General features: G+C 74.8%; 45 protein-coding genes (1 of these 45 running past the window's edge). 26 read left to right on the top strand and 19 right to left on the bottom strand.

Going from position 1 to position 50674, the window contains the following annotated elements; all coding sequences use genetic code 11:
• The 3 genes from OG553_RS28440 to OG553_RS28450 all read left to right on the top strand — a co-directional run.
• Nucleotides 1–1387, top strand: the 3' portion of a protein-coding gene (locus OG553_RS28440; RefSeq protein ID WP_405981688.1) for a peptidase C39 family protein. It extends 47 nt beyond the left edge of the window; 1387 of the gene's 1434 nt are visible here — the last part of the coding sequence; its start codon lies off the left edge, out of view; it ends in the stop codon at nt 1385–1387.
• Nucleotides 1388–1482: 95 nt separating this feature from the next.
• Nucleotides 1483–1911, top strand: coding sequence for an SPW repeat protein (locus tag OG553_RS28445; RefSeq protein WP_405981689.1), 429 nt, complete (start codon nt 1483–1485; stop codon nt 1909–1911).
• A 165-nt stretch (nt 1912–2076) separates the two neighbouring features.
• On the top strand, nt 2077–2229 hold the full coding sequence (locus OG553_RS28450; RefSeq protein WP_405981690.1) for an SCO1431 family membrane protein: 153 nt from the start codon (nt 2077–2079) through the stop codon (nt 2227–2229).
• A gap of 9 nt (nt 2230–2238) precedes the next feature.
• On the opposite strand, the gene OG553_RS28455 is transcribed toward OG553_RS28450, so the two are convergent.
• A complete protein-coding gene (locus tag OG553_RS28455) occupies nt 2239–3210 on the bottom strand; it encodes a DUF6114 domain-containing protein (RefSeq protein WP_405981691.1) in 972 nt (323 codons plus the stop codon).
• Complete coding sequence (locus OG553_RS28460; protein WP_405981692.1) at nt 3201–3815, bottom strand: DUF6230 family protein; 615 nt, start codon at nt 3813–3815, stop codon at nt 3201–3203. The genes OG553_RS28455 and OG553_RS28460 overlap by 10 nt, the downstream gene beginning before the upstream one ends.
• A 105-nt stretch (nt 3816–3920) precedes the next feature.
• On the opposite strand from OG553_RS28460, the gene OG553_RS28465 reads away from it, so the two are divergent.
• Entirely contained in the window at nt 3921–4613 is a 693-nt protein-coding gene (locus OG553_RS28465) for a TetR/AcrR family transcriptional regulator (protein ID WP_405981693.1), read from the top strand.
• A gap of 156 nt (nt 4614–4769) precedes the next feature.
• Complete coding sequence (locus OG553_RS28470) at nt 4770–5942, top strand: acyl-CoA dehydrogenase (RefSeq protein WP_405981694.1); 1173 nt, start codon at nt 4770–4772, stop codon at nt 5940–5942.
• A gap of 54 nt (nt 5943–5996) precedes the next feature.
• On the opposite strand, the gene OG553_RS28475 is transcribed toward OG553_RS28470, so the two are convergent.
• A complete protein-coding gene (locus tag OG553_RS28475) occupies nt 5997–6263 on the bottom strand; it encodes a hypothetical protein (protein ID WP_405981695.1) in 267 nt (88 codons plus the stop codon).
• A 107-nt stretch (nt 6264–6370) separates the two neighbouring features.
• On the opposite strand from OG553_RS28475, the gene OG553_RS28480 reads away from it, so the two are divergent.
• From OG553_RS28480 to OG553_RS28490, 3 genes are all read left to right on the top strand, one after another.
• Entirely contained in the window at nt 6371–7006 is a 636-nt protein-coding gene (locus OG553_RS28480; protein WP_405981696.1) for a PASTA domain-containing protein, read from the top strand.
• Nucleotides 7007–7228: 222 nt separating this feature from the next.
• Nucleotides 7229–8302, top strand: coding sequence for a hypothetical protein (locus tag OG553_RS28485; RefSeq protein ID WP_405983164.1), 1074 nt, complete (start codon nt 7229–7231; stop codon nt 8300–8302).
• A gap of 29 nt (nt 8303–8331) precedes the next feature.
• On the top strand, nt 8332–9423 hold the full coding sequence (locus OG553_RS28490; RefSeq protein WP_405981697.1) for a phosphotransferase family protein: 1092 nt from the start codon (nt 8332–8334) through the stop codon (nt 9421–9423).
• A gap of 7 nt (nt 9424–9430) precedes the next feature.
• Here OG553_RS28490 and OG553_RS28495 read toward each other — a convergent pair whose 3' ends face one another.
• Entirely contained in the window at nt 9431–9880 is a 450-nt protein-coding gene (locus tag OG553_RS28495) for a hypothetical protein (RefSeq protein WP_405981698.1), read from the bottom strand.
• 217 nt (nt 9881–10097) lie between these two features.
• On the opposite strand from OG553_RS28495, the gene OG553_RS28500 reads away from it, so the two are divergent.
• The 4 genes from OG553_RS28500 to fxsA all read left to right on the top strand — a co-directional run bounded on the left by OG553_RS28500 (nt 10098) and on the right by fxsA (nt 14259).
• Nucleotides 10098–10538 (top strand): Lrp/AsnC family transcriptional regulator, encoded by a 441-nt coding sequence (locus OG553_RS28500; RefSeq protein ID WP_030240692.1) that lies wholly within the window; start codon nt 10098–10100, stop codon nt 10536–10538.
• Between the two features lie 298 nt (nt 10539–10836).
• On the top strand, nt 10837–12471 hold the full coding sequence (locus tag OG553_RS28505; RefSeq protein ID WP_405981699.1) for an amidohydrolase: 1635 nt from the start codon (nt 10837–10839) through the stop codon (nt 12469–12471).
• Nucleotides 12472–12796: 325 nt separating this feature from the next.
• The gene (locus tag OG553_RS28510) at nt 12797–13561 is read left to right on the top strand and encodes a polyprenol monophosphomannose synthase (RefSeq protein WP_405981700.1); all 765 of its coding nucleotides are present in this window, start codon (nt 12797–12799) and stop codon (nt 13559–13561) included.
• Between the two features lie 86 nt (nt 13562–13647).
• Nucleotides 13648–14259 carry an FxsA family membrane protein gene (gene fxsA, locus OG553_RS28515; protein WP_405981701.1) on the top strand — a complete coding sequence of 204 codons (612 nt, stop codon included), beginning with the start codon at nt 13648–13650 and terminating at the stop codon, nt 14257–14259.
• A gap of 111 nt (nt 14260–14370) precedes the next feature.
• On the opposite strand, the gene OG553_RS28520 is transcribed toward fxsA, so the two are convergent.
• The 3 genes from OG553_RS28520 to OG553_RS28530 form a co-directional block, all read right to left on the bottom strand.
• Nucleotides 14371–14745: an RNA polymerase-binding protein RbpA gene (locus tag OG553_RS28520; protein ID WP_007262928.1), complete on the bottom strand. Its 375-nt coding sequence runs from the start codon at nt 14743–14745 to the stop codon at nt 14371–14373.
• 346 nt (nt 14746–15091) lie between these two features.
• Nucleotides 15092–16474 carry an MFS transporter gene (locus tag OG553_RS28525; RefSeq protein WP_405981702.1) on the bottom strand — a complete coding sequence of 461 codons (1383 nt, stop codon included), beginning with the start codon at nt 16472–16474 and terminating at the stop codon, nt 15092–15094.
• Nucleotides 16475–16541: 67 nt separating this feature from the next.
• On the bottom strand, nt 16542–17312 hold the full coding sequence (locus OG553_RS28530; protein ID WP_405981703.1) for a glycerophosphodiester phosphodiesterase: 771 nt from the start codon (nt 17310–17312) through the stop codon (nt 16542–16544).
• A gap of 215 nt (nt 17313–17527) precedes the next feature.
• On the opposite strand from OG553_RS28530, the gene OG553_RS28535 reads away from it, so the two are divergent.
• Nucleotides 17528–19030 carry a PLP-dependent aminotransferase family protein gene (locus OG553_RS28535; RefSeq protein ID WP_405981704.1) on the top strand — a complete coding sequence of 501 codons (1503 nt, stop codon included), beginning with the start codon at nt 17528–17530 and terminating at the stop codon, nt 19028–19030.
• Between the two features lie 18 nt (nt 19031–19048).
• On the opposite strand, the gene OG553_RS28540 is transcribed toward OG553_RS28535, so the two are convergent.
• Both OG553_RS28540 and OG553_RS28545 read right to left on the bottom strand, forming a co-directional pair.
• Nucleotides 19049–20671 carry a hypothetical protein gene (locus OG553_RS28540; protein ID WP_405981705.1) on the bottom strand — a complete coding sequence of 541 codons (1623 nt, stop codon included), beginning with the start codon at nt 20669–20671 and terminating at the stop codon, nt 19049–19051.
• A 133-nt stretch (nt 20672–20804) separates the two neighbouring features.
• Nucleotides 20805–20999: a hypothetical protein gene (locus OG553_RS28545; RefSeq protein ID WP_007262923.1), complete on the bottom strand. Its 195-nt coding sequence runs from the start codon at nt 20997–20999 to the stop codon at nt 20805–20807.
• A 350-nt stretch (nt 21000–21349) separates the two neighbouring features.
• Here OG553_RS28545 and OG553_RS28550 point away from each other — a divergent pair, with 350 nt between their 5' ends.
• Together OG553_RS28550 and OG553_RS28555 are read left to right on the top strand one after the other, a co-directional pair.
• Complete coding sequence (locus tag OG553_RS28550; protein WP_405981706.1) at nt 21350–21751, top strand: ankyrin repeat domain-containing protein; 402 nt, start codon at nt 21350–21352, stop codon at nt 21749–21751.
• Nucleotides 21752–22094: 343 nt separating this feature from the next.
• Complete coding sequence (locus OG553_RS28555; RefSeq protein WP_405981707.1) at nt 22095–23492, top strand: HEAT repeat domain-containing protein; 1398 nt, start codon at nt 22095–22097, stop codon at nt 23490–23492.
• 510 nt (nt 23493–24002) lie between these two features.
• On the opposite strand, the gene OG553_RS28560 is transcribed toward OG553_RS28555, so the two are convergent.
• The 3 genes from OG553_RS28560 to OG553_RS28570 are packed head-to-tail and all read right to left on the bottom strand — an operon-like array spanning nt 24003 to nt 26241.
• Nucleotides 24003–24869, bottom strand: coding sequence for a biotin-dependent carboxyltransferase family protein (locus OG553_RS28560; protein ID WP_405981708.1), 867 nt, complete (start codon nt 24867–24869; stop codon nt 24003–24005).
• Nucleotides 24866–25486: an allophanate hydrolase subunit 1 gene (locus OG553_RS28565; protein ID WP_405981709.1), complete on the bottom strand. Its 621-nt coding sequence runs from the start codon at nt 25484–25486 to the stop codon at nt 24866–24868. The genes OG553_RS28560 and OG553_RS28565 overlap by 4 nt, the downstream gene beginning before the upstream one ends.
• Nucleotides 25483–26241 carry a LamB/YcsF family protein gene (locus OG553_RS28570; protein ID WP_405983165.1) on the bottom strand — a complete coding sequence of 253 codons (759 nt, stop codon included), beginning with the start codon at nt 26239–26241 and terminating at the stop codon, nt 25483–25485. Before OG553_RS28570 ends, OG553_RS28565 begins: the two co-directional genes overlap by 4 nt.
• 151 nt (nt 26242–26392) lie before the next feature.
• Between OG553_RS28570 and OG553_RS28575 the strand changes: the two genes are divergently transcribed.
• Genes OG553_RS28575 through OG553_RS28590 form a run of 4 tightly spaced genes read left to right on the top strand, consistent with a single transcriptional unit; the run spans nt 26393 to nt 33970 of the window.
• Complete coding sequence (locus OG553_RS28575) at nt 26393–27898, top strand: hypothetical protein (RefSeq protein ID WP_405981710.1); 1506 nt, start codon at nt 26393–26395, stop codon at nt 27896–27898.
• On the top strand, nt 27895–28215 hold the full coding sequence (locus tag OG553_RS28580; protein ID WP_405981711.1) for a hypothetical protein: 321 nt from the start codon (nt 27895–27897) through the stop codon (nt 28213–28215). The genes OG553_RS28575 and OG553_RS28580 overlap by 4 nt, the downstream gene beginning before the upstream one ends.
• Nucleotides 28212–29141: a hypothetical protein gene (locus OG553_RS28585; protein WP_405981712.1), complete on the top strand. Its 930-nt coding sequence runs from the start codon at nt 28212–28214 to the stop codon at nt 29139–29141. Before OG553_RS28580 ends, OG553_RS28585 begins: the two co-directional genes overlap by 4 nt.
• Before the next feature lie 53 nt (nt 29142–29194).
• Entirely contained in the window at nt 29195–33970 is a 4776-nt protein-coding gene (locus OG553_RS28590) for a hypothetical protein (RefSeq protein ID WP_405981713.1), read from the top strand.
• Between the two features lie 102 nt (nt 33971–34072).
• On the opposite strand, the gene OG553_RS28595 is transcribed toward OG553_RS28590, so the two are convergent.
• Entirely contained in the window at nt 34073–34495 is a 423-nt protein-coding gene (locus tag OG553_RS28595; protein ID WP_405981714.1) for a hypothetical protein, read from the bottom strand.
• Between the two features lie 340 nt (nt 34496–34835).
• Between OG553_RS28595 and OG553_RS28600 the strand changes: the two genes are divergently transcribed.
• Genes OG553_RS28600 through OG553_RS28615 form a run of 4 tightly spaced genes read left to right on the top strand, consistent with a single transcriptional unit; the run spans nt 34836 to nt 39117 of the window.
• Nucleotides 34836–37634: a nitrate- and nitrite sensing domain-containing protein gene (locus OG553_RS28600; protein ID WP_405981715.1), complete on the top strand. Its 2799-nt coding sequence runs from the start codon at nt 34836–34838 to the stop codon at nt 37632–37634.
• On the top strand, nt 37631–38068 hold the full coding sequence (locus OG553_RS28605) for a roadblock/LC7 domain-containing protein (RefSeq protein WP_050779556.1): 438 nt from the start codon (nt 37631–37633) through the stop codon (nt 38066–38068). The genes OG553_RS28600 and OG553_RS28605 overlap by 4 nt, the downstream gene beginning before the upstream one ends.
• A gap of 10 nt (nt 38069–38078) precedes the next feature.
• Nucleotides 38079–38510: a DUF742 domain-containing protein gene (locus OG553_RS28610; protein WP_405981716.1), complete on the top strand. Its 432-nt coding sequence runs from the start codon at nt 38079–38081 to the stop codon at nt 38508–38510.
• Nucleotides 38491–39117 (top strand): GTP-binding protein, encoded by a 627-nt coding sequence (locus OG553_RS28615; RefSeq protein ID WP_405981717.1) that lies wholly within the window; start codon nt 38491–38493, stop codon nt 39115–39117. Before OG553_RS28610 ends, OG553_RS28615 begins: the two co-directional genes overlap by 20 nt.
• A 178-nt stretch (nt 39118–39295) precedes the next feature.
• On the opposite strand, the gene OG553_RS28620 is transcribed toward OG553_RS28615, so the two are convergent.
• Together OG553_RS28620 and OG553_RS28625 are read right to left on the bottom strand one after the other, a co-directional pair.
• Nucleotides 39296–40486, bottom strand: coding sequence for a lipid-transfer protein (locus tag OG553_RS28620; RefSeq protein WP_405981718.1), 1191 nt, complete (start codon nt 40484–40486; stop codon nt 39296–39298).
• The gene (locus OG553_RS28625; protein WP_405981719.1) at nt 40483–40938 is read right to left on the bottom strand and encodes a Zn-ribbon domain-containing OB-fold protein; all 456 of its coding nucleotides are present in this window, start codon (nt 40936–40938) and stop codon (nt 40483–40485) included. The genes OG553_RS28620 and OG553_RS28625 overlap by 4 nt, the downstream gene beginning before the upstream one ends.
• Before the next feature lie 87 nt (nt 40939–41025).
• On the opposite strand from OG553_RS28625, the gene OG553_RS28630 reads away from it, so the two are divergent.
• Complete coding sequence (locus OG553_RS28630; protein ID WP_405981720.1) at nt 41026–41553, top strand: NUDIX domain-containing protein; 528 nt, start codon at nt 41026–41028, stop codon at nt 41551–41553.
• A 157-nt stretch (nt 41554–41710) separates the two neighbouring features.
• Here the strand turns inward: OG553_RS28630 and OG553_RS28635 are convergent, their stop codons facing one another.
• Nucleotides 41711–42292 carry a hypothetical protein gene (locus tag OG553_RS28635; protein WP_405981721.1) on the bottom strand — a complete coding sequence of 194 codons (582 nt, stop codon included), beginning with the start codon at nt 42290–42292 and terminating at the stop codon, nt 41711–41713.
• A gap of 78 nt (nt 42293–42370) precedes the next feature.
• Nucleotides 42371–44779 (bottom strand): glycoside hydrolase family 31 protein, encoded by a 2409-nt coding sequence (locus OG553_RS28640; RefSeq protein WP_405981722.1) that lies wholly within the window; start codon nt 44777–44779, stop codon nt 42371–42373.
• Nucleotides 44780–44990: 211 nt separating this feature from the next.
• Here OG553_RS28640 and OG553_RS28645 point away from each other — a divergent pair, with 211 nt between their 5' ends.
• Nucleotides 44991–46967 (top strand): acetoacetate--CoA ligase, encoded by a 1977-nt coding sequence (locus OG553_RS28645; protein WP_405981723.1) that lies wholly within the window; start codon nt 44991–44993, stop codon nt 46965–46967.
• A 57-nt stretch (nt 46968–47024) separates the two neighbouring features.
• Nucleotides 47025–47948, top strand: coding sequence for a hypothetical protein (locus OG553_RS28650; protein ID WP_405981724.1), 924 nt, complete (start codon nt 47025–47027; stop codon nt 47946–47948).
• A 95-nt stretch (nt 47949–48043) separates the two neighbouring features.
• Here OG553_RS28650 and ptsP read toward each other — a convergent pair whose 3' ends face one another.
• A complete protein-coding gene (gene ptsP, locus OG553_RS28655; protein WP_405981725.1) occupies nt 48044–49714 on the bottom strand; it encodes a phosphoenolpyruvate--protein phosphotransferase in 1671 nt (556 codons plus the stop codon).
• Nucleotides 49715–49791: 77 nt separating this feature from the next.
• Complete coding sequence (locus OG553_RS28660) at nt 49792–50241, bottom strand: PTS glucose transporter subunit IIA (protein WP_405981726.1); 450 nt, start codon at nt 50239–50241, stop codon at nt 49792–49794.
• Nucleotides 50242–50674: the final 433 nt, after the last annotated feature.

The raw sequence follows: 50674 nt of genomic DNA on the forward strand, positions 1-50674 counted from the left end.
CGCCGCCACCGCGGCCACCGTCCCCGGCGGAAGGGCCTCGGCGGCCCCCGGCCCGGCCGCCGCCACCCCCGGGGGCGCCCCCGGGGGCCCCGCCGCCGGCGCCCCCGCGGACACCGCGGCGGAAGCGGCCGCCGGCGCGGCCCCGGCCCGGACGGTCGACAACCGGTTCTGGTACTCGTACGCCCACTGGCAGGCCGGCACCCACCGCGGCACCACCGCCGTCGCAGGCGCCCGCCCGGGCCTGGAGATCGCGACCCCGGCCGGCCGCACCGAGTACACCGACCCGCACACCGCCCGGAAGTCCACCTGGGAGTACGCCACCTGGACCTCCCCCGTGCACCGCACCACCGTTGCCGCCACCGAGGCCATCGCCTCCTGGAACGCCCGCACCCCGGCCGGCACCTGGATCCAGACCGAGCTGCGCCCCTCCTACGGCGACGGCACGGCCGGCCGCTGGTACGTGATGGGCCGCTGGGCCGCGGGCGACGGCGACATCCGCCGGACCTCCGTGGACGGCCAGACCGACGGCCGCACCACCGTCTGGACCGACACCCTGGCCGTGGACGCCCCCGCCGCGACCGCCGGCCTGCGCATCACGGGCTGGCAGCTGCGCCTCACCCTCCACCGCAAGCCCGGCGCCGCCAAGGGCCCCCGCGTCTGGCTGGCCGGGGCCATGGCCTCCGCCGTCCCCGACCGCTTCACCGTCCCGGCCGCCGCCCCCTCGGGCCGGGCGCACGAGCTCAAGGTCCCGCGCTACTCGCAGGAGGTGCACGCCGGCCAGTACCCCGAGTACGACAACGGCGGCGAGGCCTGGTGCAGCCCCACCTCCTCGCAGATGGTCATCGAGTACTGGGGGCGCAGGCCCAGCGCCGCCGCCCTGAAGTGGGTCCGCCCCGGCTACGCGGACCCGCAGGTCTGCCACGCGGCCCGCTCCACCTACGACGCCGCGTACAAGGGCTGCGGGAACTGGCCCTTCAACGCCGCCTACGCGGCCACCTACCGGGATCTGGCCGCCGTGGTGACCCGGCTGGGCTCCCTCGCCGACCTGGAGACCCTGATCGGGGCCGGGATCCCGGTCATCACCTCCCAGTCCTTCCTCGCGCAGGAGCTCACCGGGGCGGGTTACGGCACCGCGGGGCACCTGATGACGGTGATCGGCTTCACCGCCGCCGGGGACGTGGTCGCCAACGACCCGAACTCGGCCGACAACGACTCCGTCCGCCGCGTCTACGCGCGCCGGGAGTGGGAGAACGCCTGGCTGCGCACCAAGCGGCGGGGCGCCGCCGGGAAGACCGTTTCGGGCACCGGCGGGGTCTGCTACCTCTACGTCCCGGCCCGGCCGGGAGCGGACCAGGTCAGGGCTCTGCGGGAGGTCGGGGTGCTGTGAGGCGCTGGCTGGAAAAGGCCTGCTGGTCCGTATGGCTTAACGGGTGGAATATGGGCATAAAGGGCGTATAAGGCTTCTCTAGGAGGCAGCCCACCATGACCACCCATTCAAGCATCGAACGACACCCGGACCTTGCCGAGATGCGGACTCGGTTCGAGCGGGTGACGAGCACTCCCGCCGCGCAGGCCGTGGAGGCACTGGCCCTGATCTCGGGCCTGTACCTGGCGGCCTCGCCCTGGATAGCCGGGTTCAGCGTGCTGGGCCCGCTGGCCGTCAACAACCTGATCGCCGGTCTGGCCTTCTGTCTGTGCATGGGCGGACTGGGGACGGCGTACGAGCGCACGCACGCGATGGCCTGGACGGCCGTCGCGATCGGCGCCTGGACCATCGTGGCCCCCTGGGTCATGGCCGGTGAGATGGACACCACCCGCAGTGTCGTCAGCAACGTCATCACCGGCGCGGTCATGCTGTGCCTGGGCCTGGCCATGGTCTCCATGGGCGGACGCCGGCGCACGACGACCTGACCGGGAGCGCATCCCGCCGCCGGGCCCCGGCACCTCCGACCTCCGGAGGCCGCCGGGGCCCGGTGGCGTGAGGAGCACCGGCGTGAGGAGCGCCGGCGTGAGGCGCGCCACCAGTGACGCTCGTCATATACCGCGAAAGCCGCGAACGCTGGCACATTGGACGGCATGACCGCACACACCGCCGCCCTCACCGCCCGCGCCCGCCGCCTCGTCGGCACCGGCGGCCCCAAGGAAGACTCCGCCTGGCTGGAGCACGTGCTCGGCTGGACCCTGGTCGTCGTCGTGGCCATGCTCGTCACCCAGCTCGGCCTGATCTGAGACCGCCCGTCACGAGGCCCCCAGCCGCAGCCCCTCGGTGACGATCACGTCCGAGGTGACCAGCGCCTGTTCGGCGCTGACCCGCGTCATGAAGACGAACGGCGGGATGACCGGCGGGGCCGGCAGCCCGTCGGGGCTGAAGGTGACGCACAGCAGCCCCTCGATGCACCCGCTGAACCGCGTCAGGTACAGGGTCACGTCCCCGCGCAGCTCCAGGGAGTCCGCCGCCAGCGCGTACTCCTCGCGCCCTTCGCGGGTCCGCAGCCGGTAGTCGCGCAGCGACGCCGCCGCCATCCTCAGCACCAGCACCCTGCGGGGCCCGTCCGCCGTGGGCACCTCGGTGACGCCGGCCAGGGCGAAGCCCTTCGGTGCGAACAGCGAGGTGGTGACCGTCGGGGGAGTGCGGGCCGCCGTCGGCGGTACGGCGGAGGCCGGCTCCGCCCGCGCCTGCGGGGTCCCCGGGGCGAGCGCGGCCAGCAGTACGAGGGGCAGCGCCACGGCGGACAGCCGCGACGGCCCGCCCGCCCCCTCCCCGGCCCGTCCGCGGGCGTCCTCCCCGGTCCCCTCCCCGGCTCCTCCACGGGCCTTCTCCCCGGCCCCTTCCTCCCGCAGCGGGGTCCAGCCGAAGCCCAGGGCGCCGCCCGCGATGCCGAGCAGCATGCCGACGAGGAACCCGCCCAGGTTGGTCGCCACGAAGGACAGCACCGACAGCAGCAGCGCGTGCACCGACACGTACGCCCGCGCCTGCGGCAGGAACCACAGGAACAGCCCCGCCACGATCAGCGCGGCCCCGATCCCGATCGCGGCGATCCCGCCCAGCCCCAGGCTGACCAGCACGGGCAGCGGCGAGAGGGGGACCAGCAGCAGTTCGGCCCCGCCCAGCACCAGCAGCAGGCCGCCCCAGAACGGCCGGGTCCGCCGCCAGGCCCGCAGCCGCGCCCGGGGGCCGGGCAGCGGCAGTGGCAGGGGCCCTAGAAGCACTTGCGGCCGTCCAGGCTCACGTCCAGCTTCATGCCCTTGAGCCGGAAGTTCCCGCCGGTCGCGGACCAGGCGTGCGACCTCACGCCCGCGACCTCGATGTTCCCGGCCTGGAGGCCGAACTTGCCGGCCTCGCCCCGGACCCCGTCCACCTGGTCGAGGGTGGAGGCGTCCCGGCCGATCTGCGCCGTGCCGAAGGTGGCGTCACCCTCCAGGTCCTCGCCGTCGATGACCAGGTTGCTGGCCGTCACCTGCCCGGCGGGACCGCCGGCGGTCAGCTTGAACACCACCTTGCCCAGCGGGGTGTCCACCTCGGCGGACTGGCAGATGTCGCTGAGGGTGGCCTCCCCGATGCCCAGCAGGGCGACGGGGTGCCCCTTGCCGTCGACGGAGCGGTCGGTGTGCACGTAGGAGGCGAGCCCCTTGCTGCTCAGCTTGGAGGAGGAGACCTGGAAGGAGGTCCCCGAGACGGCGAAGGACGCGGCGAGCGCCCCCTGCGCCGTCACCACCCCCAGCACCCCGGCCAGGGCGGCCGCCGGCAGCGCGACGAGCGCCGACTTCCGCCAGTCGACCCGGCCTTCGACGGCCGCTCTGTTGCCCTTGCCCATGATGTGCCTCCCGTGTGGATTCCGGAGGATCGGTGCGAAAGGAGCGCGACAGGCAGGTCTGCCATACTGCGGGCATCCTGTGGCAGTTCGAGGCTAGGGCCGAATTTGAATAATAGTCAACAGCGCGGCGCAGCCCCTCGTTCGGAGGTTCGGAAGGCCGAACTCATAGCCATCGGACGGAAGTTGTTCGCCGATACCCCCTATGACGCGCTCTCCATGGACGACATCGCGCGGCAGGCGGGCGTCGCCAAGGGACTCGTCTACTACTACTTCAAGAGCAAGCGCGGCTATTACCTCGCGATCGTCGAGGACTCCGTCGCCGGACTGGTCGCCCGCGCGGGCGGGGACACCGGCCTGCCGGCCGCGGAGCGGGCCCGCCGCACGATCGACGGCTACCTCCACTACGCCGAGCACCACCGCGCCGCCTTCCGCACCATCGCCGCCGGCGGGGTCGGCTCCGACGCCGAGGTCCTCGCCATCCGCGACGCCGTCCGCGAGGAACTCGTCGCCACCGTCGCCGAGGCCGCCTACGGCCGCCGGGAGGTCCCGCCGCTGGCCCGGATGGCCCTCGTCGGCTGGCTCTCCGGGGTGGAGGGCGCCACCCTCGACTGGATCGGCGCCCCGCCGGGCGCGGCGCGCCCCGAGCGGGAGGAGCTCGCCGCCCTGCTCGTACGCCAGCTGCGGGCGACGCTGAGCGTGATCGAGGAGTTCGTCCCCGACTGTCCGGCTCCTCCAGCGGCTCCCGAGGAGACCGCGAGCGGATCGAATGATCATGGCAATCATGTACCGGTGACGTAAAGCGCCTGATCGGGCATACTCAACCCGCCGCAGCCGCTGAGCGAGCCGTTCCGCAACCCGGGAGGGCAGCATCGGCTGTGAGAGCACCGAGACCCGGCGGCGCGTCCCACACCTCACGCGTCGCCGCCGTGCCCGACGAGGGAGGAGAGCGCCGCCATGACAGACCGCGCCCCGCAGCCGGTGGACCGTCAGCTGCCCACCGAGGAGTCCCGGGACCTCCTCGCGCTCGTACGCGAGATCGCCCAGCGGGAGATCCGCCCGCACGCCGCCGACGAGGAGGAGGCCGGCCGGTTCCCGCGCGAGGTCTTCACCCTGCTGTCCGAGGCCGGACTGCTCGGTCTCCCGTACGGCGGCGAGTTCGGCGGCGGTGAGCAGCCGTACGAGGTCTACCTCCAGGTGCTGGAGGAGCTGGCGGCGGCCCGCCTGACCGTCGGCCTCGGCGTCAGCGTGCACTCGCTGGCCTGCCACGGCCTGGCCGGCTACGGCGCCAAGGAGCAGAAGTCCGCGCACCTGCCCGACATGCTCGGCGGCGGACTGCTCGGCGCGTACTGCCTCTCCGAGCCGGCCGCCGGCTCGGACGCCGCCTCGCTGACCACCAAGGCGGTCCGTGACGGCGACGACTGGGTGATCACCGGCACCAAGGCCTGGATCACCCACGGCGGCGTCGCCGACTTCTACACCGTCCTCGCGCGTACCGGGGTCCCGGGCGCCAAGGGCATCACCGCCTTCCTCGTGCCCGGAGACGCCCCCGGCCTGTCGGCGGCCGTTCCCGAGAAGAAGATGGGGATGAAGGGCTCGCCCACCGCCCAGCTGCACTTCGACGGCGTCCGCGTGCCCGATTCCCGGCGGATCGGCGAGGAGGGGCAGGGCTTCACGATCGCCCTGGCGGCCCTCGACGCGGGCCGGCTCGGAATCGCGGCCTGCGCCATAGGCGTGGCCCAGGCGGCCCTCGACGAGGCCGTCTCGTACGCCCTCGGCCGCAAGCAGTTCGGGCACCCGATCGCGGACTTCCAGGGGCTGCGCTTCATGCTCGCCGACATGGCCACCAAGATCGAGGCGGGCCGGGCGCTCTACCTCGCGGCCGCCCGGCTGCGGGACGCGGGCGAGCCCTTCTCCCGGCAGGCGGCGATGGCCAAGCTCTTCTGCACGGACGCTGCCATGGCCGTCACCACGGACGCGGTGCAGATCCTCGGCGGCTACGGCTACACGGCGGACTTCCCGGTGGAGCGGCTGATGCGCGAGGCGAAGGTGCTGCAGATCGTGGAGGGCACGAACCAGATCCAGCGAATGGTCATCGCCCGCCACCTGGCCGGCCCCGAGACCCGCTGACGCCGGTCCCCTTTCCCTGCCCAGCCCGTGACCCGGGCCGCCGTGCGGCCCGGGTCACGGGCTGTTGTACAGGGGGCCGCTCGGCCAGATCGGGGAGGACGTGATCCGGGACCACTCCGGGTCCCGCCGCCCCGGCAGGGTGCGGCCGGCGGCGGCCCAGCGGGCGAGCAGGTCGCCGTAGATCGGCGGGTCGGGGTGGCGCGGCCGCCCGTGCTGCCCGCCCGGCTCCGGGACCGCCTGCTGAACCGATTCTTCGTAACCCGGCGGTGTGGGGCGCCGCCTGCGCCCCGCTCTCGCCGACGGTGTGTCGAGAGTGGTCATGCACGGCCAACGCCGCATCCGGTGCGGGGGTAACCCGTCCCCGTCCGCGCCCATCCGTTCGACCCTTCCCGCTGTCCGCGGGGCCGGGGAGTGGTGATCATGGGCTGATGCGTACACATCACATCCTTCCGGCGGTCCTGGCCGCAACCGCGCTCCTCGCGCTCACCGGCTGCCAGGGGCCGAAGTCCTCCGGCGGAGCCCCGGCCGGTTCCTCCCCGGCTTCGGCCCCGGCCCCGGTCCCCGCTCCCGCGTCCCCGACCGCCGCCAAGCGGGGAACCCTCCCCGACCTCGTCGGCAAGGGTCTCCAGGCCGCGCGGGACGAGGCGCAGGCCGCCGGCTTCCACCTCCTCGTCTCGCACGACGGCCTGGGCCGCGGGCGCGCCCAGGCCTTCGACCGGAACTGGAAGGTGTGCTTCCAGAGCCCCGGCCCCGGAGCCGCTTCCACGGACGCCAGGATCGACTTCGGCGCGGTGCGGGCCGAAGAGTCCTGCCCGGCCTCGGACCCCGGTCTGCCCTCGGCGGCGGCCGGTGCGACGCCGGACTTCTACCGCAAGTCCGTGAAGGCCGCCCGGGAGGCCCTGCCCTCCGGCACGGGCGTCACCGTGAAGGACGCGCTGCAGGGCCGGGCGGTCCGCCTGGAGACGAACTGGCAGGTGTGCGCCCAGCTTCCGAAGGCGGGCAGCCCCCTGAGCGGCGGACCGGTGGAGCTGAACGTCGTCCAGTTCGGCGAGACCTGCCCCTGACCTCCGGTCCGGGGGGCGGGTCGGGGCCTCGCGGAGTCGTGCGGTGGCTCGCCGTGCCGCCTTGGCAGGGTGTGCCGGAACCCTGGCACGGGGCGCCGTTTCTGACGTACCGTCATATTCGCTCAGCAGCCCTGCCCGCCCCTGCGCCCCAGGAGGTTTGCCGTGCCCGCGGACCGCCCCGTCGCCCTCGACGAGTACCCCGTCCACCAGGCCCCGCTGTCGATGAAGCACCACGTCAGCGGCGACCGGAACGCCTACGACCGCTGCATCTTCCACGTCTTCGACCACGCCGGCCGCGCCGTCCTCATCCTCGGCCTCGGCGTCTACCCCAACGCCGGGGTCATCGACGCCTACGCCACCCTGCGCCTGGGCGACGAACTCCTCGCCGTCCGCGCCTCCGACGCCCTCACCGACGACCGGATGAACCTCACCGTCGGCCCCCTGTCGATCACCGTCGACGTACCGCTCAAGCGGCTCACCCTGCGCTGCGCACCCGACCCCGCGGACCCGCACGGACTCTCGTACGACATCACCTGGACCGCCGAGTTCCCCGCCGTCTGGGAACCCCACCACGTCCAGCGCCGCGGCGACCGCCTCATGCTCGAAGGCCGCCGCTTCGTCCAGGCCGGCAACGTCACCGGCAGCATCCGGGCCCGCGACGAGGAGTTCACCCTCACACCGGGGGAGTGGACCGGCACCCGCGACCGCAGCTGGGGGGTGCGCCCCATACCCGGCGAGGACGGCGGCCGGGCCGCCGAGGAAATGCGCCCCGAGGGCTTCCACTGGCTCTGGATCCCCGTCCGCTTCGAGGACCGCTTCCTGATGGTCATCGCCCAGGAGGACGCCGACGGCCACCGCACCCTCAACGAGGCCGTCCAGGTCTTCCCCGAGGACACCGGCCGCCACGACGTCCAGCTCGGCTGGCCGCAGACCGAGATCCACTACCGCCCCGGCAGCCGCCACCCCGAGCGCGCCGTCGTCCACCTCGCCGACCCCTCCCGCAAACCCCTCGAACTCGGCGTGGAGATCCTGAACTCCTCCCCGCTCGCCGTCGGCGCCGGCTACCCGCCCGCCGCCGACTGGCAGCACGGCACCTGGCAGGGCCGCGGCTGGACCGACCGCCGCACCTACGACCTCTCCGACCCGGCCGCCCACCCCGTGGCCGCCTTCGGCGTCACCGACCACTCGGCCCGCTTCACCCTCGACGGGCGGACCGGCTTCGGGATCTTCGAGCACGGCAGCTTCGGCCGCCACGACCCCAGCGGCTTCGCCGACTACTCCTCCGTCGCCCCCTGACCCACCACCCGAGACAGGAAGGACCGGCCATGGCCACGGCACCCCGCCCCCGCACCTCCACCCGAGAGCCCGAAGAACTCGGCCGCCGCCTCGCGGCCTGGCTCGACGGGCGGCTCCCCGGCGCGAAGGTCGTCAACACCTCCGTCCCCGGCTCCAACGGCATGTCCAGCGAGACCCTGCTCTTCGACATCGAGCACCCCGACGCCCCCGTCCGCGCCTGCGCCCTGCGCCTGGCCGCCGACCCGGCCGCCTACACCGTCTTCCCCACCTACGACATGCCCCGCCAGCACCGCGTGATGAGCCTGGTCGCCGAGCACACCGACCTGCCCGTCCCGCGCGTGCTGTGGCTGGAGGAGGACCCGGCACCGCTCGGGGCGCCGTTCTTCGTGATGGCCCGCGCCGAGGGCCGCGTACCGCCCGACGTCATGCCCTACACCTACGAGGGGAACTGGCTGCACTCCGCCACCGACGCCGAGCGCGCCGAACTCCAGGAGGCGAGCATCTCCCTCCTCGCCCGGCTGCACGACCGGTTCCCCGCGAAGGAGGCCGAGTTCCTGCTCCCGGCGGGCGAGGGCAGCCCGCTGCGCCGCCACGTCGACGCGCAGCGCGCCTACTACGAGTGGGTGGTCTCCGGCCTGGCGCGCTCGCCCCTGCTGGAGCGGGCCTTCGACCGGCTGGAGGAACTCTGGCCCGCCGACGAGGGCGACCCGGTCCTCAACTGGGGCGACGCCCGCATCGGCAACGTCATCTACGACGGCTTCCGGCCGGCGGCCGTGCTCGACTGGGAGATGGCGGCCTACGCCCCGCGCGAGGTGGACCTCGGCTGGACCGTCTACCTGCACCGCTTCTTCCAGGACCTGACCGTCGGCTTCGGCCAGCCGGGCCTGCCCGACTTCCTGCGCCGGGAGGACCTGGAACGCCGCTACGCCGAGCTCACCGGGCACACCCCGCGGGACATGGAGTTCCACACCCTGTACGCGGCCCTGCGGCACGGGATCGTCATGCTGCGCATCGCCTACCGGCAGGCGTACTTCGGGGAGGTGGAGGTGCCCGCCGACCCCGACGGGCTGATCCTGCACCACGCCAGCCTGGCCGGCATGGTGCAGGGCACGTACTGGTAGCCGCGGATCAGGCGGCCTGCGCGTGCTGGCTCTTGCTCGGCAGCGCGGCCGCCGCCGCCCGCACGGGACGCGAGCCCGGCCCGCCGACGTGCGAGAACGGCTGCGTCCGCCAGTCCAGCCCCTGCGGCAGGGCGAGGTGCACGATGGCCTCCAGGTCCTGCTGCTCCGGCAGGAGCGCGCCCAGCGTCGGCAGGGCGTCCGAGACCGGGCGGCCGGTGCCGGCGCACACCGTGAGCCCGAACGGGTTCCACGGGGTCAGGCACAGCGCGTGCTGCGGCAGGTGCTCCTCGTCCGCGACCAGGGCGACCGACTGCCCGCAGTCGGGGCAGACCGCGTGGCGGACCTCGAAGTCCTCGGCGTCGCCGGGTTCGAGGTACTCCCCGTCGTCCGCGTAGCCGGCCTCGACGGATTCCAGGGGCTCCGGTTCGGTGCGACCGGCGCGCTTGGTGTTCAGCATGGATGTACTCCCCCTTGGGTGGGCCGGGCGGGCAGGTACTTCGGCCACGGCCACACCAAGCACTTCCCGCCGCGCGGCACGAGTAACCACCAGAGCGGGATGTACGCCCGTACACGGCTGTGGCTTTGGTCACATGCCCGCCGCAGGTGCCACTTCTCCGTGGACACCGCTGTGCCGGAAGGCGTCCGGGGCAATAGGTTGTGCGGCTATGAGCGCAATGGAGGAGCTGGACCGCCAGATCGTGGATCTGCTCGTGCGGGACGGGCGGATGAGCTACACGGACCTGGGCAAGGCCACGGGCCTGTCCACGTCGGCGGTCCACCAGCGAGTACGCAGGCTGGAGCAGCGCGGCGTCATCCGCGGGTACGCGGCCGTCGTGGACCCCGAGGCCGTCGGGCTCCCCCTGACGGCCTTCATCTCGGTCAAGCCGTTCGACCCGAGCGCGCCGGACGACATCGCCGAGCGGCTGGCGGGCGTGCCCGAGATCGAGGCCTGCCACAGCGTCGCGGGCGACGAGAACTACATCCTCAAGGTCCGCGTGGCCACCCCGCTGGAGCTGGAGGACCTCCTGGGCCGCCTGCGAGCCCTGGCCCACGTCTCCACCCGCACCACAGTCGTCCTCAGCACCCCCTACGAAGCCCGCCCACCGCGCGTCTAGCGAATCCCGGCCCCACCGGCGTTCGAGCTGCCCCACCCACGCCCGCCCCGATCCAGCCCCGCCGGCGTTCGAGGCGACCCCACCCACCCCAGCCACAACCAGCCCCGCCGGCGTTTGAGGCGCGGGGGTCTGGGGGCGGAGCCCCCAGGAGGGGTCCGGGCGAAGCCTGGGGAACGGGCGAAGGGCGGGTAGGGGACCGGCCCCGCGCAGCGGCGGCACCCACCCGCACCCGGCACCGCCGCACGGCCCACCCCACCCGGGGAAAACCGCGGCCAGCGGAGGGGCGAGACTGGTCCCCATGACCGACCGCACCCCCTCCGCCGAAGCCGCCGGAGCCACCGCACCCGCCCGAACCGTCCTCCTCCGCGGAGGCGAGGTGCACAGCCCCGCCGACCCCTTCGCCACCGCGATGGTCGTCGAGCGCGGCCACGTCGCCTGGGTCGGTTCCGAAGGCGCCGCCGACGCCTTCGCGCAGGGCGTGGACGAGGTCGTCGACCTCGGCGGGGCGCTCGTCACCCCGGCCTTCACCGATGCCCACGTCCACGCCACCTCCACCGGCCTCGTCCTCACCGGCCTCGACCTGACCGGCGCCCGCTCGCTCGCCGAGGCCCTTGGCCTCGTACGCGCGTACGCCGACCGGCGGCCCGCCGACCGGGTGCTCCTCGGCCACGGCTGGGACGCCGCCCGCTGGCCCGAGCGCCGCGCCCCGCGCCGCTCCGAGCTGGACGAGGCCACCGGAGGCCGCCCGCTCTACCTGAGCCGCATCGACGTCCACTCCGCGGTGGTCACCACGGCCCTGCTGGACCTCGTCCCCCACGTGCACCCGCACGGCGACGACGTACCGCTCACCAAGGACGACCACCACGCCGTCCGCCGCGCCGCGCTCGCCGCCCTCACCCCCGCCCAGCGCGCGGAGGCGCAGCGGGCGGCCCTGGACCGGGCGGCCTCGCTCGGCATCGGCTCGGTCCACGAGTGCGGCGGGCCCGACATCTCCTCCGCCGAGGACTTCGCCGGCCTGCTGGCCCTGGCCGCCGAGCGCCCCGGGCCGCGCGTCCACGGCTACTGGGCGGACCGGGACCTCGCCCTGGCCAAGGAGCTCGGAGCGGTCGGCGCCGCCGGCGACCTGTTCGTGGACGGCGCCCTCGGCTCCCACACGGCCTGCCTGCACGCCCCGTACGCCGACGCCCCGCACACCGGCACCGGCTACCTGGACGCCGCCGAGGTCGCGGAGCACGTCGCCGCCTGCACCGGGGCGGGCATGCAGGCCGGGTTCCACGCCATCGGGGACGCCGCCGTCGCCGCCGTGGTCGAGGGGGTCCGCGCGGCCGCCGCGAAGGTCGGGCTCGACCGGATCCGGGCCGCCCGGCACCGCGTGGAGCACGCCGAGATGATGACCCCGGAAACCATCGCGGCCTTCGCGGAGCTGGGCCTCACGGCCTCCGTGCAGCCCGCCTTCGACGCGGCCTGGGGCGGCGGGGACGGCATGTACGCCGACCGGCTCGGCGCGGAGCGCGCCCGTACCCTCAATCCCTTCGCCGCCATGCTGAAGGCCGGCGTCCCGCTGGCCTTCGGCTCGGACGCGCCCGTCACCCCGCTCGACCCCTGGGGCACGGTCCGGGCCGCCGCCTTCCACCGGACCCCCGAGCACCGGATCTCCGTACGGGCCGCCTTCGCCGCCCACACCCGGGGCGGCTGGCGGGCGCTGGGCCGCGACGACGCGGGCACCCTCGTACCCGGCGCCCCGGCCGACTACGCCGTCTGGCAGACAGGCGAACTGGTGGTCCAGGCCCCCGACGACCGGGTCGCCCGCTGGTCCACCGACCCCCGCTCCGGCACCCCGGGCCTGCCCGACCTGAGCCCGGGCGGGGAGCTGCCGGTGTGCCTGGCGACGGTGGTCGGCGGCCGGGAGGTATTCGTACGGCCACAGGGGTGATCCACCCGGCCCCGGTGGGGTACCGGAGGCCCGGCCCGGATAGGTTCGGCCGGGCCCACCACAGGACGTCCCCACCGGACGGCTCCGTCCGCTCAGCGCGCCCGCGCCTCGGGGGCGAGGGAAGGTTTCGCCGGTGGGGCGGCCCCCGGCGCGTACCGGGGGAGGGTGGCCCCGGACCGGGCCCGGCGGCCCAGTAGACAACGGTCACGGCGGCCCGCAGCCAGCGGGAGCCGGTCCGGCCCGAAGGGCCGCCGGTCCCGGTCGCCGGCTGTTCTAAAATCATCCTGTTGTGACGGGACGGACGAAGAACACGCAAGGGGAACCAGTGAGCGACGGCGGACAGCGGACGTACGGACCGCTCGGCACCACCCTGGTGATCATTCCGACCTACAACGAGGCCGAGAACATCGGCCTGATCACCGGCCGGGTCCGCGCCGCGGTCCCCGAGGCCCACATCCTGGTCGCGGACGACAACAGCCCCGACGGGACCGGCAAGCTCGCCGACGAGCTGGCGGCCGCCGACGACCACGTCCACGTGATGCACCGCAAGGGCAAGGAGGGCCTCGGCGCCGCCTACCTCGCGGGCTTCGCCTGGGGCCTGGAGAACGGCTACGGCGTCATCGTCGAGATGGACGCCGACGGCTCCCACCGGCCGGAGGAGCTGCCCCGGCTGCTCACCGCGCTGGCCGGTGCCGACCTGGTGCTCGGCTCCCGCTGGGTGCCGGGGGGCCGGGTCGTCAACTGGCCCAAGAGCCGCGAGTTCCTCTCCCGCGGCGGTTCCACGTACTCCCGGCTGATGCTGGACGTCCCGATCCGCGACGTGACCGGCGGCTACCGGGCCTTCCGCCGCGAGACCCTGGAGGGGCTCGTCCTGGCCGAGGTCGCCTCGGCGGGCTACTGCTTCCAGGTGGACCTGGCCCGCAGGGCCGTCCGCAAGGGCTTCCGGGTCGTGGAGGTGCCGATCACCTTCGTCGAGCGCGAGCTCGGCGACAGCAAGATGAGCAAGGACATCGTGGTCGAGGCCCTGCTGCGGGTCACCCAGTGGGGCCTGAAGGAGCGCGCGGCCAAGCTGGCCGGCAAGCGCCGCTGACCCCGCCGTGCCCGGGCATCCCCTAGGGGATGCCCGGTACCTCCGGCTGAGCCCGGTTTCACCCGGCTCCAGGCACACTGGGGGGTATGACGACCGGCACTGGACCTTCGAGTACGGGTACCCCGACGGCCCCCCGACGGCGCTCGCCCGCCCGTACCTTCATCCCCCTGGCGGTCGCCGCCTGGCTGATCCTGGAGATCTGGCTGCTCAGCCTGGTCGCCGGGGCGGCCGGCGGGTTCACCGTCGCGGCGCTGCTCGCCGGCGGGCTGGTGCTCGGCGTGGTGGTCATCAAGCGGGCCGGGCGCCGCGCCTTCAAGAACCTCACCCGCAGCTTCCAGCAGGCCCAGGAGCAGGCGATGGCGGGCGGCATACCGTCCGCCCCGCAGCCCCCCAAGGGCTCGGGCAACGCGATGACCATGCTGGCAGGCCTGCTGCTGATCATGCCCGGCCTGCTCTCCGACGTGGCCGGACTGCTCCTGCTGCTGCCGCCCGTACGGGCCTTCGCGGGCCGCCGGGCCGAGCGCACCCTGGAGCGGAAGATCGCATCGGGCACCCCGGGCGGCTTCGGTGACGCCTTCACCCAGGCCCGGATCCACTACCCCGACGGCAAGGTCGTCCAGGGCGAGGTGATCCGCGAGGACCGCCCCGAGCAGCGGCCGGGCCCGGACGCCGGCTACCGGCCCCCGCTGGCCCCGTAGGGAGCCGGCGGGCGGCAGGACGCATCAGGGACGCATCAGGACAGGGACAACGCCGAGGGGCCCCGCCACGTCAGTGGCGGGGCCCCTCGGCTACTGCGCTGTGCCCGCGGGTCAGGCGGACTTGCGGCTGTCGCGCGGATGCACGGCAATGTTCATGGCGCCGGAGCGCAGGACGGCCAGCCTCTCGGCCAGCACCTCCTCCAGCTCCTCGCGGGTGCGCCGCTCCATGAGCATGTCCCAGTGCGTTCGCGCAGGCTTGCCCTTCTTCTCTTCGGGCCCGTCCCCGTCCACCAGGAGTGCCATGGCGCCGCACGCCTTGCACTCCCACTCCGGCGGAATCTCTGCCTCAACCGAGAACGGCATCTCAAATCGATGTCCGTTCTGGCATGCGTACTCCACCGCCTGGCGCGGGGCCAGATCGATGCCGCGGTCCGTCTCGTAGCTGGTAACCACGAGCCGCGTACCGCGGAGAGCTCGCTCACTCATGAATCGTGCCTCCCGGGCTTGTCGCCCACAGGACAGGTGTCGCTGTCGTCGTCATCCGGTCAACGTCCGGTCGGCGGTATAGATTCCCGCTCCGGGTCATGCGTCGCCCGTCGTGCCGCCCCTTGTTGTACCCACCAGTGCCCGTTTTGTCACATCTGGCAGCAGATGTCACCCAACGTCTACACTTCTTGTGCGCGCAGTAACGGTCCGCCTGGCAGGCCAAAGGCGTACACTACCGGCCCTTTGCCGCAACGTCGAAATTCGTTCGGGATTCGTTCGTGAGTCCGGATCCCGGGCGTGCGGCGGAGGGTCGGGATCCGGGCCCGCCCGGGCCCGGATCCGCGCTTCAGAGGCGTACCGGAACAGGATTGCCCGCCGCCTCCACCGCGCGCCGCACCGGCACCCGCGCGAGCAGCACGAAACCCAGTGCGAAGAACACCACCAGCGAGATGATCGCGTCCCGGTAGCTGCCGGTGACCTGGTAGGTCAGGCCGAAGACCAGCGGCCCCACCCAGCTCAGCCCCCGGTCGCTCATCTCGTACGCCGAGAAGTACTCGGCCTCCTTCCCCGCCGGCACCAGGTGCGAGAACAGCGAGCGGGACAGCGCCTGGCTGCCGCCCAGGACCAGCCCGATCATCGCGGCGAGCGCGAAGAACCACACCGGGGTCCGGGCCGGCAGGAAGTACCCGGCCGCCAGCGTCAGCGCCCACGCGGCCAGCGAGCCCAGGATCGTCCGCTTGGCCCCGTACACCCGGGCCAGCCGGCCCATCGCCAGCGCGCCCGCCACCGCCAGCACCTGGACCAGCAGCACCGCGCCGATCAGGGTGGACTGCTCCAGCTCCAGCTCCTCGGAGCCGTAGACCGAGGCCTGGGAGATCACGGTCTGCACGCCGTCGTTGTAGATCAGGTACGCGAGCAGGAACGACAGGGTCAGCGGATAGCGCCGCATGTCCTTGAAGGTGGCCACCAGCTGCTTCCAGCCGCTGACCGCCGGCGCCCCGCCCGGCTCCCGGACCACCGACCGGTCCCGCAGCCGGCGCAGCGGGATCAGCGCGAAGGCCCCCCACCACAGGCCCGCCGACGCCAGGCAGACGCGCACGGCCTCGCTCTCGGATAGACCGAAGGAGTCGTGGCCCAGGTACAGGGCCAGGTTCACCACGAGCATCAGCGAGCCCGCCGTGTAGCCGAAGGCCCAGCCCCGCGAGGAGACGGTGTCCCGCTCGTCCGGGGTGGAGATCTGCGGCAGGTAGGCGTTGTAGAGCACCATCGACACGGACAGGGAGGCGTTCGCGACGATCAGCAGGAACCCGCCCAGCAGGTAGCGCTCACCGCCGAGCAGGAACATCGCCGCCGTCGCGGTGGCGCCCGTGTACGCGGCCACCGCCAGCAGCGGCTTCTTGCGCCCCGTCCGGTCGGCGACCGCGCCCGCCAGCGGCATCAGCAGCACGGCGAGGATCACCGACGCCGAGACCGCGTACGCGAAGAAGGACCCGGCCCGCACCGGGATGCCGAGCGGGTGGACGTACCCCTCGGCGTCCGCGGCGGCCTTCGCGACCGAGGTCAGGTAGGGGCCCAGGAACACCGTGAGCACGCTCGCCGAGTACACCGACACCGCGAAGTCGTAGAAGTACCAGCCGCGCTGTTCGCGCTTGCGCGCGGCCGCGGCCTCCGCGGACGGTCTGCCGTCCTCGGCCCCGGGCTCCGCCTCGTCCGTCGTCTGCGCGCTCATTCGAGAGCCCCCTCGCTGGTCCCCGTACCGCACGGCCGCGGGCGCCCGCACGGACTCCCGGGCGGTGTCAGGCCCAGGCGCCGCGCCGGTCCAGCACCGTGCGCAAGATGTCGATCCGGTCGGTCATGATGCCATCGACACCCAGGTCGAGGAGAGCCTCCATGCGTTCCGGTTCGTTCACGGTCCACACGTGCACCTGGAGTCCCCGCTCGTGCGCGGTCCGTACGAAGCGCCGGTCGACCACCCGGATGCCGGCCTGGGTCTCCGGGACCTGGGCCGCCACCGCGCCGACGCGCAGGGCCGCCGGGATCGCGAAGGAACGCAGCCGCAGCCCGACCACCCCGCGGACCCCGTACGAGGTCGCCAGCCGCGGCCCCGCGATCTTCTGCGCCCGGGCCACCCGGCTCTCCGAGAAGGAACCCACGCACACCCGGTCCCAGACCCCGGCCCGCGCGATCAGGTTCAGCAGCGGGTGCAGGGCCGACTCGTCCTTCACGTCCACGTTCCAGCGGGCCTGCGGGAACTGCTCCAGCAGGTCCTCGAAGAGGACCAGCGGCTCGGAGCCCGCCACCCGCGCCTCCCGCACCCGGCTCCACGGCAGCTCCCGGATCCTGCCGCTCATGTCGGTGACCCGGTCCAGGGTGGCGTCGTGGAAGGCCACCAGCTTCCCGTCCGCCGTCGCGTGCACATCGGTCTCGAAGTACCGGTAGCCCGCCTCCGCCGCCCGGCGGAAGGCGGCGGCGGTGTTCTCCAGCCCGTCCGCGGCCCCGCCCCGGTGGGCGAAGGGGATCGGAGCCGGATGGTCCAGGTAGGGGTGCCGGAGGCGTACGTGAGTCACGGCCGCAGTATGCCCAATGCGTCCCGCCGGGCGGGAGCGCCACGGGAGCGGGGACCCGGCCGCCGGGTGAACGGGCGCACCCGCCCCAGGAGCGCGCGGCACCCCCTCTGGTCGCGGTGGACCGGCCCATGACAGTGTGGGACCCGAAGACCAATCCAATACCGGCCCCGGGATCCCCGACCGGGGGCCAATCCGACGAAAGTGGACCGGACGCCATGGCTCAGTGGACCTCAGCGGTCGGTGCCGCGCAGCTCGCCCGGCTCATCGGCTCCCAGCAGGACCGGCCCGCGCCGCCCGGCGCCCGCAAGCCGCCCGCGTACCGCACCCTCGCCGACGGCATCCGGCTGCTCGTCCTGGAGGGCCGCGTCCCCGTCGCCGCCCGGCTGCCCGCCGAGCGGGAACTCGCCGTCGCCCTGTCGCTGAGCCGCACCACCGTCGCCGCCGCGTACGAGGCCCTGCGCGGCGAGGGCTTCCTGGAGTCCCGCCGCGGCGCGGGCAGCTGGACCTCCGTTCCGGCCGGGAACCCGCTCCCGGCCCGCGGCCTGGAACCCCTGCCCCCCGAGTCCCTCGGCTCGATGATCGACCTCGGCTGCGCCGCCCTCCCGGCCCCCGAGCCCTGGCTGACCAAGGCCGTCCAGGGCGCCCTGGAGGAACTCCCGCCCTACGCCCACACCCACGGGGACTACCCGGCGGGCCTGCCCGCGCTGCGCCGCATGCTCGCCGACCGCTACACCGAGCGGGGCATCCCGACCATGCCCGAGCAGATCATGGTCACCACCGGGGCGATGGGCGCCATAGACGCCATCTGCAGCCTGTTCGCGGGCCGGGGCGAGCGGATCGCCGTCGAGTCCCCCTCCTACGCCAACATCCTCCAGCTGATGCGCGCCGCCGAGGCCCGCCTGGTCCCGGTGGCGATGGGGACGGGGCTGAGCGGCTGGGACATGGACGTCTGGCGTCAGGTGCTGCGCGACTCGGCCCCCCGCCTGGCGTACGTCGTGGCCGACTTCCACAACCCGACCGGCGCCCTGGCCTCGGAGGACAAGCGCCGGGCGATGGTCGAGGCGGCCCGCTCCGCCGGGACCGTGCTGATCGCCGACGAGACCATGGCCGAACTCCGGCTGGACCCGGACCTCGTCATGCCCCGCCCGGTCTGCTCCTTCGACCCGGCGGGCTCCACCGTGATCACCGTCGGCTCGGCCAGCAAGGCCTTCTGGGCCGGCATGCGGATCGGCTGGGTCCGGGCGGCCCCCGACGTCATCCGCAGCCTGGTCGCCGCACGGGCGTACGCGGACCTCGGCACCCCGGTGCTGGAACAGCTCGCGGTGAACTGGCTGATGCGCACGGGCGGCTGGGAGGAGGCCGTCGGGATGCGCCGCGTCCAGGCCCGGGAGAACCGGGACGCGCTGGTCGAGGCGGTGCGCCGGCAGCTGCCGGACTGGGAGTACGAGGTGCCCGGCGGCGGCCTCACGCTGTGGGCCCGGGCGGGCGGCCTGTCCGGGTCGCGGCTGGCCGAGGTGGGGGAGCGGGTCGGCGTCCGCGTCCCCTCGGGCCCCCGGTTCGGCGTGGACGGGGCCTTCGAGGGGTACGTCCGGCTGCCGTTCACCGTCGGCGGGCCGGTGGCCGAGGAGGCCGCCGCCCGGCTGGCCGCGGCGGCCCGGCTGGTCGGCACCGGAGCGGCCGGCAGCGGGTCGGAGCCCCCGCGCACCTTCGTCGCGTAGGCCTTCCCGCGGCCCCCGCTACGGAGCCTCCGCCGGGACCTCCGGGATCTCGGCGGCGTCGAACGAGGAGGGCTGCGGCTGGACCTGGAGCGGCCGGCACGGGACCGGCGGGCCCTCGCCGCCCTGGCCCGGCGCCTGCCGCTCCGGCAGCAGCTCCAGCACCGCCTGCCGGTGGGCGGGGTGCGCGGCGTCGTCGTACGGGTCCGGCGTGGCCGGCACCTGGAGGCGGTGCACGGCCCCGGTGCCGAGCCGCGCGTACCCGCGCCCCGGCGGCAGCTGCGGCGGCGGGGTGGTGTGCGGCGGCAGCCCCAGCACGTCCGCGACCTGCTGCACCGGGGCCGGGCCGAGGACCACGCGGGCGCGGGTGTGCTGCCAGACGGCGTCGCCCAGGAGCTCCAGGTGGTCGAAGTGCTCGGCGACCACCACCGTGACGTGCGCGGCGCGCCCGTGCCGCAGCGGCACCTGGAGCTGGGCGAGCGGGTCGGGACGGCCGTCGGCGGCGGCCAGGTGCGCGAGCACGCTGGGCCGGTCCAGCAGGATCCACAGCGGGCGCCGCGAGTCCTCGGGCGCGGGGCGGCCCGCCTCCCGGGCCCGGTGCGTGGCGATCAGCCGCCGCTCCGTCTCGTGCGCCGCCCACTCGACGGAGGCCAGCGCCCCGGTGGGCCCGCACTCGACGGCGAGCACCCCGGCCCGGCCGGCCAGGCAGGCGTACTCGCCGCTGCCGCCGCCCTCGACGATCATCACGTCCCCGCCCTGGCCCAGGGCCTGGAGGGCGATCGAGCGCAGCAGGGTGGAGGTGCCGCTGCCGGGCTGGCCCACGGCCAGCAGGTGCGGTTCGGCGGAGCGCGGGCCGGTCCGCCAGATCACCGGCGGCACGTCCGCGGGCTCCTCGCCCTCCAGCACGGGCACGGTGCGCTGCACGCCGCCCGGGTCGGTGAAGCCGAGGACGGTCTCACCCGGCGAGGTCACGAAGGGCTGGGCGGCGATGTCGGTGGGCAGTGCCGCCAGCACCCGCAGGTCCAGCCGGTTGCCCTCCTCGTCCCAGTCGAAGAGGTACTCCCGGCCGCGCCCCGCCTTCGCGTGCAGCAGGGCCTCGATCCGGGCCCGCGAGGCGGTCTCGCCGTCGGTGAAGTATGCGGGGTAGCGGATGCGGAGCCGGCTCACCCGGCCCGAGCCGTCGAACTCGTAGCCGCTGAAGGCCTCCTCCCAGGCCCCGCCGTGGGCGAACAGCGGGCTCGGGTCCTCCGGGGCGGAGAAGTACGGCACGAGCGCCTCGTACAGCGAGCGCAGCCGCTCGGCCTCGGCGTCGCCGGGCCCGGAGCCGGCCGGGGAGCGGTCGCGCCCGTGCCAGCCCGCGGCCGCCATGACGCAGATCAGGGCGCCGAGGGGGCCGTAGGGCACGATCGCGACCACGAGGACGCAGGCGGCCCCGAGGAACAGCGCCGGACCGCGCTTGTCCTTCGGGGTCGCCGCCCATCTGCGCCGTCCGGCGGAGGCCAGGACGCGCAGGCCGCGTCCGATGACGATGAGCGGGTGGAGCACGTCGGTGGCGCTGTCGGCGGCCGTGCGGGCGAGGTCGCGGCCCCGGGTGAGCGACGTGCTGCCGCTGCTGAGGATGCGGGGGAGTGGGCGCCGGGCCACGGTCGTCTCCTGGAGTCGTGGTGGTGCGGGACTGTGGCGTCAGGGCCCGGGCTCTGCGGGCTGGGCGCAACCCAGGCGGCGAGGCCGCGGGCCTGATCGTGGAGGGCCCGTGCGGGGTCGGAGCCCCGGCGGGCTAGAGCTTGATCCCGCCGAGCAGGCTCGCGAGGCTCGCCGTACTGGCCGTGATGCTCGGGGCGATGGCGGAGCCGGCCAGGAAGAAGCCGAACAGCGCGCAGACGAACGCGTGCGTCAGCTTCATCCCGTCCTTCTTGAAGAACAGGAAGCAGATGATGCCGAGCAGGACGACACCTGAGATGGACAGGACCATGTGACGTTCTCCTGATGAGTCGGGGCTCCTGGTGGGTGGGTACGGTCACCATCAGTTGTTCCAGGCTCACAGGAAGTATCAATGCGATAAAAGGTGCATACGGGTGAATCCTGGGTTTTTTCACTTGACCGGACGCGCCTGACTGGCGCGGCCGCCGCCCGCGGTGTGCGGACACCGCCGCCAGGCATCCTTGCCTCGGACCGGCCCCGTCATGTCCCGGGACGGGCGCTACCCTGGCGATTCACCCGTACGGACGCAGCGCCGTGCGCCGTCCTGCCCTCCCGGCCTGGGGAAACTCCTTCCGGGGGGCGGGAAGCCGACAAGCCGGACACCGAAAGGCGGTACGACCGATGAGCGAGCACCAGGACGCCCCCGACGAGGACGTCGTCGAACTGGCCGGCAAGATCTTCGACCTCGCCCGTCAGGGCGAGGCCGCGACGCTGGCCGCCTACCTGGACGCCGGGGTCCCGGCCAACCTCACCAACGACCGCGGCGACACCCTCGTCATGCTCGCCGCCTACCACGGCCACGCGGACGCCGTCACGGTCCTGCTGGAGCGCGGCGCCGAGGCGGACCGCGCCAACGACCGGGGCCAGACCCCCCTCGCCGGCGCCGTCTTCAAGGGCGAGGAAGCGGTCATCCGCGCCCTGCTCGCGGGCGGTGCCGACCCGGCCGCCGGAACCCCCTCCGCCGTGGACACCGCCCGCATGTTCAACAAGGCCGACCTGCTGGAACTCTTCGGAGCCCAGTAGTCCGCTTTTTCCCGGGCGCAGCCGGGCCCCGAGGGGCCCCGCCACCTCACGGCTTGGTCACGGAGCCCTTAAATGTGGTCGCGGCGCACAAACCGCCTGGGTCATCATGGCGTCGGATTCGATTCGCGGACATGACGGACGGGCAGGAGCGGGCTGGACACGACGGGTGTCCACACCCCACCCCTGCCGCACCGGCCGCCGTGGTCGCGAAGCACCGACGAGAGTGAGAAGGCAATGGTCTACATCGAGCGGAACCAGACGGCGGACGTCCTCACATGCTGTTACGCGGCTCTGTGAATCCCGATTCCCGGTCGCGTCCCCAGCTTGATTTGAGGCCATTCCCATGTTCGAACCAGTCATAGCGCCGAGCGGTACCCTGCTCGGGCTCCTCCAGCGGGGCCGCGGCGACGGCACGCTGCACGCCCTCGCCGCACCCAGGCCCGAAGCCCTCGCGGCCCTCAACCAGTGCGTGCTGCACGACCCGCGCCAGGACTGGCAGGTCGAGAACCGCTCGCTGTACTACGCGCGCCTGTACCTGGACCTCGACGGCCCCCTCGGCGAGATCGAGGCCCACCTCTTCGGCGCCGACGACCTCTTCGACGAAGAGGACCACCGGACGGGCCTCGCCCTGTCCGTCCTGGGGCACCTGGCCTCCTACGGCCGCGACGACGCCCTCATGCTGCTGCGCCGCTACGCCGCGTCCGGGTCCAACTGGGCCTGGGCCCTCGACGAGCTCGCCCTGCGCGACGACGACGGCGGACTGCGCTCGCTCGCCGCACCCGTCCTCGCCCGGTTCCCCGCCACCGCCGAGGGCGAGGCGCGGCTGGCCGCCGCCGTCCGCGACGCCTACGAGCCCCGCCCGTGGGCCCTGTGGGAGGAGCTGCCCGCCTACGCGGAACGCCTGCGCGCCGCCCGCCAGCAGGGCTCCTTCGACCGCTGGCAGCGCCAGATGACCCCCAGCGGCCCCCGCCCCGGCTGGGGCGTCCAGGCCGTCTTCGACTGGGCCGCCGACGGGCTGCGCCGGGGCACCCCCCTGCACGTGCCCGCCGCGCGCTGCCTCGCCGCCGTGGCCGCCCCCGAGGACCGGCCCGCCATCCTCGCGGCCGCCGCCGGAGCCTCCGGCGAAGCCGCCCGGGCCACCGCCCTGCACCACCTGGTCCTCGCCGAACCGGAGAACCCGGCCGTCCTGGACCTCATCGAAGCCGCCGCGGACGAGCCCGCCGTGGCCGCCTACGAGCGCATGTGCGGCCCCGCCGCCCTCGACCGGGCCCGGCTCTGGGTCCACCGCCCCGACGCCCTCGGAGCGGCCGCCGCGGCCCTCCTGGCGGCCGGCGGCGGCGCCGACGACGCCACCCTGGTCCTCGGCGCCCTCCGCAACACCGTCCGCGGCTCCGGCCCGGACTCCGTCCGCCTCTTCGCCCTGGTCGACGGCGCGGGCCGGCTCTCCATCGGCTGCGCCGCCCCCGTGCTGCGGCACGTCTACCGCGAGACGGCCTCCTCCCACCTGCGCGGCCGCACGGCCCGGGCCCTGGCCGCCACCGACCCCACCTTCGCGGCGGGCTTCGCCGTCGAATGCCTCTGGGACTGCGAGGAGACCACCCGCGAGGTGGCCGCCCGCCACGCGGAGACCGCCGACGCCCGGGTCGCCCCCCGCCTGCGCCGCCTGGCGGCGGACCCGGCGGAGGAGGAAGACGTCCAGTCGGCCGTCCGCAGCCGCATCACCCCCGAGTCGGCCGTGTAGTCCCCGGGCGGGGACCCGGCCCCCGGCCGTACGGGCGCGGCCCCGGTCCCTGGAGCGCCGTGTGCCGGGTGCGGGCGGGTGGGCCGCTGCGCGGGGCGAGGTCCCCTACCCACCCTTCGCCCGTTCCCCGGGGCTGCGCCCCGGACCCCTTGGGGGCTCCGCCCCCAGACCCTCCCCCAGCGCCTCAAACGCCGGCGGGGCTGGAGGGTGCCGGCGGGGCTGCAATTCGCTGCGCGAATCTAGCCCGCGCGGCGTTTGAGCGCACCGGCGCGGAGCGCCGGTTTCTCAGCCTCGCCGGCGTTTGAGGCGCGGGGTCAGGGGCGGAGCCCCTGGGAACGGTGGAAGGGCGGGTAGGGGACCCAGCCCCGCGCAGCGGCCCAACCACCCGCAGACGACCCACCGGCCGCGGCCACGCGCACCGGCCCCGCCCCACAGGCCGCTGGACGGAGTCCGGCGCAGCGGGCCCGAAGCCCGCGAAGCGCCCCGGCGCCGAGCGGCGCGAGGACCGCGTCAGAAAGGAACGAACCGGAGCCGCACCCCCGGCCGGGCCTGGGCGGCCGCGTCCAGGGCCGGTCCCGCAGGGACGACGCCGACCACCGGGTAGCCGCCCGTCACGGGATGGTCGGCCAGGAACACCACCGGCAGCCCGTCCGGCGGCACCTGCACCGCCCCCAGCACCATCCCCTCGCTCGGCAGCTCCCCGCCCCGCGCGCGGGCCAGCGCCGGGCCGCCCTCCGTGCGCAGGCCGATCCGGTTCGACGCCGGGGCCACCCGGTACGCCGAGGACAGCAGCGCCGCCAGCGAAGCCCCCGCGAACCAGTCCGCCCGCGGCCCGAGCCGCAGCGGGAGCACCAGCTCCGCCGCCGGCATCCCCGCGGGGGCCACCGCGTCGGCGGCCGGGACCGGGTCCGGGCCCGGCGGGCCCACCTCCAGCACCGACCCCGCCGCCGGCACCGGCGGGCCGAGCCCCGACAGCAGGTCCGTCGCGCGGCTCCCCAGCACCGCCGGCGCAGCCAGGCCTCCCCGCACCGCGACGTAGCTCCGCAGCCCGGACTCCGCCCGGCCCACGTCCAGCTCCGCCCCCGCGCGCAGCCACACCGGCGCACCCCAGGCCACCGGGCGCCCGCAGACGCGTACCGCACAGGGAGCGCCCGTCACGGCCACCGTCACCGGGGCCAGTGCGCGCACCCGCACCCCGTCCAGGGTGGTCTCCAGCGCGGCGGCCCCCGCCGGGTTGCCGACGAGGCGGTTGGCCAGCGCGTACGCCCCCGTGTCCAGCGCGCCCGAGCGGGGCACGCCGAGGTGCGCGTACCCGGGGCGCCCCGCGTCCTGGACGGTGGTCAGCGCGCCCGCCCGCAGCACCAGCAGCCCTCTCACGCCGCCCCCGCCTCCTCGAACCGCACCCGGACCCCGGGCGCGAACAGCGCCGCCGGCTCCCGCGCGGGGTCCCACAGCACCGCGTCCGTGGAGCCGACCAGCCGCCAGCCGCCGGGGGAGGAGCGCGGGTACACCCCGGCGTACTCCCCGGCCAGCGCCAGCGACCCCGCCGGGACCGCCGTACGGGGCGTCGCCCGCCGGGGCAGCCACAGCCGTTCCGGCAGCCCCGTCAGGTAGCCGAAGCCGGGCGCGAACCCGCAGAACGCCACCCGGAAGACGATCCCCCCGACCAGCTCCGAGACCTCCCGCTCCGCGACCCCCCAGGCGGCCGCCACCTCGGCCAGGTCCGGCCCGTCGTACCGCACCGGGACGGTGACCAGCGGCCCCTCGGCCTCCGCGAGCGGCGGCACCTCCCAGCCCGCCATCCGCGCCGCCAGCGCGCCCGGCTCCCGGACCCCGTCCAGCAGCACGGTCCGCGCGGCCGGCACGATCTCCCGTGCGCCGCCCAGCTCGCCCGCGTCCCGGCGGCGCAGCAGCTCGGCGTGGAGCGCGGCCACCTCCCCGGCGGTGTCCACCTCGACCAGGAGCGCGTCCCGCCCCACCACCAGCGTCCTCACGCGAAGGCCTCCACCCGCACCCCGGCCGCCTCCAGCGCCTCCCGCACCCGCCGGGCCAGCCCCGCCGCCCCCGGGGTGTCCCCGTGCAGGCACAGCGAGCGCGCCGGCACCGCCACCGGGGACCCGTCCGAGGCCGTCACCGTCCGCTCGGCGGCCATCCGCACGGCCCGCCCGACCACCGCGTCCGGATCGTGCAGCACCGCCCCCGGCTCGCCGCGCGGCACCAGCGTCCCCAGCGGGGTGTACGCCCGGTCGGCGAAGGCCTCCGGAACCGCCTCCAGCCCCGCCTCCCCGGCCGCCGCCAGCAGCAGCGACCCGGGCAGGCCCAGCACCGGCAGCCCGGCCTCCCCGGCGGCCAGCCGGACCCCGGCGACCACCGCGGCCGCCTGGCTAGCGTCGTGCACCGTGCGGTTGTACAGCGCACCGTGAGGCTTCACGTACGACACCCGGGACCCGGCCGCCCGCGCGAACACCTCCAGCGCCCCGATCTGGTAGGCCACCTCCGCCGCCAGCTCCCCGGCGGGCACGTCCATCGACCGCCGCCCGAAGCCCGCCAGGTCCCGGTACGAGACCTGAGCGCCGATCCGTACGCCCCGCTCGGCGGCCAGCTCGCAGACCCGGCGCATGATCGACGGATCGCCCGCGTGGAAGCCGCAGGCCACGTTGGCGCTCGTGACCACCGACAGCAGGGCCGCGTCGTCGGTCAGCGTCCAGCGCCCGAAGCCCTCGCCCAGGTCGGCGTTCAGGTCGATCAGAGGTGCGATCATGGAAGCCATGCGGTGAGCGTAGAGCAGCCGCCGGCGGCGGGTCCGCGCCGGCCGCGCCGCCCGGCCGCCGCCGGGGGACGGTCCGGCGGAAACCGTGCCGTTTGGGTTGTTGTCCGTGACACCGCCTACTCTTTCCGACGTGACTCTCCCAGCCCCGGCGAAACCCCTCCGGTCCCCGGCGCCGGGCCCGGCCGCCGACGAGGGCCTCGCCCGGCGGCTCCGTGCCCTGGCCTGCACCGCCCCGCTCCACGACCTCGACGTACGCAAGGCCAACCTGGCCGGCGAGTACGGGGTCTACGCGATGGCGGAGGTCGCGCTGTCCGCGATCGACCTCGTCACGCTCAACATGGACTTCGACACCGGCGCCGACCACGAGCAGATAGTGGCCCGGATGCTGCCGCGCGTCGCCGCCCAGGCCCCCCGGAGGCCGGCCGCCGAGCACGAGCGGGTCGCCCGCTGGGTCCTGGAGAACCTGATCAACGTGGGCAGCGTGGACCGCGGCTTCCGCGCGATCTACGGCACCTTCGGCCCCGACGGGGTCTACGTCCGCCGGGACTACGACTTCAAGCTGATCGAGGAGGTCCCCGGCCACGGCGGCGCGGTCTACCTGCGGACCACCGACGAGGCGGTCAACGTCCTGGTCGGCGCCCTCGACACGGACGTCACCAGCGCCCAGATCGCCGCCGAGGTCAAGCTGGAGGTGCTGATCAGCCGGGGCCGGCTGGCCGACGCCCAGCTCGCCGCCGAGCAGGCCCGCTACCGGACCGTCCAGTACGCCGAGACCCTGCGCCGCACCCTCGACGCGACCCGGCGCAACGTCCGCGCCGTCGACTGGCTCCAGGCCGTCCCGGACATGATCGCCGAGGCCCTCGACCACGTCGCCGACCGCTACCGGCACGAGAACGCGATCCTCACCAACATCCGCAAGGCCCGCGACGAGGCCGAGGACCCCGACAACAAGCGGCGCGCCGCCGAGCTCGTCGACATCGTCAAGGACTGCATCCGCCGGCACACCCAGCTCCAGTCGCGGCTGCTCGACGCCGGCCCGCTCTTCCGTGCCGAACAGGACCGCCAGGCCTTCGCCGCACCCGCCCCGCGCTCCGGCATCGACCTGTACGGGCAGCTCGTCGCGCCCCTGCTGCCGCTCCCGCTGGAGCGGGCCACCCGGGTCACCGACGCCTTCTTCGCAGCCGGCACCGGCCTGCGCACCCCCGTCTCGGTACGGGTCGCGGACCTGGTGGACATACTCCTCACCCCGCCCGTGGAACGGGAGCACCTGGGCGCGGAGATGCCCGAGCCGGACCTCATCGCCACCCCGGACGACAGCCGCTTCAGCGAGGAGCAGCTCGCCGCCGCGACCCGGCTCCTGGACCTGCCGCACGACGCCCCGCGCCGGCTCTCCGGCCTCCTCGCCGAGGCCCGCCGCGACGACCCCGACCTCCCGTACCTGGTGGCCCTGCTCGCCGTCCACGCCGCGAGCCCGGCCGTCGGAACGGCGTACCGGCAGGGCGAGGAGCGGCTGCTGTTCGCGGTGGACGACGGCACGCAGCTCGACGACGCCGAGTTCGGCGGCGCCGACCTGATCGTCGGCACGGCCCTCCTGGACGCGGCGGGCATGGCCGCCGACCGCGCGGAGTCGGCATGACCCCCCGGTCCCGCCCGGCCACCACCCCGGACACCCCGCCCCGCCCCCAGCGCCCCACCCGCACCGGGGCAGCCCGCACCGGGAACACCCTCGTCGGGGGCACCCGCACCGGGAACACCCCTGTCGGGGGCACCCGCACCCAGCGCCCCACCCGCACCGGGGACACCCGCGCCGGGGATACCCGCACCGGGGCAGCCCGCACTGGGAACACCCTTGTCGGGGGCACCCGTACCGGGATCACCCGCCCCCAGCGCCCCACCCGCACCGGAATCACCCGCACCCGGAAGACCCGCACCACCGAGGAGACCCGCCCGTGAGCGACCACCACGCCGAGCACCCCGCGTGGAGCGAACGGCACCCCGCCTGGAGCGAGCCCGACGCCCCGTCGGCTCCCGCCGCGCCCGCCGCCGCCCCCGGAGGGTCCCTCACGCCCGCCGACGCCGCCGACGCGGCCCGGCTCGTGGGGTTCGGGCTCCAGCCCAAGCTGCTCCCCGCCCGCGACGCCGAATACGCCGAGCTGCTGCGCCGCTACCGCGAGGAGCCCGCCTTCGGGCGGCTCGCCGACGCCGTCGCCACCGGCCTCGGCCTCGTCGTCCTGGAGGTGTCCCCGCGCGCCGGGATGGCCGTCGCCGCCGGCGAGGACTCCGTCTTCGCCGTCCGCATGGGCGACTACGCCCGCCGCACCTCCGCCGACGGCGGCGACCGCTTCCTGCACGGCCTCGCCCACCTCGCCGTCGCCGCCCTCGCCTTCCCCCGCCCCGAGGACCTCGCCGACGACGGCTACATCGGCCGCGTCACCGTCAACGGCGTCGACGCCTTCGTCCGCCAGACCTGCCGCCGCCTGGAGGAGCGCGCCGAGGAACTCGGCGAGAACACCGACCCGGCATCCGACGCCCCCGGCCTGGAGGCCGCCTGGCGGGTCTACGCCCGCCGCAGCGCGACCGGCGCCACCAAGGACGCCCGCCGCCTGGCCGGCTCCACCACCGGCATCGTCGGCAAGGCCGCCGCCTTCCTCACCGAGTCCGGGTTCCTCCAGCGCACCGGCGACGACGCGGGCGGCACCTACCGCACCACCCCCCGCTACCAGCTCCAGGTCCGCGACATGGCGGGCACGGCGGCCATGGCCGAACTCCTGGAACTCGGCGTGGTCCCCGTCAGCGACGGCTCCGCCACCCTCCTGCCGCCGCCCGAGGGCGACGACCTGGAACTCGCGGCCGACGCCGGCCTGCCGTTCCACGCCTGACCCACCCGCGCCCCGTACCGAGACACACCGAGAAGCAACGAGAGTCCGCCGCCATGTACGAGCTGTCCCGGATCCGCCTCTACTCCATCGGGCCCGCCGGCGCGCGCTACGCCGACACCGTGCTCGACCTGCGCGGAGTCGGCGAGCCGGTGCCCCACCCGGCGCCCACCCAGGCGGAGTTCTTCGAGGACGAGCCCACCGGACCGCCGCGCCGCCCCGCCCCCGCGGGCGTGCTCTTCCTGGAGAACGGCGGCGGCAAGTCCGTCCTGCTCAAGCTGATCTTCTCGGTCATGCTCCCCGGCCACCGCAACACCCTCGGCGGCGCCAGCTCCGGCGTGCTCCGCAAGTTCCTGCTCGCCGACGACTGCGGCCACGTCGCCCTGGAATGGCAGCACACGCAGACCGGCGAGTGCCTGGTCGTCGGCAAGGTCAGCGAATGGCGCGGCCGCCAGGTCTCCAACGACCCCCGCAAGTTCGCCGAGGCCTGGTACTCCTTCCGCCCCGGGCCGGGCCTGAGCCTGGACAACCTCCCCGTCGCCGAGGCCACCTCCGTACGCCCGCCCGTCGAGGGCGCCTCCGGCGCGCAGGGCCGCCGCCGCACCATGAAGGGCTTCCGCGACGCGATCACCGAGGCCGGCAAGGCCTACCAGCACCTGGAGGTGTACTGGGAGGAGATCCACGACCGCTGGAACGAGCACCTCACCGAACTCGGCCTCGACCCCGAACTCTTCCGCTACCAGCGCGAGATGAACGCCGACGAGGGCGAGGCCGCCGGCCTCTTCGCGGTCAAGAAGGACTCCGACTTCACCGACCTCCTGCTGCGCGCCGTCACCGACACCCGCGACACCGACGGCCTCGCCGACCTGGTCCACGGCTTCGGCAACAAGCTCGGCCGCCGCGCCGAGCTGATGGCCGAACGCGACTTCACCGCCGGCTCGGTGGACCTCCTGGGCCGCATCGTGGAGGCCGCCGAGACCCGCTCCCGGCTGCGCGACGTCCACGCCGGCGCCGAACGCCGCACCCGCACCCTCGCCCGCCGGCTGTCCGCCCGCGCCTCCGAGGAACGCGGCCGCGCCGCCGACCTCGCCCAGCGGGTCACCGGCGCCGCCCACGAGGTCACCTCCGCCGAGTCCCAGCGCGCCCGCAGCGCCGCCGTCTCCGCCGAACTCGCCTACCGGCACGCCTCCCTGGCCCTGACCGTGGCCGACAGGGCCGCCGCCGCCCAGCGCCGCGAACTCCTCGAAGCCCGCACCCTGCACTCCGCCTGGCAGGCCGCCGAGACGGTGCTGCGCCACCGCGCCGCCGCCGACCGCTCCGCCCGCGTCGCCGCCGCCATCCTGGAGGCCGAACGGGACGCCGCGCCCGCGCTGGCCGCCCGCGCCACCGCCGCCGCCCAGCTCGTACGGGCCCTGCACACCGCCGCCGAGCAGGGCGAACGCGCCGCCAACGAGGAGGAGGAGCGTTCCGCCGGGCTCCAGTCCCTCGGTGAGGACGCCCACCGCGACGCCACCTCCGCCGCCACCGCCGCCCAGCGGGCCCGCAGCGAGGCCGAGCACCTGCGCGCCCGCCTCGCCGAGGTCGAGCAGGAGACCGCCGAGGCCGTGAAGGCCGGCTGGCTCGACGACAGCGCCCCCGACGCCGACCCGGCCCGCGCCGCACTCGCGGCCAGCGACGCCGAGAAGGCCGCCGTGGCCGCCTGGGACGAGTCCCGCGAGGCCGCCCGCGGCGCTGCCGACGCCGCCCGCGAGGCCGCTTCCGCGGAATCCCGCGCCGAACTCACCGCCGCCCGCGCGGCCGACGCCGCCGACGCCGCCGAGGCCGCCCGCGCGGCGGAGGAGCGCGCCGCCGCCTCCCTGGCCGCCTCCCCGCGCCTGGCGGAGCTGCTCGGCCTCCCGTCGGTCCCCGAGACCTTCCTCCCGCACCCGCGTGAGGGCAGCGCCACCGGATCCGGCGGCGCACCCGCGGGCCCCGGCACACCGGGCGTCCCCGGCCCCGCCGATGCCGCGCACGGCGGCCCGCAGGGCACGGCCGCCCAGGCCGCCGGCCGCGTCGGCGGATCCGTCGCCGCAGCCGGACACCCCGCGACCCAGCCCGTCTCCACCACCGCCGGCCGGCTCTCGGCCGACGACCTCGACCGCAACGCCGACACCCTCCGCGAACTGCTGGCCGACACCGTCGGCTCGGCCGAACGCCACCTGTTCGAGCTGCGCACCGCAGCCGCCGACGACGCCCGCATCCTCGGTGCGCTCGGCGACGGCGGCCTGCTCCCGCCCGGCCCCGACGTCCTCGCCACCGTCGAGTACCTCGGCGAGCACGGCATCCCGGCCCTGCCCGGCTGGCGCTACCTCGCCCAGTCCGTGGACCCCGCCGACCACGCGGCCGTCCTCGCGGCCCGCCCCGAACTCGTCGACGGCGTCGTCATCACCGACCCCGACACCCACGGCCGGGCCCGCGAGGTCCTCTCCGCCGCCGCCCTGCTGCCCCGCTCCACCGTCGCCGTCGGCACCGCCGCCGCCCTGCTGGCGCCGGTCCCGCCGACCGACGGCACCGACGCGGTGTTTCTCGTACCGCCGAACCCGGCCATGCACGACGAGCACGCCGCCGACGAGGAACGCCACGCCCTGCGCGCCCGCGCCACCGCCCGCGACACCGAGATCCGAGAGCTGGCCGCCCGCCTCGCCGGCGATCGCGAACTCGCCGCCCGGCTCTCCTCCTGGCGCACCGGCTGCCCGCGCGGCCGCCTCACCGAACTCGCGGAGCACGCCGCCGCCGCCCGGTCCTTCGCCGAGGAGGCCGACGCCGAGCTCGCGGAGGCCCGTACCGTACGCGCCGAGGCGGACGAGGCCGCCGCCGACGCGGCCCGCGTCCGCGACGAGCGCCAGGACGCCGCCCAGCGCGCCCGCCGCGCCGCCGACGCCCTCGCCGGTCTCGCCCACCGCCTGCGCGAACGCTCCGGCTGGCAGGCCAAGGTCCGCGAACTCGCCGACGAGGCCGCCGAGTCCGAGGCCCGCGCCGAGGTCTGCCTGGACCGCGCCCGAGCCGCCGACGAGGACCGCCGCGCCGCCCAGCGCGCCGCCGACGACGCCCGCCGCACCGCCCGCGCCCTGCGCGCCGAACGCGCCGAGATCGCCGGGGCCCCCGACCCGCTGCCCGAGGACGACGGCACCGCCAAGGCGCCGCTGCCCGACCTCCGCGAGGCCTACCGCACCGCCTCCCAGGTCTACGAGAAGGTCGGCGTCGGCGCCGACCTGCGCGCCGAACAGGCCCGCGCCGAGGGCGACGAGAGCGCCGCCCTCGCCGAACTCGACCGGCTCACCAACAAGGTCCGCACCCGCGCCGCCCAGCTCCTCGAAGGCACCGACGGGGCCGACGGCCCCTCCCGGCAGGCCGCTGCCGCCCGCGCCGAGGCCCTCGTCCAGATGCTGGAGTCCCGCGCCTCCACCGCGAGCGAGCAGCTCGGCCGGCTGCGGGGCGAGGCCGAACGGCACGCCCCCGCCGAGGGCGAGGCGCACACCGAGCTGCCCGAGGAGCTGATCCCGGCCGACGTCGAGCAGGCCCAGGGCCTGCTGCGCACCGCCACCGCCCAGCTCGCCGCGCACTCCGCCGCCGTGGAGGCCGCCCGGGCCGCCCACGCCGACCTGCTGCGCGCGCACCGCGCCGCCGAGGACGGCGCCGGAGGCTTCGACGAGACCGCCGCCCTCCTGCGCGACCTGCTGCGCGACCACACCCACCCGGAGGACGAGCAGGAGCCGGTCGCCCACCCCGGCACCCTGGAGGAGGCCCGGCAGTCCGCCGCCGAGGCCCGCCGCTCGCTGCGCGGCTGCGCCGCCGACCTCTCCGCCGCCGAGGCCGCGGTGCGCGAGGCGAGCGACGTCCTGGTCCGGCACGCCAACGCCAACCGCTACGAGCAGGTACGCACCCCCGCGCGCCAGCAGATCCGCGAACTGCCCGCCTCCGCCCTGCCCGAGCACGCCGCCGCCTGGGCCGCCGCCTTCGCCCCGCGGCTGCGCGTGCTCACCGACGAGCTCGCGCAGCTGGAGCGCAACCGCGACAGCATCGTGGACCGGCTGCGCGGCCTGGTGGAATCCGCCCTGGCCACGCTCCGCTCCGCCCAGCGCCTCTCCCAGCTGCCCGAGGGCCTCGGCGAGTGGTCGGGCCAGGAGTTCCTGCGGATCCGCTTCGAGGAGCCCGACCAGGCCACCCTCACCGAGCGGCTCGGCGAGGTCATCGACGAGGCCACCCGCACGGCCGTGAAGAGGAACGCCGCCTTCGGCGAGGGCCGCCGCGACGGCATGTCCCTGCTCCTGCGCGGCGTCCAGGCGGCCCTGGAGCCCAAGGGCATCGCCGTCGAGATCCTCAAGCCCGACGCCGTGCTGCGCGCCGAGCGGGTCCCCGTCGGCCAGATGGGCGACGTCTTCTCCGGCGGCCAGCTGCTCACCGCCGCCATCGCCCTCTACTGCACGATGGCCGCGCTGCGCAGCAACGACCGCGGCCGCGACAAGCACCGGCACGCGGGCACGCTCTTCCTCGACAACCCGATCGGCCGTGCCAACGCCACGTACCTGCTGGAGCTCCAGCGGGCGGTCTCGGACGCCCTCGGCGTCCAGCTGCTGTACACCACGGGCCTCTTCGACACCACGGCCCTCGCCGAGTTCCCGCTGGTCATCCGGCTGCGCAACGATGCCGACCTGCGGGCGGGCCTGAAGTACATCAGCGTCGAGGAGCACCTCCGTCCGGGCCTGCCCCAGCAGTCCCCGGAGGGCGAGACGATCCACGGAGAGATCACCGCGACCCGCATGTTCCGCCGGGCGGCCGCCGCACAGGCCTGACGCCCCCGGCCGCGGCCGGCGCCCGGCTCCGCCCGGCCGGTCACAGCCCCCGGCCGGTCACCGCTCCCGGGCGGTGGCCGGCCCGCGGCCGCTCCCGGCCGGTCAGCGGCGCCCGGAGCGCTGGTGGACCGGTGCGCCCCCGGCGAGGGGAGCGGCCGCCAGGCGGCCCTCCCGGGCCGGTATGCGGCCCCTCCAGGGCTCGCGGGCGGCGCTGCTCGGCTCCGACATGACGCCGTAGCGCTGGTTCCACATCTGCCGGGTGATCCACACGTCGAGCACCGACCAGGTGGCGACGATGATCGCCGCTATCCCGATCAGCACCATCGGGAAGGCCAGCCAGGACCTGGTCAGCGCGAGGAAGAAGGTGATCGTGGCCTGTGTCAGCGTCACGGCCACGATCAGCACCGCCCGCACCGCCGACGACCGCACCGGATCGGGCATCCGCCGCCGCCGGGCAGGCTCCTCCACCCACAGGCCCCGCCCCGGAGCCTCGGCCGCCGTACCGTCCTCTTCGTACATCCTCATCGTCCGCCCACTCCCCGCCGCTTCTCCCCGCCCCGCTCCCGCCCTCTCTGTCAGACGATCGGAACCCCCCTCGAAGTTCCGTATAGCGGACCCGGAAGGCAGAATTCCAGCCATCCATCCGGACAATGGAACCGACGCCGCACCAAGTGTCATCTGCCACATATCGGGCCGGACTTGACCGGAAACATCGGACAACTGGTGATCTTCGTCCGGGTGTCAGGCCGAAAACGTCCGGACACGCCTGCGAAGCCGCTCCGTGGCAGTAGTAGGCTCACGCCGTTTAAATGACGGAACACCGACCTCTGACAACGGGGTTGAGCTGGGGGAGGCTGGGGAGGCCATGCGCTTTCGCGGGAAGTCCATCCGCCGGAAGATCGTGGCGTTGCTCCTGGTGCCGCTCGTCTCCCTGACAGCCCTCTGGGGCTTCTCCACGGTCATCACCGGCCGTGAGGCGGTGCAGCTGCTCGACGTCGCGTACGTCATCAAGAAGGTCGGCTACCCGATGGAGGACGTCGTCCGCGTCGTCCAGAAGGAGCGCCGCCAGACCCTGGTCGTCCTCGGCGACCCCCGCGAGGTGGCCGCCACCGCGGAACTCACCAAGAGCCGCACCGCGACCGACACCATGGTCCGCTCCATCACCGCCAACGCCCTCGACCCCGAGGTCTCCGACGAGCTCAGCCCCCAGACCCGCCAGCGCCTGAGGTCGATCATCGAGGCGCTCCACGGCATCACCGCGCTGCGCCGCTCCGTCGACCAGGGCGGCGTCAGCCCCGGCCAGGCCCTGGAGCTCTACAGCCGGCTGGTCGACCCCTGCTACGAGTTCCTGATGAATCTCCACGCCCTGGAGAACGTCGAGATGGACAAGCAGGGCCGCGCCCTCGTCGGCATCACCCGCGCCCGCGAGACCCTCTCCCGCGAGGACGCGGTCGTCGCCTCCGCCCTCGCCGCCGGCAACGTCCCCGCCGGCGACCTGCGCCGCGTCTCCGACTTCGCCGCCAACCGCGGCCTGCTGTACGAGTTCAACCTCGCGATCCTGCCGCCCGACGACCGCAAGCTCTTCGAGCAGTACTGGAACGGCCCGCAGACCAAGGCGCTGCGCGACGCGGAGGAACGGTTCATCACCGGCGGCGCCGGCAAGAACCCGCGCGTCACCGCCGCCCAGTGGAACGAGGCCGCGGGCAAGGTCCTCGGCGACCTCGCCACCATGGGCACCGCAGCCGGCGACCGCTACCAGAAGCGCGTGGAGCCCGTCGCCGTCGGCGTCGTCGTCCAGGCCGCCGTGGCCGGAGTCCTCGGCTTCCTCGCCCTCGTCCTCTCCCTCGTGATGTCCGTCCGCATCGGCCGCGACCTCATCCGCGACCTCTCCCGGCTCCGCAAGGAGGCCCACGAGGCCTCCGGCGTCCGGCTGCCCAGCGTGATGCGCCGCCTCGCCGCCGGCGAGACCGTCGACGTCGAGACCGAGGCGCCCCGCCTGGAGTTCGAGAAGGACGAGGTCGGTCAGGTCGGCCTGGCCCTCAACAGCCTCCAGCGCGCCGCCGTCGAAGCCGCCGTCAAGCAGGCCGAGCTGCGCCGCGGCGTGTCCGAGGTGTTCGTGAACCTCGCCCGCCGCAACCAGGTGCTGCTGCACCGCCAGCTGACCCTGCTCGACACCATGGAGCGGCGCACCGAGGACACCGAGGAACTCGCCGACCTGTTCCGCCTCGACCACATGACCACCCGCATGCGCCGCCACGCCGAAGGCCTGGTGATCCTCTCCGGCGCCGCGCCCTCCCGCCAGTGGCGCAAGCCCGTCCAGCTGATGGACGTCGTACGGGCCGCCGTCGCCGAGGTCGAGGACTACGAGCGCATCGAGGTGCGGCGCCTGCCCCGCATCGGCATCGAGGGCCCGGCCGTCGCCGACGTCACCCACCTCGTCGCCGAACTGCTGGAGAACGCCACGGTGTTCTCGCCCCCGCACACAGCCGTCCAGGTCCACGGCGAACGCGTCGCCAACGGCTTCACCCTGGAGATCCACGACCGCGGCCTCGGCATGAACCCGGAGGCGCTGCTCGACGCCAACCTCCGGCTCGCCGAGACCCCCGAGTTCGAACTCTCCGACACCGACCGCCTGGGCCTCTTCGTGGTCAGCCGCCTCGCGCGCCGCCACAACGTCAAGGTCGTCCTCCAGCCCAGCCCCTACGGCGGCACCACCGCCGTGGTCTTCCTCCCCGCCGACCTCCTCACCGAGGCCCCCGACACCAACGGCACCGGCATCCGCCTCGACGCCGTCAAGGGCGTCAGGGGGGTCAGGACCGGCGCGGGCGCCAAGAGCTCCGCACGGCCCGGCCCCACCGCCATCGACCGCGCCCCGTCGGCCCGCCCGCTGCCCGCCGGCGTGCTGAACGGCCCGGTCGAACTGGAGGGCCCCCTCGGCCTCCTCGGGCTGGACGGCCTCGACGACGCCGCCGGCCTCGACGAGGTCGCCGCCGGCATAGCCGGCCTCACCGGGGTCGGCGGCCGCCCGCCCATGGCCACCCTGGACGACGAGACCCCGCCCGGCGGCATCCCGCGCAGCACCCTCCTCGGCACCGGCACCACCGGCACCGGCTCCGCGGACCGGCCCCTCGGCGGCCACCTGCACGGCGCCGGCCACGCGGAGCGCGGCCCCTGGAAGCGCGACCGCGAGCGCGGGCGGGAGCCCCTGGCCCCCACCGGCCCGGTCCGCTCGGAGCGCTCCCGCACCGAGCCCGCGCACCCCGACGGCCCCGTCCCGCTGCCCCGGCGGCGCCCCACGCCCACCCTGGTCGCCGAGCACGGCCGCCGGGTGGAGCCCCGCCCGGCCGCCGTGAAGGCGGCTCCCGCGCAGCCGCGTACGGGCTCCGAAGAGCCCGCGCCGGCGCCCGGCCCCGGCGGCCTGCCCCGGCGGGTGCGCCAGGCCAACCTCGCACCCCAGCTCAAGAACGCCCCGGCTCCCGCCGCGGCGCAGTCCCCCGAGGACCCGGTGACCGACCGGGACGCGGAGGACGTACGCACGCGCATGTCCGCCCTCCAGCGAGGCTGGACGGCGGGACGCGACCAGCACGCACAGCAGCAGTCCGAGACCGAGGCCGGCCGCTCCGGCGCCGGTCCCGCGCACGAGAACGAAGGGGACGGTCGATGACCGCACCGCAGACCGGAAACGACACCAGGGGCCGCGGCTCCGGCCCGCTCAACTGGCTCCTCGACGAACTCGTCGACAAGGTCGGCAGCATCCGCAAGGCGGTCGTCCTCTCCGGCGACGGCCTGCCCACGGGCAGCTCCAAGGACCTGACCCGCGAGGACAGCGAGCACCTGGCCGCCGTGGCCTCCGGCTTCCACAGCCTCGCCAAGGGCGTCGGCCGGCACTTCGACTCCGGGCGGGTCCGGCAGACGGTGGTCGAGCTCGACGAGGCCTTCCTCTTCGTCATGGCCGCGGGCGACGGCAGCTGCCTGGCCGTTCTCTCCGACTCCGACTCCGACGTCGGCCAGGTCGCGTACGAGATGACGCTCATGGTCAAGCGCGTAGGCGACCACCTGGCGACCGCCCCGCGCTCCGGGCAGCCAGCCGGAGGGTGAGACGGACGGCATGAGCGATCCAGGCCAGGACCACCCCCCGACCGACCGTCCGACGCCCGAGACCGGCCACCCGCACTGGTTCGACGCCGACGCGGGCCCCGTCGTACGCCCGTACGCCATGACCCGCGGCCGGACCAGCCACGCCGCCCAGCACCGTCTCGACCTGATCGCGCTCGTCGTCGCCGAGGCGGCGGCCGACGATCCGGTCTGGGACCTGACCCTCTCCCCGGAACACGCCCACATCCTCGGGCTGTGCCGGGAACGCCCCCAGTCGGTCGCGGAACTCGCCGCGGAACTGGACCTCGCCATCGGCGTCGTCCGGGTCCTGATCGGCGACCTCGTCGACGAGGAGCTGGTCCACGTGACCAGGCCGGTCCCGCCGGCCGAACTGCCCGATGAATCCATTCTCCGTGAGGTGATCGATGGCCTTCGGGCGCTCTAGCCGCACCGGTGCGATGCACGCCGTCTCGCCGGTCGAGCCGCTGACCCTGAAGATCCTGGTCGCGGGCGGCTTCGGGGTGGGCAAGACCACCCTGGTCAGCGCGGTCAGCGAGATACGCCCGCTGCGGACCGAGGAACGGCTCTCCGAACCGGGCGCCGCCATAGACGACACCGGGGGAGTGGAGGGCAAGAGCACCACCACCGTGGCCATGGACTTCGGCCGCATCACCCTCCGCGAGGACCTGGTGCTGTACCTCTTCGGCACGCCCGGACAGGACCGCTTCTGGTTCCTGTGGGACGAGCTGGCACAGGGCGCCCTCGGCGCCGTCGTGCTGGCCGACACCCGCCGGCTCGCCGACTGCTTCGCCGCCATCGACTACTTCGAACGGCGCGGCATCCCCTTCCTCGTCGCGGTCAACTGCTTCGACGGGGCCGACCGCCACCCGGTGGTGACCGTCCGCGACGCGCTCGACCTCGACGCCGAGGTGCCGGTGCTGCTCTGCGACGCCCGGGACCGGGAGTCCGTCAAGGACGTGCTCGTCGGGGTCGTGGAGCACGCCATGTCCCTCGCCCGGGCCCGCCGCGCGAGCCTGAGCGCCACCTCCTGAGAGCGCCCTCACGGGCCCGCCCCCGCGTGGAGGCGGCCCGTACCCCCGCCGACTGGGGTACGGGCCGCAGCTCTCATGGGGGGTCACGGGGTCCCTGTAGCCGCGGGACCGTGGAGCGAGTGTGAACCCGCCGCCCGGGACCGTCAAGCACCCTGACGGCAGCACTTGTTCGCGGCACTCACCGCACCGCGACCACCGCCGACCCGTGCCCGAAGAGCCCCTGGTTGGCGGTGATCCCGGCCCGCGCCCCCGGAACCTGGCGCGCCCCGGCCGTACCCCGCAGCTGCCAGGTCAGCTCGCACACCTGGGCGATGGCCTGAGCCGGCACCGCCTCCCCGAAGGAGGCCAGCCCCCCGCTCGCGTTCACCGGCACCCGCCCGCCGAGCGCCGTCGCGCCCTCCCGCACGAGCTTGGCGCCCTCGCCCTCACCGCACAGCCCGATGTCCTCGTACCACTCCAGCTCCAGCGCGGTGGACAGGTCGTACACCTCGGCCAGCGACAGGTCCTCCGGCCCCAGCCCGGCCTCCTCGTACGCCGCCCGGGCGATCGAGGCCCGGAAGGAACCGGCGGCGGGCTCCACGGCGGCCGCCGAGTCGGTCGCGATGTCCGGCAGGTCCAGCACCGTACGCGGATACGTGGGCGTCACCGTCGACACCGCCCGGATCCGCACCGGGTCGGCCACCCCGCGCGCCCGCGCGAAGTCCATGCCGCTCAGCACCAGCGCCGCGCCCCCGTCGGAGGTCGCGCAGATGTCCAGCAGCCGCAGCGGATCGGCCACCACCGCCGAGGCCGCCACCTCCTCGGCGGAGACCGCCTTGCGGTAGCGGGCGTACGGGTTGTGCGCCCCGGCCGCCGAGTTCTTCACCTTGACCAGCGCGAAGTCCTCGGCGGTGTCCCCGTGCAGGGCCATCCGGCGCCGGGCGTACAGCGCGAAGTAGGCGGGGTTCGTCGCACCCAGGATCCGGAACCGCAGCCAGTCGGGATCGTCCGGCCGTTCGCCCCCGGCCGGCGCGAAGAACCCCTTCGGCGCGGCGTCGGCTCCGACCACCAGCACCACGTCCGCCAGCCCGGCGAGGATCTGCGCCCGGGCCGCGCCGATGGCCTGGGCCCCCGAGGCGCAGGCCGCGTACACACTGGTGACCCGGGCCCCCTGCCAGCCGAGCGCCCGCGCGAAGGTGGCCCCGGCGACGTAGCCCGGGTAGCCGCCGCGCACGGTGTCGGCGCCGACCACGGACTGCACGTCGGCCCACTCCAGCCCGGCGTCGGCGAGCGCGGCGCGGGCGGCGGCCCGCCCGTACTCGACGAAACTCCGGCCCCACTTGCCCCACGGGTGCATGCCGGCCCCCAGCACGGCCACGTCCCCGCTCACCGCGCCCCCTCCACCGGCCTGAACCACCAGGTGGTCCGGGCGGCCCCGGCGTCCTCGCCGAGCACCCCTTCCACCACCTCCACCTCCATGCCGACCGCCAGGTCGGCCGGCGCCACCCCGGGGGCGGCCTGCCCGAGCACGACCATCCGCTCGGCCTCCAGCTCCACCGCCACCAGGGTGTACGACTCCCAGGGCGCGTCCGGATCGGACAGATAGGGGGCGGGCGGGCGGTAGCGCCCGTCGGTGTAGGACCAGACCCGGCCGCGCGGCGACAGCGGCAGCTCGGCGAGTTCGCCGCCGCCGGGGCAGTGCGGGTTGCGGCAGTACGCGTCCTCGCGCGGGAAGAACACGGAGGCGCAGGCGGAGCACCGGGTGCCGAGCAGGCGGAAGCCGCCCCCGGCGCCCGCATCGGTGAACCACCCGCTCACCACGGGCGTGCGTGTGCGTTCCAAGTCCCCTCCCGGGCAGCGTGATCTGACGAAGCGTCAGAAGTCTGCCACGGGCCGCCCCACCGCGACAGGGGCCGGTACCATCGCCGCATGCCGGCACAGCTGAGGGACTCGCACTGCTCCACCTGCGGAGCGCCGTTCGACACGGCCGACTGGCCCCGCGCGTGCACCGCGTGCGCCGCCGTCACCTACCGCAACCCGCTCCCGGTGGCCGTCGCCCTCCTCCCGGTGGAGGACGAGGCGGGCACGGGCCTGGTGGTCATCACCCGAACCATCGAACCGGCCCTCGGGGGCGTCGCGCTGCCCGGCGGGTTCATGGACTTCGGCGAGGACTGGCGCACGGCCGTGGTCCGCGAACTCCGCGAGGAGACCGGCATCGAAGCCCCCGCCTCCGAAGTGGCCCTCGCCGACGTCCTCAGCTCCCCGGGAGGCCACCTCCTCGTCTTCGGCCTCCTCCCGCCCCGCCCGGCCTCGTCCCTCCCGCCCCCGGCCCCCACGGACGAGACCACGGGCTGGCACCTCCTCCACACCCCGACGGAACTCGCCTTCCCCCTCCACACCCAGGCAACGTCCAACTGGTTCGCGGGCCACTACGGATCGAGCCCCGCCGACGTTTGAGGCGCGGGGTCTGGGGCGGAGCCCCTGGGGGCACCTCCCAGCGGTACCTGGGGGAGGAACGGTGGAAGGGCGGGTAGGGGACCGGCCCCGCGCAGCGGCACCCCGCAGCCCCGCCCACCCCACCCCCAGGCCCGCCCCCACCCCGCAAACCGCCCGGCTAGGGCACCGGCAGGTCCATCACCAGCGACGCCAGCCCCACCACCCCCACCGCCGTCCCGGCGACCACCGCGCCCCGCGCCCACAGCGCCCCCGCCGGCACCGGCCGGGCCCGCCCCCGCAGCAGCGCCCCGACCACCATCGGCAGCACCACGGCCGCCACGCAACCGGCCCACACCACACCGAAGCCCGGCACGGGAGCGCCCTGCGTACCCAGCCACCACCGCACCGCCACGGCCGCCGGCGCCGACACCGGGGCGGCCAGCACCGCCACCGCGACCGGCCGCGGCCACGCGCTCACCCGGGCGGTCCACCGCCCCAGCGCCGCGAGCGGCTTGACCAGCAGCAGCCCGTGCAGGAACCCCACCGCGGCCAGCGACACCGCGGCCACGCCCAGCTCCCCGGGGCTCCCCGCGGGGACCACCCCGGTCACCAGCAGCAGGGCCCACGCCGTGACCGGCTGCCACGCCCCCACCACCTCGGAACCCGGAACCCGGTCCCACCGCCGCGCGGCGGCCCGCACCCGCCGGCCCAGTGCCGACCGGTCCGGCGCGTACGCCCGCGCCGGGCTCGTTAACACCATCACAGACTCCCTGCTCCAACCGACGCCGGCGGCACACCCGCCGCCGACCGGAGCATCTCCCTCCGCCCTACACCGGACCTACACGCCCAGCCCCCGCACCTCGACCCCGCTGACCGCACCCCCCGCCTCGTCCTCGACCACCACCGCGTCCCCGGCCCACCGCACCGTGTACCGCTCCACCTCGCCAGCCTCGAACCCCGGCCCCGGGTCCCGGACCACCACCCCGCCACCGGTCCGCCCCCGCGCCGGGGCCCACGCCTCCAGCCCCACCGACCCGTCCCCCCGCCGCACCGGCAGCACCGCCCCGCCCCGCGCCAGCACCGGCATCCGGCCCGGCGGCGCCTCGAACAGCACCTGCCCGGGCCCCTCGTACGCCGCACCCGTCGCCGTGTCGTACCAGCGCCCCCGGGGCAGCCGCACCGCACGCCGGTCCGCCCCGCACTCCAGCACCGGCGCCACCAGCAGCGCGTCCCCCAGCAGGAACGCGTCCTCACAGTCCCGCAGCCGCCGGTCCTCCGGAGCCCCCCACCACACCGGCCGCACGTACGGAGCCCCCGTACGCCGCGCCAGATGCCCCAGCGTCACGAAGTACGGCCGCAGCCGCTCCCGCTCCGCCAGCACCGCCGCCGCCCGCTCCGCCACCTCCGGCCCGAACTCCCACGGCTCCCGCCGCCCCGCCCAGATCGCCGAATGCGTCCGGAACAACGGCAGGTACGCCCCCAGCTGGAACCACCGCAGGTACAGCTCCGGCGACGGCGACCCCCCGAAACCCCCCACGTCCGGACCCGAGTACGGCACCCCGCACAGCCCGAGCCCCAGCACCAGCGCCAGCGACGCCCGCAGCCCCTCCCAGCTGCTCTCCACGTCCCCGGACCACGTGCCCCCGTAGCGCTGCATCCCCGCCCACCCCGACCGGGAGAACAGGAACGGCCGCTCGGCCGGCCGCAGCCGGACCAGGCCCTCCCAGCCGGCCCGCGCCATCCCGAGCGCGTACACGTTGTGCCCGGCCCGGTGGTCCCCGCCCGCGCCCTCCAGCGAGTGCCGCGACGACCGGGGGAGCGTCGCGTCACCCCAGGGGGCGAAGGACACCGGCTCGTTCATGTCGTGCCAGAACCCCGCGAACCCCTGCGCCAGCCGCTCCTCGTACAGCCCGCCCCACCACTCGCGCGCCGCCGGATCCGTGAAGTCCGGGTAGGCGCACTCGCCAGGCCAGACCTCCCCGCGCACCTCACGCCCCCGCGCGTCCCGCACGAACGCCCCCCGCGCCCCCACCGCCCGGCCCGAGGCGTGCACCGCGTCACCCGCCTTCACCGCCGGATCCACGATCGACACCAGCCGCACCCCGCGCGCCCCCACCTCCCGGGCCAGGCCCGGCAGATCGGGGAACGCCTCCCGGTCCACGGTGAACACCCGGTGCCCGTCGTAGTGGTCGATGTCCAGGTGCACGGCCGACAGCGGCAGCCCCCGCTCCTCGTACCCGGCCACCACCCGCCGCACCTCGGCCTCGCTCCCGAAACCCCACCGCGCGTGCTGGTACCCCAGCGCCCACTCCGGCGGCACCGCCGCCGCCCCCGTCAGCCCCGACCACCCCTGCATCACCCGGGCCGGCGTTCCCAACAGCACCCAGCACCTCGGCGGCCCGCCCTCCAGTCGCAGCTCGCTCGTCCCCGGCCGGTCCGCCCCCGAACCGGCCCCCTCCTCGCCCTCGCGCAGCACGACCCGCCCCTCCCAGGGGTTGTCGTAGAAGGCCAGGTGCGTCCCCGCGTCCGCCACCACCACCTGCACCGGCATCGTGATGTACAGCGGGTCCGTGTCCGGCCCGAAGCCGCCCTTGGGATCGGTGTTCCACAGCCGGTACTCCCCGTCCCGCAGCCGCGGCCCCCGCGCCCGCCCGCCCAGCCCGAAGAACCGCGCGTCCGCCGCCACCTCCGACCGCTGGAGCCACCGCGACCCCTCCCCGGCCGCCAGGGGACCCGCGCCACCGGACTCGTCACCTCCTTCGCGCCCTTCGCCCCCTTCGCCGCCGACCGGGTCCCACCAGCGCGGCGGCAGCTCCCTGCGCAGCACCGCCCCGCCCGGAGTCCGCACCTCCACCGCCCCGTGCCGGGACACCGCCACCGTCACCCGCTCCGACACCACCCGCCAGCCACCCCCGGTGTCCGGCTCCAGCACCGCCCGCGGATCCGGCGCGGGGCCACTGCCCACCACCGCGTACGAGGGCACCGGCTCCGCCCCGTCCCAGCCCCAGAACACCGCACCGCCCACGGTCACCCGTACCAGCAGCTCACTGCGCGCGAACCGCAGCACACCACCCCCCGGCCGGGCCTCCGTACCCTCCAGCAGCCCCGGCACCCGCGCCCGCACCGCGCCCCGTCGCGGCAGCCCCTCGGCGTCCGCACGCCGGTGGCGCCACGCCGAGCGCCAGGCCCGCCGCCCCCGCGCCGTACCGATCTCCTTCACCGCACGCACCAGATCACGACCGTCCATGCCGGCCACCCTGCCACCGGCCCCCCGCCGCGCGGGCGGCGTTCAGCTGCCGTTCACCCGGAAAACGATCAACCCGCACGGCCCAGGACAGCTCTGGTGCGGATGTCGATCACATGGCATGGTCCCTGTGAGCCGCCGCGCGCACACCGACGCCGCGACGGCGCCGTACGCACACGAAGCGCGAGAGCCAGACTTGACCGGGAGCCGACCCATGACCTCTGCCACCCAGCCGGAACCCCTCTGGTCCCCGAGCCCCGACAGGATCGCCGGGGCCCAGGTCACCCGCTTCCAGGCCTGGGCGGCCGAACGCTTCGGCGCCCCCGCCGACGGCGGCTACCCGGCCCTCCAGCGCTGGTCCGTCGACGAGCTCGACACCTTCTGGCAGGCCGTCGCCGAATGGTTCGAGGTCCGCTTCACCACCCCCTACGAAGAGGTCCTCGCCGACCGCTCCATGCCCGGAGCGCGCTGGTTCACGGGCTCCGCCCTCAACTACGCGGAGCACGCACTGCGCGCCGCCGAGGACCCCGCCCGCGCCGGCGACCCCGCACTGCTCCACGTCGACGAGACCCACGAGCCCACCCCCCTCACCTGGGCCGGGCTCCGCCGCCAGGTCGGCTCGCTCGCCGCCGAGCTGCGCGCCCTCGGCGTCCGCCCCGGCGACCGGGTCAGCGGCTACCTCCCCAACATCCCCGAAGCGGTCGTGGCCTTCCTCGCCACCGCCGCCGTCGGCGGGGTCTGGACCTCCTGCGCCCCCGACTTCGGCGCCCGCAGCGTCCTCGACCGCTTCGAGCAGGTCGAACCGGTCGTCCTGTTCACCGTCGACGGCTACCGCTACGGCGGCAAGGAGCACGACCGCCGCGAGACCGTCGCCGAGCTGCGCGCCGGACTCCCCACCCTGCGGGCCGTCGTCCACATCCCGCTCCTCGGCACCGAGGCCCCCGAGGGCACCCGTGCCTGGGCCGACCTGACCTCCGGCACGCAGGAGCCGGTCTTCGAGCCGGTCCCCTTCGACCACCCGCTGTGGATCCTCTACTCCTCCGGCACCACGGGCGCGCCCAAGGCAATCGTCCAGTCGCAGGGCGGCATCCTCCTCGAACACCTCAAGCAGCTCGGACTGCACTGCGACCTCGGCCCCGAGGACCGGTTCTTCTGGTACACCTCCACCGGCTGGATGATGTGGAACTTCCTCGTCTCCGGCCTGCTCACCGGCACCACCGTCGTCCTCTACGACGGCAGCCCCGGCTACCCCGACACCGGCGCCCAGTGGCGGATCGCCGAGCGCACCGGCGCCACCCTCTACGGCACCTCCGCCGCCTACGTCATGGCCTGCAAGAAGGCCGAGGTCCACCCGTCCCGCGACTTCGACCTCTCCGCCGTCAAGTGCGTCGCCACCACCGGCTCCCCGCTGCCGCCCGACGGCTTCCGCTGGCTCCACGAGGAGGTCGCCGAAGACCTCTGGATCGCCTCCGTCAGCGGCGGCACCGACGTGTGCAGCTGCTTCGCCGGAGCCGTCCCCACCCTCCCCGTCCACATCGGCGAACTCCAGGCCGCCTGCCTCGGCACGGACCTCCAGTCCTGGGACCCGGCCGGCAAGCCCCTCACCGGCGAGGTCGGCGAACTCGTCGTCACCGCCCCCATGCCCTCCATGCCGATCCACTTCTGGAACGACCCCGACGGCAGCCGCTACCGCGACAGCTACTTCGAGATGTTCCCCGGCGTCTGGCGCCACGGGGACTGGATCACGATCACCGACCACGGCTCCGTCGTCATCCACGGCCGCTCCGACTCCACCCTCAACCGGCAGGGCGTCCGGATGGGCTCAGCCGACATCTACGAGGTCGTCGAACGCCTCCCCGAGATCAAGGAATCCCTGGTCATCGGCCTGGAGGAGCCGAACGGCGGCTACTGGATGCCGCTCTTCGTCCACCTCGCCCCCGGAGCCGTCCTCGACGAGGCCCTGCGCAAGAAGATCGCCTCGGCCATCCGCGAGCAGCTCTCCCCGCGCCACGTCCCCGACGAGGTCATCGAGATCCCGGCCGTCCCGCACACCCTGACCGGCAAGCGGATCGAGGTCCCGGTCAAGCGCCTCCTCCAGGGCACCCCGATGGCCAAGGCGGTCAACCCCGGCTCCGTCGACAACCCGGAACTGCTCGCCTTCTACGAGGAGCTCGGCCGCACCCGGGGGTGACTGTCAGTGGCAGTGGTTACCGTGAGTGAGCAAGTGATCGCACGCTCAGGGGGAACCATGAACGCCACGCCCGACACACCACGCACCACCACGACCGCGACCGCATCCGCGACCGCCTCGCTGCGCCGCGAGGTCCCCAGCACCGTCGGCCTCATCACCGACCCCGGGGACTTCGCGGCCATGCGGGACTACCGCACCTTCGCGTTCGACCAGCACGACGAGTACGCCGACTACCTCCGCCGGATCGACGCCCTGCTGCGCTCCCTCGCCGCCCAGGGCATCCACACCACCGTCGCCCTCTTCGACCCGGAGGAATACGCCGGCTACTGCGAGGAACACGGCCTCGACCCGGACAGCGCCCACACCCGCACCCGATTCACCGCCGCACTCGCCGGCGGCCCGACACTGCCCTACGCGGGCCAGCCCGTCGAGGAACTCGTACCGCTCCTCGTCGACGAAGCCGTCCGCCAGTCCACCTGGGAGTACGCCACCGAACTCCTCGCCGACGTCGGCACCTGCGCGGACTGCGGCGAGGACATCGGCAAGGCCTCCTTCGAACGAGCCGCCGACATGCTCGAACGCCTCGTCGCCGGCGCCGGACCCGGCCACCACCACCTGGTGTGCAGCGTCCCCGCCGAGCAGGAACAGCTCATCGCCGTCCTGCACGCCGAAGCGGCCGCCGGACCGGGCACCCGGCCCCGCGTCCAGGGCCGCGAAGGCCTCGACTTCGTGACCGTCCTGGCCGCCGGCCTCGCCCTCGGCGGCTCCGGGGGACTGGTCCTGCGCAGCACCACCGAAGGCTTCCGCGACCGGGTCCACGGCTGGCGCCTGGACCGCGGCCGCCTCGTCGCCCTCACCGCCGCCGCCGTGTTCGACGCCTACTGCACGGACGCCGACACCGGCGAGCCCGTCGCCCCGGAACCCGGCGTCGAATACTGCCCCGGCTACGAGGTCGACGTCCCCGGCCCGCACCACGAGTAGCCCGCCGCCCGGACCCGACGCACCGGAAACGCCCGAGGGGCCCCCGCCACCGGCGAAGGCCCCTCGGAACCGACAACGCGCGCTGCCGCCGCCCGCTACTCGCCGGACAGCACCGCCTGCGCGGCCACCCGCGCCTCCTCGGCGCTGTCCGCGGCGCGCGCGGCCGCGGCCGCACGCTCGCACTGCGCGAGGGTGTACTTGGCGAGCGTCGCCCGCACGTACGGGATCGACGCGGCACCCATCGACAGGGAGGTGACACCCAGACCCGTCAGCACACAGGCCAGCAGCGGATCCGAAGCGGCCTCACCACAGACACCGCAGCTCTTGCCCTCGGCCTTGGCGGCATCGGCCGACATCGCGATCAGGTCGAGCAGCGCCGGCTGCCACGGGTCCTGGAGCCGCGACACCGCACCCACCTGCCGGTCGGCGGCGAAGGCGTACTGCGCGAGGTCGTTCGTACCCAGCGACAGGAACTCCACCTCCTGCAGGATCGAACGCGCCCGCAGCGCGGCGGAGGGGATCTCCACCATCGCACCGAACTTCGCCACCAGACCGGCCTCGCGGCACGCGTCCGCGAACGCCTTCGCGTCCCGGCGGTCGGCCACCATCGGGGCCATGACCTCCAGGTAGACCGGCAGACCCTCGGCCGCCTTGGCCAGCGCGGTCAGCTGCGTGCGCAGCACCTCCGGGTGGTCCAGCAGAGTCCGCAGACCGCGCACGCCCAGCGCCGGGTTCGGCTCGTCCGCCGGCGTCAGGAAGTCGAGCGGCTTGTCGGCACCGGCGTCCAGCACCCGCACGACGACACGCCCCTCGGGGAACGCCTCCAGCACCTTGCGGTACGACTCGATCTGCTTCTCCTCGGACGGAGCCTTCTTGCTGTCGTCCAGGAACAGGAACTCCGTACGGAACAGACCCACGCCCTCGGCACCGGCCTCCACCGCGGCCGGCACGTCCGCCGGCCCGCCGACGTTCGCCAGCAGCGGCACCTTGTGGCCGTCGGAGGTCGCACCCGGACCGGAGGAGGCGGCCAGCGCCGCCTTCCGCTCGGCGGCCGCGGCCTCCAGCTCGGCCCGCTTCTCCGCCGTGGGCTCCACGAACAGGTCACCGGTGCTGCCGTCGACGGCGATGACCGTACCCTCGGCGATCTCACCCGCACCCGGCAGAGCCACGATCGCCGGCACGCCCAGCGCCCGCGCGAGGATCGCGCTGTGGCTGGTCGGCCCGCCCTCCTCGGTCACGAACCCGAGCACCAGCGCCGGGTCCAGCAGCGCGGTGTCGGCGGGAGCCAGGTCCCGCGCGATCAGCACGTACGGCTCGTCGCTGTCCGGCACGCCCGGCATCGGCACGCCCAGCAGCCGCGCCACGATCCGGTTCCGCACGTCGTCCAGGTCGGCCACCCGGCCGGCCATGTACTCGCCGGCCCCCGCGAGCAGGTCGCGGTAGGACGCGAACGCGTCGTAGACGGCGCGCTCGGCGGTGCTGCCGACGACGATCCGCCGGTCGACGTCCGACATCAGCTCGGGGTCCGTGGCGATCATCGCCTGGGCCTCCAGCACGTGCTGGGCCTCACCGCCGGCCAGCTGGCCGCGTGCGATCAGGTCGGCCGACACGGCCTCCACGGCCTGACGGGCGCGCCCCTGCTCGCGCTCCGCCTCATCGGCGCCGATCTGCTTCGCCGGGGGCTCGAGCACGGCCGTCCCCATGTGCCGAACCTCGCCGATCGCCACACCGTGGCTCACGCCGACGCCTCGCAGCGTTGTCTCCATTACACCCGTCTCCGATTGAGCGGCGGCTCCAGCCGCCGTGATGGACATCCGACTCGCCTGTGGGCCAGGCGGAAGGGCTACTGCCAGCTGAAGAGGACGTCGTCCGGCTTGACGTCACCGGAGTCGACCACGCCGGAGAGGGAGTCGGCCGTCGCCTCCAGCGCCACGACGGGGCAGATCGGGGACTTGCCGGCGGCCTCGACCGCCGCGGGGTCCCAGCGGATGACCTCCTGGCCGCGGACCACGGTGTCGCCCTTGTTCACGAGCAGCTCGAATCCCTCGCCGTTGAGCTGCACGGTGTCGATACCGAGGTGGGTCAGCACGCCGTGGCCCTCGCCGTCGACGACCACGTACGCGTGCGGGTGCAGGGAAACGACCACACCGTCGACGGGAGACACCGCCGCGGAGGGTTCGCGCACGGGATCAATGGCGGTGCCCGGTCCCACCATCGCGCCGGAGAACACCGGGTCGGGCACTGCCGCGAGTCCGATGGCCTGCCCGGCGAGCGGGGAAGTGACGCTGGTCATGGGGGCCTCCCAGGGGTGGGGCTTCTTCGTGTCGCCGTCACTGCCTGTCGCGAACGGCGTACTCGTCTGAAGGATATTGCACTGCTTGTACGGGTTCGCCCGATGTTGGTCCCGATCCGGACGGCCCTTGGACACGGAGACTAGTGGACTAGACCGGTGGACTAGACCATACGCGTGAATCGATTTGCCTGCGTCCCACGGGAGCTGTACTGTCGTGACTCCCGCCAGGACGTGCCGCGTGAACATCTCGCGAACAGTCAATGGCCGGGACTCCTCCTCAATTAGTGATCATCCCGATCTCCGCTTGATCGTTTTCCGTATGCCCTTGTGGCTAAACGGAGAGTGGTCGGAGGGAAGGAAAAGCACTGATAGAGTCGGAACCGCCGGAAAGGGAAAGCGCGAAAGCGCAGAACCTCGAAAGCGCAGAGGAAAT

The organism is Streptomyces sp. NBC_00158, assembly GCF_045160885.1.
GTDB lineage: Bacteria > Actinomycetota > Actinomycetes > Streptomycetales > Streptomycetaceae > Streptomyces.

Coding starts and splice junctions, on each gene's coding strand:
- OG553_RS28600 (WP_405981715.1), top strand. CDS start 34,836: ATGCGCTTTCGCGGGAAGTCCATCCGCCGGAAGATCGTGGCGTTGCTC.
- OG553_RS28660 (WP_405981726.1), bottom strand. CDS start 50,241: ATGACCAGCGTCACTTCCCCGCTCGCCGGGCAGGCCATCGGACTCGCG.
- OG553_RS28595 (WP_405981714.1), bottom strand. CDS start 34,495: ATGAGGATGTACGAAGAGGACGGTACGGCGGCCGAGGCTCCGGGGCGG.
- OG553_RS28525 (WP_405981702.1), bottom strand. CDS start 16,474: ATGAGCGCGCAGACGACGGACGAGGCGGAGCCCGGGGCCGAGGACGGC.
- OG553_RS28610 (WP_405981716.1), top strand. CDS start 38,079: ATGAGCGATCCAGGCCAGGACCACCCCCCGACCGACCGTCCGACGCCC.
- OG553_RS28555 (WP_405981707.1), top strand. CDS start 22,095: ATGTTCGAACCAGTCATAGCGCCGAGCGGTACCCTGCTCGGGCTCCTC.
- OG553_RS28615 (WP_405981717.1), top strand. CDS start 38,491: ATGGCCTTCGGGCGCTCTAGCCGCACCGGTGCGATGCACGCCGTCTCG.
- OG553_RS28495 (WP_405981698.1), bottom strand. CDS start 9,880: ATGCTGAACACCAAGCGCGCCGGTCGCACCGAACCGGAGCCCCTGGAA.
- OG553_RS28470 (WP_405981694.1), top strand. CDS start 4,770: ATGACAGACCGCGCCCCGCAGCCGGTGGACCGTCAGCTGCCCACCGAG.
- OG553_RS28535 (WP_405981704.1), top strand. CDS start 17,528: ATGGCTCAGTGGACCTCAGCGGTCGGTGCCGCGCAGCTCGCCCGGCTC.
- OG553_RS28645 (WP_405981723.1), top strand. CDS start 44,991: ATGACCTCTGCCACCCAGCCGGAACCCCTCTGGTCCCCGAGCCCCGAC.
- OG553_RS28550 (WP_405981706.1), top strand. CDS start 21,350: ATGAGCGAGCACCAGGACGCCCCCGACGAGGACGTCGTCGAACTGGCC.
- OG553_RS28605 (WP_050779556.1), top strand. CDS start 37,631: ATGACCGCACCGCAGACCGGAAACGACACCAGGGGCCGCGGCTCCGGC.
- OG553_RS28460 (WP_405981692.1), bottom strand. CDS start 3,815: ATGGGCAAGGGCAACAGAGCGGCCGTCGAAGGCCGGGTCGACTGGCGG.
- OG553_RS28505 (WP_405981699.1), top strand. CDS start 10,837: ATGACCGACCGCACCCCCTCCGCCGAAGCCGCCGGAGCCACCGCACCC.
- OG553_RS28450 (WP_405981690.1), top strand. CDS start 2,077: ATGACCGCACACACCGCCGCCCTCACCGCCCGCGCCCGCCGCCTCGTC.
- OG553_RS28640 (WP_405981722.1), bottom strand. CDS start 44,779: ATGGACGGTCGTGATCTGGTGCGTGCGGTGAAGGAGATCGGTACGGCG.
- OG553_RS28480 (WP_405981696.1), top strand. CDS start 6,371: ATGCGTACACATCACATCCTTCCGGCGGTCCTGGCCGCAACCGCGCTC.
- OG553_RS28580 (WP_405981711.1), top strand. CDS start 27,895: ATGACCCCCCGGTCCCGCCCGGCCACCACCCCGGACACCCCGCCCCGC.
- OG553_RS28520 (WP_007262928.1), bottom strand. CDS start 14,745: ATGAGTGAGCGAGCTCTCCGCGGTACGCGGCTCGTGGTTACCAGCTAC.
- OG553_RS28635 (WP_405981721.1), bottom strand. CDS start 42,292: ATGGTGTTAACGAGCCCGGCGCGGGCGTACGCGCCGGACCGGTCGGCA.
- OG553_RS28630 (WP_405981720.1), top strand. CDS start 41,026: ATGCCGGCACAGCTGAGGGACTCGCACTGCTCCACCTGCGGAGCGCCG.
- ptsP (WP_405981725.1), bottom strand. CDS start 49,714: ATGGAGACAACGCTGCGAGGCGTCGGCGTGAGCCACGGTGTGGCGATC.
- OG553_RS28445 (WP_405981689.1), top strand. CDS start 1,483: ATGACCACCCATTCAAGCATCGAACGACACCCGGACCTTGCCGAGATG.
- OG553_RS28545 (WP_007262923.1), bottom strand. CDS start 20,999: ATGGTCCTGTCCATCTCAGGTGTCGTCCTGCTCGGCATCATCTGCTTC.
- OG553_RS28490 (WP_405981697.1), top strand. CDS start 8,332: ATGGCCACGGCACCCCGCCCCCGCACCTCCACCCGAGAGCCCGAAGAA.
- OG553_RS28650 (WP_405981724.1), top strand. CDS start 47,025: ATGAACGCCACGCCCGACACACCACGCACCACCACGACCGCGACCGCA.
- OG553_RS28500 (WP_030240692.1), top strand. CDS start 10,098: ATGGAGGAGCTGGACCGCCAGATCGTGGATCTGCTCGTGCGGGACGGG.
- OG553_RS28485 (WP_405983164.1), top strand. CDS start 7,229: ATGAAGCACCACGTCAGCGGCGACCGGAACGCCTACGACCGCTGCATC.
- OG553_RS28475 (WP_405981695.1), bottom strand. CDS start 6,263: ATGACCACTCTCGACACACCGTCGGCGAGAGCGGGGCGCAGGCGGCGC.
- OG553_RS28590 (WP_405981713.1), top strand. CDS start 29,195: ATGTACGAGCTGTCCCGGATCCGCCTCTACTCCATCGGGCCCGCCGGC.
- fxsA (WP_405981701.1), top strand. CDS start 13,648: ATGACGACCGGCACTGGACCTTCGAGTACGGGTACCCCGACGGCCCCC.